This is a genomic window from Floccifex porci (genome assembly GCF_009696175.1).
In the GTDB taxonomy this organism is placed as follows: domain Bacteria; phylum Bacillota_I; class Bacilli_A; order Erysipelotrichales; family Erysipelotrichaceae; genus Floccifex; species Floccifex porci.
The window spans coordinates 1-40,919 of record NZ_VUMM01000015.1 but is presented as its reverse complement, the minus strand read 5'-3'; the positions used below and the strand labels follow the sequence as shown (position 1 = coordinate 40,919).

42 protein-coding genes and 1 tRNA gene are annotated in these 40,919 nt (G+C 32.5%); 33 read left to right on the top strand and 10 right to left on the bottom strand.

Features of this window, described 5'->3' with window-relative positions; all coding sequences use genetic code 11:
- Positions 1-221, top strand: a 221-nt coding sequence (locus FYJ50_RS07555; RefSeq protein WP_205946476.1) for a hypothetical protein, incomplete at its 5' end; no start/stop codon positions are given.
- Positions 222-258: 37 nt separating this feature from the next.
- Here FYJ50_RS07555 and FYJ50_RS07550 read toward each other — a convergent pair.
- Complete coding sequence (locus FYJ50_RS07550) at positions 259-1,443, bottom strand: peptidoglycan bridge formation glycyltransferase FemA/FemB family protein (RefSeq protein WP_154460674.1); 1,185 nt, start codon at positions 1,441-1,443, stop codon at positions 259-261.
- Between the two features lie 86 nt (positions 1,444-1,529).
- Complete coding sequence (locus FYJ50_RS07545) at positions 1,530-3,053, bottom strand: nitrite/sulfite reductase (protein WP_235900946.1); 1,524 nt, start codon at positions 3,051-3,053, stop codon at positions 1,530-1,532.
- 63 nt (positions 3,054-3,116) lie between these two features.
- On the opposite strand from FYJ50_RS07545, the gene FYJ50_RS07540 reads away from it, so the two are divergent.
- The 7 genes from FYJ50_RS07540 (at position 3,117) to FYJ50_RS07510 (ending at position 9,582) form a co-directional block, all read left to right on the top strand.
- Positions 3,117-3,644 carry a precorrin-2 dehydrogenase/sirohydrochlorin ferrochelatase family protein gene (locus FYJ50_RS07540; RefSeq protein WP_154460672.1) on the top strand — a complete coding sequence of 176 codons (528 nt, stop codon included), beginning with the start codon at positions 3,117-3,119 and terminating at the stop codon, positions 3,642-3,644.
- 7 nt (positions 3,645-3,651) lie between these two features.
- Positions 3,652-5,910 (top strand): uroporphyrinogen-III C-methyltransferase, encoded by a 2,259-nt coding sequence (gene cobA / locus FYJ50_RS07535; RefSeq protein WP_154460671.1) that lies wholly within the window; start codon positions 3,652-3,654, stop codon positions 5,908-5,910.
- Positions 5,900-6,412, top strand: coding sequence for a biotin transporter BioY (locus tag FYJ50_RS07530; protein ID WP_154460670.1), 513 nt, complete (start codon positions 5,900-5,902; stop codon positions 6,410-6,412). The genes cobA and FYJ50_RS07530 overlap by 11 nt, the downstream gene beginning before the upstream one ends.
- 86 nt (positions 6,413-6,498) lie before the next feature.
- Entirely contained in the window at positions 6,499-7,200 is a 702-nt protein-coding gene (locus FYJ50_RS07525; protein WP_154460669.1) for a LytR/AlgR family response regulator transcription factor, read from the top strand.
- 1 nt (position 7,201) lies between these two features.
- Positions 7,202-8,026 carry an ATP-binding protein gene (locus FYJ50_RS07520; protein ID WP_154460668.1) on the top strand — a complete coding sequence of 275 codons (825 nt, stop codon included), beginning with the start codon at positions 7,202-7,204 and terminating at the stop codon, positions 8,024-8,026.
- Positions 8,027-8,030: 4 nt separating this feature from the next.
- A complete protein-coding gene (locus tag FYJ50_RS07515) occupies positions 8,031-8,816 on the top strand; it encodes a hypothetical protein (protein ID WP_154460666.1) in 786 nt (261 codons plus the stop codon).
- A gap of 64 nt (positions 8,817-8,880) precedes the next feature.
- Complete coding sequence (locus tag FYJ50_RS07510) at positions 8,881-9,582, top strand: hypothetical protein (protein WP_205946475.1); 702 nt, start codon at positions 8,881-8,883, stop codon at positions 9,580-9,582.
- Positions 9,583-9,775: 193 nt separating this feature from the next.
- Here the strand turns inward: FYJ50_RS07510 and FYJ50_RS07505 are convergent, their stop codons facing one another.
- The 4 genes from FYJ50_RS07505 to FYJ50_RS07490 are packed head-to-tail and all read right to left on the bottom strand — an operon-like array spanning position 9,776 to position 14,000.
- On the bottom strand, positions 9,776-11,488 hold the full coding sequence (locus tag FYJ50_RS07505) for an aminopeptidase P family protein (protein WP_154460663.1): 1,713 nt from the start codon (positions 11,486-11,488) through the stop codon (positions 9,776-9,778).
- The gene (locus tag FYJ50_RS07500) at positions 11,478-12,164 is read right to left on the bottom strand and encodes a pseudouridine synthase (protein ID WP_205946474.1); all 687 of its coding nucleotides are present in this window, start codon (positions 12,162-12,164) and stop codon (positions 11,478-11,480) included. Before FYJ50_RS07500 ends, FYJ50_RS07505 begins: the two co-directional genes overlap by 11 nt.
- Positions 12,161-13,489, bottom strand: coding sequence for an RsmF rRNA methyltransferase first C-terminal domain-containing protein (locus FYJ50_RS07495; protein ID WP_154460662.1), 1,329 nt, complete (start codon positions 13,487-13,489; stop codon positions 12,161-12,163). Before FYJ50_RS07495 ends, FYJ50_RS07500 begins: the two co-directional genes overlap by 4 nt.
- Before the next feature lie 40 nt (positions 13,490-13,529).
- The gene (locus tag FYJ50_RS07490; RefSeq protein WP_154460660.1) at positions 13,530-14,000 is read right to left on the bottom strand and encodes a COG2426 family protein; all 471 of its coding nucleotides are present in this window, start codon (positions 13,998-14,000) and stop codon (positions 13,530-13,532) included.
- Between the two features lie 91 nt (positions 14,001-14,091).
- On the opposite strand from FYJ50_RS07490, the gene FYJ50_RS07485 reads away from it, so the two are divergent.
- The gene (locus tag FYJ50_RS07485; RefSeq protein ID WP_154460658.1) at positions 14,092-14,484 is read left to right on the top strand and encodes a ribonuclease domain-containing protein; all 393 of its coding nucleotides are present in this window, start codon (positions 14,092-14,094) and stop codon (positions 14,482-14,484) included.
- 7 nt (positions 14,485-14,491) lie between these two features.
- Positions 14,492-14,764 carry a hypothetical protein gene (locus FYJ50_RS07480; protein WP_154460656.1) on the top strand — a complete coding sequence of 91 codons (273 nt, stop codon included), beginning with the start codon at positions 14,492-14,494 and terminating at the stop codon, positions 14,762-14,764.
- Here FYJ50_RS07480 and FYJ50_RS07475 read toward each other — a convergent pair.
- Together FYJ50_RS07475 and FYJ50_RS07470 are read right to left on the bottom strand one after the other, a co-directional pair.
- Complete coding sequence (locus FYJ50_RS07475) at positions 14,702-15,298, bottom strand: phosphatase PAP2 family protein (RefSeq protein ID WP_154460654.1); 597 nt, start codon at positions 15,296-15,298, stop codon at positions 14,702-14,704. The two genes, FYJ50_RS07480 and FYJ50_RS07475, sit on opposite strands and share 63 nt — an antisense overlap.
- Positions 15,299-15,365: 67 nt before the next feature.
- Positions 15,366-16,262 (bottom strand): class I mannose-6-phosphate isomerase, encoded by an 897-nt coding sequence (locus tag FYJ50_RS07470; protein ID WP_154460652.1) that lies wholly within the window; start codon positions 16,260-16,262, stop codon positions 15,366-15,368.
- 68 nt (positions 16,263-16,330) lie between these two features.
- Between FYJ50_RS07470 and deoC the strand changes: the two genes are divergently transcribed.
- The 4 genes from deoC (at position 16,331) to FYJ50_RS07450 (ending at position 20,142) form a co-directional block, all read left to right on the top strand.
- Positions 16,331-17,056 (top strand): deoxyribose-phosphate aldolase, encoded by a 726-nt coding sequence (deoC, locus tag FYJ50_RS07465; RefSeq protein WP_154460650.1) that lies wholly within the window; start codon positions 16,331-16,333, stop codon positions 17,054-17,056.
- Positions 17,043-18,374: a transglutaminase-like domain-containing protein gene (locus FYJ50_RS07460; RefSeq protein WP_154460648.1), complete on the top strand. Its 1,332-nt coding sequence runs from the start codon at positions 17,043-17,045 to the stop codon at positions 18,372-18,374. The genes deoC and FYJ50_RS07460 overlap by 14 nt, the downstream gene beginning before the upstream one ends.
- 188 nt (positions 18,375-18,562) lie before the next feature.
- Entirely contained in the window at positions 18,563-18,745 is a 183-nt protein-coding gene (locus FYJ50_RS07455) for a VOC family protein (RefSeq protein WP_320859988.1), read from the top strand.
- The gene (locus FYJ50_RS07450) at positions 18,745-20,142 is read left to right on the top strand and encodes a DEAD/DEAH box helicase (RefSeq protein ID WP_154460644.1); all 1,398 of its coding nucleotides are present in this window, start codon (positions 18,745-18,747) and stop codon (positions 20,140-20,142) included. The genes FYJ50_RS07455 and FYJ50_RS07450 overlap by 1 nt, the downstream gene beginning before the upstream one ends.
- A gap of 14 nt (positions 20,143-20,156) precedes the next feature.
- Here the strand turns inward: FYJ50_RS07450 and FYJ50_RS07445 are convergent, their stop codons facing one another.
- Together FYJ50_RS07445 and yaaA are read right to left on the bottom strand one after the other, a co-directional pair.
- Positions 20,157-20,546, bottom strand: a complete 390-nt coding sequence (locus FYJ50_RS07445) for an Hsp20/alpha crystallin family protein (RefSeq protein WP_154460642.1) — start codon at positions 20,544-20,546, stop codon at positions 20,157-20,159.
- 83 nt (positions 20,547-20,629) lie between these two features.
- Positions 20,630-21,337: a peroxide stress protein YaaA gene (gene yaaA / locus FYJ50_RS07440; protein ID WP_154460640.1), complete on the bottom strand. Its 708-nt coding sequence runs from the start codon at positions 21,335-21,337 to the stop codon at positions 20,630-20,632.
- A gap of 176 nt (positions 21,338-21,513) precedes the next feature.
- On the opposite strand from yaaA, the gene FYJ50_RS07435 reads away from it, so the two are divergent.
- The 19 genes from FYJ50_RS07435 to FYJ50_RS07345 all read left to right on the top strand — a co-directional run.
- Positions 21,514-23,226 (top strand): ammonium transporter, encoded by a 1,713-nt coding sequence (locus tag FYJ50_RS07435; protein WP_154460639.1) that lies wholly within the window; start codon positions 21,514-21,516, stop codon positions 23,224-23,226.
- 167 nt (positions 23,227-23,393) lie between these two features.
- Positions 23,394-24,740, top strand: a complete 1,347-nt coding sequence (locus FYJ50_RS07430) for an MBOAT family protein (protein WP_205946473.1) — start codon at positions 23,394-23,396, stop codon at positions 24,738-24,740.
- An 8-nt stretch (positions 24,741-24,748) separates the two neighbouring features.
- Positions 24,749-26,053, top strand: a complete 1,305-nt coding sequence (locus FYJ50_RS07425; RefSeq protein WP_154460636.1) for a DHHW family protein — start codon at positions 24,749-24,751, stop codon at positions 26,051-26,053.
- A gap of 270 nt (positions 26,054-26,323) precedes the next feature.
- On the top strand, positions 26,324-28,069 hold the full coding sequence (thrS, locus tag FYJ50_RS07420; protein WP_154460634.1) for a threonine--tRNA ligase: 1,746 nt from the start codon (positions 26,324-26,326) through the stop codon (positions 28,067-28,069).
- Between the two features lie 83 nt (positions 28,070-28,152).
- Positions 28,153-28,401, top strand: a complete 249-nt coding sequence (locus tag FYJ50_RS07415; protein WP_154460632.1) for a TM1266 family iron-only hydrogenase system putative regulator — start codon at positions 28,153-28,155, stop codon at positions 28,399-28,401.
- A gap of 34 nt (positions 28,402-28,435) precedes the next feature.
- Positions 28,436-29,335 (top strand): type 2 periplasmic-binding domain-containing protein, encoded by a 900-nt coding sequence (locus FYJ50_RS07410; RefSeq protein ID WP_154460630.1) that lies wholly within the window; start codon positions 28,436-28,438, stop codon positions 29,333-29,335.
- Positions 29,336-29,378: 43 nt separating this feature from the next.
- Complete coding sequence (locus FYJ50_RS07405) at positions 29,379-29,678, top strand: hypothetical protein (protein WP_154460628.1); 300 nt, start codon at positions 29,379-29,381, stop codon at positions 29,676-29,678.
- A 121-nt stretch (positions 29,679-29,799) separates the two neighbouring features.
- Positions 29,800-30,060, top strand: coding sequence for a co-chaperone GroES (locus tag FYJ50_RS07400; RefSeq protein ID WP_154460626.1), 261 nt, complete (start codon positions 29,800-29,802; stop codon positions 30,058-30,060).
- An 11-nt stretch (positions 30,061-30,071) separates the two neighbouring features.
- On the top strand, positions 30,072-31,682 hold the full coding sequence (groL, locus tag FYJ50_RS07395) for a chaperonin GroEL (RefSeq protein WP_154460624.1): 1,611 nt from the start codon (positions 30,072-30,074) through the stop codon (positions 31,680-31,682).
- Between the two features lie 115 nt (positions 31,683-31,797).
- A complete protein-coding gene (locus tag FYJ50_RS07390) occupies positions 31,798-33,045 on the top strand; it encodes a peptidoglycan bridge formation glycyltransferase FemA/FemB family protein (protein ID WP_154460622.1) in 1,248 nt (415 codons plus the stop codon).
- Positions 33,046-33,087: 42 nt separating this feature from the next.
- Positions 33,088-33,172 (top strand) — tRNA-Leu (locus FYJ50_RS07385).
- Between the two features lie 166 nt (positions 33,173-33,338).
- Complete coding sequence (locus FYJ50_RS07380) at positions 33,339-34,304, top strand: ABC transporter substrate-binding protein (RefSeq protein WP_154460620.1); 966 nt, start codon at positions 33,339-33,341, stop codon at positions 34,302-34,304.
- 62 nt (positions 34,305-34,366) lie between these two features.
- Positions 34,367-35,299, top strand: coding sequence for an ABC transporter permease (locus FYJ50_RS07375; protein WP_154460618.1), 933 nt, complete (start codon positions 34,367-34,369; stop codon positions 35,297-35,299).
- A 2-nt stretch (positions 35,300-35,301) separates the two neighbouring features.
- Positions 35,302-36,096, top strand: a complete 795-nt coding sequence (locus FYJ50_RS07370; RefSeq protein ID WP_154460616.1) for an ABC transporter ATP-binding protein — start codon at positions 35,302-35,304, stop codon at positions 36,094-36,096.
- Between the two features lie 58 nt (positions 36,097-36,154).
- The gene (locus FYJ50_RS07365; protein WP_205946472.1) at positions 36,155-37,780 is read left to right on the top strand and encodes an acyltransferase family protein; all 1,626 of its coding nucleotides are present in this window, start codon (positions 36,155-36,157) and stop codon (positions 37,778-37,780) included.
- Entirely contained in the window at positions 37,777-38,658 is an 882-nt protein-coding gene (locus FYJ50_RS07360) for a glycerophosphodiester phosphodiesterase family protein (RefSeq protein ID WP_154460612.1), read from the top strand. The genes FYJ50_RS07365 and FYJ50_RS07360 overlap by 4 nt, the downstream gene beginning before the upstream one ends.
- Positions 38,573-39,076: a gamma carbonic anhydrase family protein gene (locus tag FYJ50_RS07355; RefSeq protein WP_154460610.1), complete on the top strand. Its 504-nt coding sequence runs from the start codon at positions 38,573-38,575 to the stop codon at positions 39,074-39,076. The genes FYJ50_RS07360 and FYJ50_RS07355 overlap by 86 nt, the downstream gene beginning before the upstream one ends.
- Positions 39,073-40,452, top strand: coding sequence for an MATE family efflux transporter (locus FYJ50_RS07350; protein ID WP_154460608.1), 1,380 nt, complete (start codon positions 39,073-39,075; stop codon positions 40,450-40,452). Before FYJ50_RS07355 ends, FYJ50_RS07350 begins: the two co-directional genes overlap by 4 nt.
- Before the next feature lie 34 nt (positions 40,453-40,486).
- Positions 40,487-40,919 (top strand): HAD family hydrolase (locus FYJ50_RS07345; protein ID WP_476729691.1); only part of this gene is annotated, 433 nt, incomplete at its 3' end.

The window sequence follows — 40,919 nt, the reverse complement described above, 5'->3', positions numbered from 1 at the left end:
ATTACATCAATCATTATCCTCAAAAAAGATTGAATGGTAAAACATGTGGACAAGTACGAAAAGAATCTTTAGAACAAAAGGAATTTACACAATATCCAATTATTCCATCAGTAAGATATGTAAGATACTGGAATGAAATTGAATCAAAGAAGAAACATCAAAAAGAAATGATTATAGAAGAAATAAAAAACAACCCAAACCAAAGTGGAATGGGTTGTTGATCGATGAGATTTTTAAATATTTCCCATGTCTACTTGACTAGGGTTGTATCACATTGCCATTAAATCCTTTTTTAAATAAATATACCCCATAATCTTCTGCAGAGTCATCAAAGATTCCACTGATTCCATATAAATTATATCGTTTAAAACCATGATCGATACAGTATTGAAGCATATGCCAGTGAAGGGCGTATGGAGAACAATACTGCATGTATTTTTCATAAACTCCACTCATTAGACACAAAACTTCCTGTCCATAAGTGAAAAATAATCCAGCAGCCAATATAATATTCTGTCCATCTTCTTCTATGATCTGATGGCCTTTTTCCATTTTTTTTATAATCTGATTTACCTGTTGTTGTGCCAAATCCATTTTTCTGCGGATTTTTGGACTTTCCTGCTGTGAAAGTCTTTTTTGCGATTGCGATATAACGTTCTGATTTTTTTGAAGATCTTCTTCTAAACTATGAATATAATCCATCATGTCCATCTGTGCATATAAAAATTGTACATAACCATCTTTATTAAAAGAATTGTATACATTTTCATAATAACCATCTTCTCTGAATTCAAAGCCTCTTCGTAAAGTGGTATCTCTGATTACATTTTTATAAATGTGAAGATGATTTAAATCCATTTCATGAATTTGAATGTTGTATCGAATGACATGTTGTATACTTCTTTGTGCTTTTCTTTCCATTCTTTTTAAACATTGTTCTTTTGTAATGGAATCGGTATCAATGGTATACATCCACCGTGGTTCTCTTAAAGGGTCAATGCCACGAGTAAATCCTTCATGGGAATAACCTGTTTTTAACAAATGTTGAAAAATGTAATCAAAATTATATCCATTTTCAACAATGTTTCCATGAATATCTCTTTCTTTATAGGGGATGTAAGGATCCATATGTAGATAGAGACATTTTTTCTTTTTTAAATAAGGAATTAAATGATGATGGAAAAAATCAAAAAGTTTAAGATCTGTGAAATCTAGTAGAGGACCTCTCATTATTTTACAATAAGAATAAGAACGAAATATTGGAACAAAAGACAACATGCAGGCAGCGATAATATGATTCTGATCGATAATGCCTACATAAGAAGTTGAATAGCCTCTGTTTTCTCGCATTTGAGCCATATTGGTTGTCTGCCAGAAATTGTTGTTGGGATAAGCATTTGAAAATTGTTGAAACTCATCCTTTGATAATTCTTTAAATAACATATTATAAACCTCTTTTATAAAAAGATTATAACATCTTATGTAAAAAAATGCCCTCTTATGCAAAAAAACTCTGTATATAACAGAGTTTAAATGTATTTTTGTGCAATTTTTTCAATACCATCTGGATTTTTTTGAATCCATTCATTAAATGTGCAATGGTCATTTGTGATGATCGTACCTAGTTCTACTAAGAATTCAGGAATCTTATCCTGAAGGATGGCACCCACTTCTTTTCCCATTGTTTCTTCACCTTGTCTGTCGTTTCCGCAAATATATAACATAAAAGCAGACGCTGGTTTTTTATCCACCAGTTTTGTATGTCCTCTAAATCCAATTTGTCCAATCTGATGGGTTCCACAAGAAGATGGACAGCCAGAAATATGAATCTGACATAACGATTGACAAGGAATATTGGCTTGACGCACGGCTTGTATACAATTCTGTAGAAGAGCCTGTGAATCTCTTAAACCAACCTGACATGTGCTGGCACCGATACAGGAAACAGAGGTTTCAAATAAAGATTGTGCATTGTCACTGGAAATAACATCCTGTACCAGTTTAGCTTCTTTAGCTGTTAAATTAATGATGTAACAAGATTCATCTGGGGATAAACGAAGCTGTACGTCTTCCATATTCTGAATGGTTTCATTTAAAGCAATTAATGTATTTAAATCTGGAGAACCACCAATTGGATGGTAAAGTACAGAATACAGTCCATCCTGTTTCTGAGGAAGAATTGTATATCCTTCTATAGAACCTTCTCCTTTTTTTGAAACAATGGAAGGATAAACTTCAATTTTTAAATCTTCTTTGAAAGCTTCATCAAGGTTTTTATTAAAGATTTCAATGAAGGCGTCATTTCCACCAACAGCTTCAATCATATAACGAGTACGTGCTTTTGCTCGATTGGTATAATTTCCATGTTGAAGGAAAGTGTCACGCATCGCTTTAATATAATATAGAATGTTTTCCGGATTTACCTTTGTTGCGACCTGCAGACCAAAACGTGGATTGTTTCCCAAACCTCCAGCACAATAGACATCAAATGTACCATCCTGGCAAGCAACAAATCCCAGATCTCTAAAAGTGGCATGTGTTACATTGTCTTTTGAATTCGAAAAGCCCACTTTTAATTTACGAGGCATTTTTTCTGCTTTGATTAAAGTCAATAAATAGTCACTGGCTTTTTTCGCATATGGTAAAACATCAAAACATTCATCTTTTTGAACACCGGATAATGGAGAACACATGACATTTCTAGGAAAATCACCTCCACCGCCTAATGGAACAATACCAAAGTCCAGTACATTTTCATAAATCGGATACAGTTGTTCTTTTGTCAGATCATGCAACTGAATGGTTTGACAAGTTGTAAAGTGAGCACGGGAAACATTGTATTCTTTCATTGTATTTACTACAAAATTAAATGTTTCTTTTGAAATCACACCACCTGGCATACGTAAACGAAGCATACTAGCTTTTCCACCTTTTTGAGAATAGGATCCATAAAATCCAGAAAATCCTTTGTATTCTTTCATATTCATCTGTCCAGAATAGAATAAATCTGTTTTTTCAATAAATTCAGGTAATTCATTTTTATATTGATTCATAATGTATACCATTCCTTTTCTTTAATGATAAACTAATTAAAAAGATTATGCTACAATATTTTCATGGCATATTTTCCTTTTTTTATAGATATCACAGATTGTAAAGCACTGGTTGTTGGCTCAGGTCCTATTGCCCAAAATAAAATAAAAATATTAAAGGAATTTGGAGCAAAGGTAACAGTCCTTTCAAAACAGGAAAACAGTGATGTGACTAAAGAATTTGAAATACAGGATCTGGATGGATTTAACATTGTTGTGGCAGCTACCAACGATTCACAATTGAATCATAAAATATCATTGGAATGTAAAAAAAGAAACATTTTAGTCAATGCAGTGGATCAGAAAGAAGACTGTACATTTATATTTCCATCTTATATTAAACAGAAAGATGTAGTAGCAGCTTTTTCTTCTTCTGGAAAAAATCCTGTAATTTGTCAGTATTTGAAAAAAGAAAATGAATCGATTGTAACCCGTCAATTAGGGGAAATAAATGATAGAATGGAAATGATTCGTAAAGAATTAAAAAGTGTAGATGGACAGACTCGTAAAGAAATATTGAAAGAGTTTTTATATAATCAATTAGAAAAATAGGTGATTTATGCATATAAAAGTTGGAACCAGAGGATCTAAACTGGCTTTGATACAAACGCATTCGGTTGTGGATGTTTTAGAAAAAGCATATCCTTTTCATCAGTTTGAAATTGTTGTGATTCATACCCAGGGAGATTCGAATTTAAAACCATTGTCGCAAATTGGAGGGAATGGATTGTTTATCAATGAAATTGAACAGCAATTACTGGATGGAACAATCCAGATGGCTGTACATTCTATGAAAGATCTTCCTTGTCAGTTAAAACATGGATTGGTTTTATCAAAAACATGGAAACGAGCCGATAATCATGATGTATTGATCTTGAATCATGAGAACTTTAATGAAAAAGGTGTAGTAGCTACAGGAAGCATTCGCCGAAAGAAACAGATCCAGCAGCTCTATAAAGACATAGAAGTGGTGGATATAAGAGGAAATGTAGATACTCGTCTTAAAAAGATGAAAGAACAGGACCTGGAAGGTCTGATTCTGGCAAAGGCGGGAATTGAAAGATTGAATCTGGATGTGAATTATAAAGAATTGCCTTACCAGCAAATGATTCCTTCCTGCTGTCAGGGGGCTTTAGCAATTGAATTAAGAGAAGATAATATAGAATTACTGGAAATGGTGAATGTCTTTTGTGATGAAACAAGTGATCTGGAAATACAGACAGAAAGAGCTTTTTTAAAGGAGATGAACAGCTCCTGTCAGAATCCTATAGGAGGGTATGCAAAAGTAGAAAAAGGACAGATTACTTTTCATGGATTATTTGGTTTAGACCATTTATATACAGCTTGTTGTACCGGAAAAGATCCTGAACAGGTTGCCAGACAAGTGGCCAAAGACATACGCAAACAGATGTCTGGAATGGTTTACATAACGGGAGCAGGACCTGGAAATATTGGAAATGTTACTTTAAAAGCATTGGAAGTGGTAAAAAAAGCGGACTGTATATTATACGATCGATTGATTCCTCAGAAATTACTACAATATACAAAAGAAGATTGTGAATGTATTTATGTTGGAAAAGCCAGTCATAATCATACTTTAAAACAGGATCAGATCAATGAATTAATGGTTCAAAAAGCACTGCAGTATAAAATTGTGGTTCGTTTAAAAGGAGGAGATCCTTTTGTGTTTGGAAGAGGATATGAAGAAGTACAGTATCTAAGATCAAAAGGAATTCCATATGAAATCATATCTGGTTTATCTTCTTCTATTGCAGGACCTGGTTCACTTCAGATTCCATTAACTCATCGAAACGTATCCAATGGATTTCATGTGATTACCGCTCATAATTCAAAAGGAGAATATATGGATATTGATTTTGAATCTTTATCCAAATCAAAAGAAACGCTTGTGTTTTTAATGGGTTTAAAAAAAGTAAAAGAAATCGCTAAGAATTTAATACAGCATGGCATGGATGAAAATATGCCCATTGGCATATTGTCTAATGTTTGCATGGAATCCAATCAGAATCAGTTTTCAACTTTAAAAGATATTCAGAATGAATCTATTTCTGTTTCTTCTCCTGCTATTATTATTGTAGGAAAATGCGTTTCTTATCATCAGGAAAATTCAAAGCTTTATTCAGAAAAAACAGAATTGGTTCTTCCTAAAATTGGAAAACAGAAATCCAGATTAGCGGCTTTACTGGATTCTTATATTGTTCATGAAATAATGGTTTCTCAAATTGAAATGATTCCATATAAAATCCAGGAAATTCCAGATATAATACTTTTTACAAGTCAGTATGGAATAGATGGTTTCTTTAAATATATAGAGGACATACGAAAATATTCACATACAAAATTTGCAGTAGTAGGAAAGAAAAGTGCACAGCATTTAAAATCCTATGGCATTCAGGCCGATTTTATTCCATCTATTTATAATGCGGATACATTGTTGAATGAATTAATAATAAATTCAGACCAGACAGTGTATTATTTTTCATCCGATAAAAAAGATGAAATCGATCAGTTAATAGATAAATGCAACTATCATAAAGTGAGTGTATATCGTAACGACCCTTGTTTGATTCCATCGATGAATGTAAAGTATCCTGTTATTTTTACATGTGCTAACAATGTATCTTTGTTTTTAAATTCGATTTCAAATTTAGAAGAATTTAAAGAAAAGGGAGTGGCCTATTCTATAGGAAAGAAAACAACAGAACGTTTAAAGGAATTTGGAGTAAAACATATATATGAAGCAAAACAGGCCAGTTATGAATCATTAAAGGAGCTTATTTGTCATCATGAAAACTAAAGATGTGACATATATGGCTTTATTTACCGCTTTAATTGCGATTGGTTCTAAAATTCAGATTCCTTTGGATTTTATAGGAATGCATTTTACTTTACAATGGCTGTTTGTTTTACTATGTGCTCTTTTACTGAACAGAAAACATGCCTGTCTTACTTTAATGACTTATTTATGTTTAGGATTATCAGGAGCACCTGTTTTTGCTTCTGGAGGAGGAATTGGATATCTACTAAAACCAACTTTCGGTTTTCTTTTCGGTTTTCTGGTGGCCGTTTATGTGATGAATTCCATACAGACAACTACCATAAAGAAAACCATAGCCGGTTTATTATCCTATTATTTCTGTGGTTTTTTCTATTATTGTTTTATGATGTATATTTTTTATCAGCAGCCTATTGGAATTATAATGGCATTTATCAACTGTTTCCTTACAATCTTTCCTGATTTCCTTTTATGTTTATTCTCATGTGAAATTTATAAAAGATTAAACAAGTTCATCTATTAAAGATGAACTTTATTTGTATAATTTCAATAAAATAAATTTACGAAAGATTGATTTGGATATTATAATACTACCAAGAGGTTTGTTTTATGATTTATATTGCGATATGTGATGATCAGATTCATCAGATTGAAAGAATAAAAAAATGCATTGAAAATATGAATTTAAAAGAAGTTAATATTTATACATTTACAGATGAAAAAGAAATGATATCTTTCTGTAAAAATAAAAATCGTAATTTTATTTTTATATTGGATATTGTTTTACAGAATAAAGTCAGTGGAATTGATATTGCCAAAAAAATCAATCATCTGTTTGAACAGCCCATTGTATTGTTTATCAGCAATTATCTGGAAAAAGTAACTGATATATTTGAGGTAGATCATTGTTACTTCATTTATAAACCAGAACTGGAAAGACGTTTAAAAGATGCTTTAGAAAAAGCGATACAGATTTATAATAACAACAGTCGTACCATTTCTTTTAAATCAGGAATGGATACATTTGTTGTTCCTTTAAGTGATATTTATTCCATAGAAAGAATCAAACGATACAGTTTAATCAAGTGTAAAGATCATACTTACCGGGTATTGGATGATTTTCAGGCATTATTTCCTAAATTAAATGGATATTTCCATCAGTGTCATCAATGTTATATCGTAAATTTTATGAATGTAAAAGAATTTAATAAAAAAGAATTTATTTTAAAAGATCACTCTTATGTTCCCATCAGTCGTTCTCGTTTAAAAGAAACAGAATATAGCTTTCAGATGTTTTTAAAAGGATTGTAGTATGAATGCGATAAAAATAATTTTAAAAGAAAAAGATATTTTGATATTTATTCTATGTGAGCTCATTATGACCGGTTTTGCCCCTTTATTCTGGATGAGCAAAGCAAAAACAGTGAATGTGATCTTACTGGCAGTATTAATTATTGTAGGTTCTTATTCTTTATATCTATTGTATAAAATCACAAAAAAATTTGATCAGCAATCAAAAGAAAATGCCGAAAAAGAAATTATATTGAAACAGAAAGAAATACAGAATCAGCATATAGTAGCGACAATGCAGATGAGCAAAGATTTAGGGGAACTGGAATTAAAACTTCAAAAAGAATTGTATAACCAGGATATTACTTCAACCAAACAGATTGACGAATATATTAAAACGCATTATGAATCTTTATTTATGTTTTATACGGATAATAAGATCGTTGATTCTATTGTCTACAACAAAGTGATGCTGATGAAGAAACTGCATATTAAATATTCAATTGATATTGTGATTCCTTCTAATTTAAATATAGATAATATTGTATTGATTTCAGTTTTAGGAAATTTACTGGATAATGCTATAGAAGCTTGTGAACAGGTTAAGTTTTCAAGACGTTTTGTGAATTTAAAAATGAATGTAAAAAGAGGGTATTTGTTAATTGAAGTTCAAAACTCCTGTCTGGAAAATACCAGTATAGAGAAAAGTTTAAAAGAAAAGCCAGAAGAACATGGAATCGGCTTAAAGATCATTGAAAAATACTGTAAAGAATATGATGGAATATTTGAGACTGATATTTCCAGTCAACAAGTATCTTCTTTTGTATCTTTGAAGATAAAGGACTAGGGATATGGCAGGATATACAAATTTATATTTACATTTTATTTTTCTAATTCAGGAATTAAATTATTGTTACTTTATAGTTCATTTTTTTGATTCAGAAAATAAAAAACGGGATTTCTTTCTTATTTTATTCATGTATCATTTTGTATATGATCCGATTGCTTATGAACTTCAGAATAATATTATATTTAAATTTATCTGGGGAACGATTTCTTTATTGAGCATCTGGTTTTTATATCATAAAAAAAGTTCAGTATTTAAAATCTTAACATCTTATATGATTATGGTTGTGGTCATGAGTTTTACGGAATTAATATTATTGGGATATCTACATCTGATTAATTACGATCTGTCACATATTGATATGTTGAGTTATCCAATGTATTTATATTGTATACAAGGTATTTTATATTTTATTTTGTTCACATTGTCTTTAAAATTATTTTCAAAGCGATATTTAATATTTTTAAAAGAAAACATCTATTTAATTTTCTTATATATCAACCAGGCAATTATTTCTTATTTTTCAGCTGGATGTTTATTGTATTTAACAAATTCGAAATATATAGTCTATATTTTCTTGATACAGATATTTTTATTTCTTTTTCAATTGGTTTTATTAATTATATTGTATAAAAGAAGTCTGATAAAACAGAATGAGATTACAATGTGGATGTTAGAAAAAGAATATGAGAAACAATTGGAGATGTATATGGATATTCGTGCCAATCAGGAGGAATATCGAATGTTAAGACATGATATTTTAAACTTTATACAGAATCATAGAGGTTAAAATGAATGATTTTCTATATATGAATTTTATTTTTCTGTTGCAGGAAATAAATTATGGTTATTTTTTGGTGTATTTTTTACATTCAAAACATAAGATAAAAGATTTTTTGTTGATTCTATTTGGGTTTCATTTTATTTTTAATCCGGTTGGAAGTTTATTAAAAAATCAGTTGGGATTGAAGTTTGTATGGGGTCTGATATTTTTGATGGGATTATATCTTTATTTTAGAAAAGAAGCATCTTTATATCGAATTATTCTAGCTTATGTGGTATTGGCAACTGTAATGTGTTTTGGAGAACTGATTTTAATAGGATTCTTTAATATATTCATTGGGAAAGTAAATCAGATGACAATGATGGATTTTCCTTTCTGGTTTTATATCATTCAATTTTTATTCGATTTTATTTTATATACAATATGCATTCAGTTTATATCAAAACATTGGTTTGTTTATTTAAAAGAAAATGTATTGCTGATTCTTTTATATGTTAATCAGATGATTATTTTATACTTTAGTGTTGCTTGCTTAATTTATAAAGGTTATATGGTTACAATTCTACATTTCTTTTTATTTTTGTTTCAATTTGGAATTTTATATCTTTTCTATAAAAGAAGTGTAAAGAAACAAAGAGAATTAACTGTATTGATGTTAGAAAAAGAATATGAGAAACAATTGGAGATGTATATGGACATTCGTGCCAATCAGGAAGAGTATCGAATGTTAAGACATGATATTTTAAACTTTATACAGAATCATAGAGGATAAAAGACTACAAAAGATAAAAACCAATCAGGCTATTTTTTATGTAAATGGGGGCATGGATCCTATCTTTTTCTATTTTAGTATATAATAGAAATAGAATATGAATGTCATCCCATTTGTTTGTTTTCAGTACAGGGAATTTGATTATGATATGGGTTGGGATTTTGACAGAATTGTATTCAAAAAAGCTCGCTTTTTAAGCGAGTTTTTTAGTATATTCTTTTAACCATTCTTTTTCTTCTTTATTTAAATAAGGACTTAGTAATTGATAGGTTTTATGATGATATTGATTTAGCCATTCTATTTCAGATTTATCCAGTAAAGAAAGATCAATACAATCTAAATCGATGGGAACATAACTTAATGTTTCAAAATACATAAACTGACCATACATGTTTTTATTTCCTTTTTGAACAACCATATCATTTTCAATTCGAATGCCATATTGATTTTCTTTATAGATTCCTGGTTCATTTGTCACAACCATACCTTCTTCTAAGATGGTATCTTCTTTTCGAGTATCGGTTTTATACCAGCGAATTCCATGAGGGCCTTCATGAACATTTAAACAGAAACCTAGTCCATGACCTGTTCCACATTGATAGTCCAGATCTTCATTCCATATAGGCTGCCTTGCCAGTATATCCAGCTGAATTCCAGAACATCCATATAAGAATTTTGTTTTGGATAACTGAATATGCGATTTTAAAACAGTTGTGAAGTCTTTTTTAAATTCATCGGATACTTTTCCTAAAGAAAATGTTCTTGTGATATCCGTGGTTCCATTTAAATATTGTCCTCCTGAATCCACCAGAAAACTACCTTCTGGTTTTAAAATAGAAGAATGGTCTTTGGAAGGCTGGTAATGCATCATGGCTCCATTTTCATTATAAGCACATATACTTCCATAGTTGACTTCAATATATCCAGGTAAGACTTTTCTAAAATCATGAAGCTTTTTAACCGCATCATATTCTGTAATGGTTTTGGTTCTGACATTTGTTTTTAGCCAGTAAATAAATTTGGTTAGAGCTGCACAATCCAGAATCTGACATTGTCGAATGTTTTCGATTTCTATTTTATTTTTACAGGCTTTTATCAATTCACTGGGATTGGTTTGAAATACTGGGTGTTTGATTTTTGAAATCAGTTCATAATTCACCTGATTTTCATCCACAGTAACAGGCTCTTGTATCTGTTTTATGTCTTTATAGATTTCTAAATAATCTTTGATCTGAATGTGATGGTTTTTAAAATAAGAATCGTCTTTTATTTTATCTTTTTTTATATATAAAACGGTCTGGTTCGAATTCAATAATAAATAAGATAAAAAGACAGGGTTGCTTGTCGCATCATATCCTCTGCAGTTTAAAAGCCAGGCAATATCATCTAAGTTTGTAAGAAGATGAATATTGGATTTACATCTTTTTAAAACTTCTTCTCTTTTTTCTTCAAAACTTTTACCAGCATATTTTTCATCCAGTATAAAAATTGGAACCATTGGAAAATCAGGACGATCGTTCCAGATTTCAGAAATAAAATCAATGGAGGTTACAGAACCTATTTCATCCACAAATGATTTTGTGACTTTTTTTCCATCTAGACCAATATGTTTTCTTGTTTTTAAATATTGAAGAAAGTTTTCGTCTTCTATGATTTGGATACAGGTATCTTTTAATTCTTTTTTTGCCTGTATTGTATAACGACCATCGGTATAAAAGCGACATTCTTTATCTGTAATAATGAGATGTGCATTGGATCCGGTAAAACCAGTTAAATATTCTATACAGCGAAAATATGGATGAATAAATTCACTGTTATGATCATCTCGGGTGGAAACATAATAAGTATCTATATTCTTTTTTTTCATTAAAGCCTGAATGGCTTGTATTTTTTGATCAATATTCATATAAATCCTTTATTTCTTCTTCGGTTAACGTACGGTATTGGCCACTTTCCAGTCCATCCAATGTCAAAGAACCAAATTGTACCCGCTTTAAATAGGTAACTGTACACCCGATTTTTTCAAACATTCTTTTGACCTGATGATATTTTCCTTCACATATCGTTAAGTAGGCACTGCGATTATCAATGTATTCAAATTCTGCAGGAAGGGAAGTAAACTCTTCAAAAACAATTGGCTTAGAGAATACATCTTCTGCATTATCAGGTATATCGGTATCTACCTGAACATAATACTTTTTTAAAACATGATTTTTAGAAGATAATAAACGATGATTCAATTCTCCATCGTTTGTCAACAATAAAAGACCTTCTGTATCTTTATCCAGTCGACCAACGATTCCTACATCTTTTCGAATGCATGGAACCAGTTCCATTACCACAGGATAATGGGAATCTTGAGTAGCAGATAAAAAGCCTGCGGGTTTATTGAGTAAATAATACTCATAAGAAACATAATCTACACGTAATCCATCTACATATACAATGGTTTCTTCATCTACTTTCGTATCAACTTTCTTAACAATCTGATCATTGATTGAAACATGTCCTTTCTGAATCAGTTTTTTGACTTCACTTCTTGTTCCAATCTGCATGTCCGCTAAAAATTTATCCAGTCTCATTTCCATCTCCATCCTTGTGCATATTTATTTTTTATCGTTCCTTTATCGATTTTTCCAAAGCCAAGAGGATATCCTTCTACACATATAAGAACCCATCCTTTTAATTTTGATGAAACCTGAATGGTTTCTCCTTTTAAATATCGAATGACTCTTTCATCTTCTTTTGAAAAATCAATTGTGGAATCAAATTCTTCTTTTTTCAAATGCATCGCAAACGCCTGAGAAGGCTCAAAACGATTCTTTTTACAGTCTCCAATATATAAACCTGAACGTAACAATCGAATTCTTTTGGTATTAAAATTGGGAATAAAATAGAGTTTTTCTTTACGGATTTCAAAAGTTCCATTCGAAAATGTTTTATTCACATGAGAAAAAAAATCTTGTATCCATTCATTTTGAATGGAATTTATCGATACAATCTGTTTTTCTTTTGATTGTTTTTCTCCTTTTTGTAACAGAGTGGTAAAATGACCTTCTCCTTTTACTTTATGAGGATAAATTCGTATACATTCTGGATGTTGAATTCCTCTTTCAAAAGAATCATATAAATCAATAGACAATAATTTTAATTGAGGACATATAGATAACATATAATCAATGATATCTTCATTTTCTTCTTTTGAAAACGTACAGGTAGAATATACCATTTGTCCGCCTTCTTTTAACATCGATAGAGCACTTTTCACAATTTCTTTTTGAATAGAAACATAATATTGATTTCCTCTTTCAATCCAGCTTTTTATTAAAGAAGGATCTTTATGAAACATTCCTTCTCCAGAACAGGGAGCATCAATTAAAATTTTATCAAATGTGTCTGGATAAAAAGAAGATAATTTTGATATGTCTTCACTGGCTACAAAAACATTTTGACATCCCCATTTTTCGATATTATGTAAAAGCGCCTGTGCTCTGGATGCCGATATATCATTGGAAATCAAACAGCCACTTCCATTGAGTTTATTTAAGATTTCTGTGCTTTTTCCTCCAGGAGCGGCACAAGCATCCAGCACAAGGTCTCCTTCTTCGATTGGAAGGACCTGAGCAGGAATCATAGCACTGGGTTCCTGCAGATAATAAAGTCCAGCATAATAAAAAGGATGTTTTGATGGTTTATCGTTTTCATCGTAGTAAAATCCGTTGGTTGTCCATGGTATGGGTTTCAGATGAAAAGGACTGATCTTTAAAAAGTCTTCTACAGAAATTTTTGTCGTATTGATTCTTAATCCATATGCGACAGGATTTGAAAAACTCTGAAGATAATTTCCATATTGATCCTGTAGAAGATCTTTCATCTTTTTCTGATAGTTTTCTGGTAAATTTGTCATGAATAAATTTTAACACAAAAAAAACCAGAATATCTGGTTTTTAAAAGATAATTTCAAATAATCCATAGGAACTGACTGCCATAATGATTCCTGCCAGTAAGACACCGCCTAAAACCGAAAAAACAGTCTTTTTAAAATCCAGGTCTAAAATACTGGCTGCCAATGTTCCGGTCCATGCTCCTGTTCCTGGAATAGGAATTCCTACAAATAAGAATAAAGCATAGTATAAACCTCTTCCGGCCTTAGACTGCAGTTTTTGACCTCCCTTGTGTCCTTTTTTAATAAACCATTTGAATAAAGGACCAATATAAGGTTTGTCCTGTCCCCATTCCAATACTTTTCTTGCGAACAGGAAAATAAAAGGAACGGGAATCATGTTTCCAATGATGCAGATAATAAAAGTAGTCAGAACGGGTAAGTTATAAGCACCAACTCCAATGGGAATGGCTCCCCTTAATTCAACAATGGGAACCATTGATATAAGAAAAACAATAATATACTTTTTTAACATAATTTCTCCTTTAAACTCTATTAGTTTATCATATCTTTATAAAAAATACATTCAAATGTATGACTGTGGTATACTGAGTCTGGTGATTTATATGAAAAAAATTGTTAGTTTATTATTTAGTTTTTTATTATTGACAGCTTGTGGTACAATTTTGGACGAACAAGGATATTATACTTCAAAAGAAGATGTTGCCTTATATATTCATACTTATGATCATTTACCAGATAATTATGTTACCAAACAGGAGGCGATGGATGCTGGATGGGATGCTTCAAAAGGAAATTTATGGAATGTCTGTCCAGGAATGAGCATAGGAGGAGATACGTATTATAATTTTGAAGAATTGTTGCCAGAAGGAATCTATCATGAATGCGATATAGATTATGAAGGTGGTTATCGAAATGAGAAACGAATTGTATATGGAAATGATGGATCGATCTATTATACAGAAGATCATTATGAATCATTTGAACAGCTTTATTAGGTGAGTTATGAAATTAATATTTGATCAGAATACAAAAGAAGAAGCGTTATTTTATTTATCTCAACAGTTTTCTTTAAATTATATTTTGAATTTAGATTCTTTATATGATTATTTAAGTACTATAAAAGAACATTTTGAAATTTGGATTGAAAAAGAACCTTCAGAATTTAAAGGAATTCTAAAGGTCTTTAAAATGGCAGAATCAAATAATTCTTATTTATTTATAGATCAGATAGTATATCGATATTGCCAGGATACCCGAAGCGATGACATCCAGTAAAGAATGCTGTTTTAGAAATAAAGTGGATAAACAGATTAAAATACATAAGATGATACAGAATAGACGTATCATTTTTTTATGTTTAAATCCTTGATAATGACAGATCGCAATGGTTACACCTAAAGAATTATATACATGCATACTGGGAAATACATTGGTAGATGTATCATGAAGCTGCATATAATAAGTCAATGTTTCAAAAAGATTGGACGGATCTTTAATCGGGATACGAAAATTATCCAGTCCATTTGGAAAAAAAGTACAGATGATTAAAAAGATCGTCATACCTATGGAAATAAATTTAGCCATTTTTATAAAAGTATCATTGTCTTTTTTATAAAAATATAAATAAGTAATTCCAACATATACAAACCAGATTAAATAAGGAATGATAAATACAGGTAAAAAAGGTATTCGATCATCAATTGATAAATTGGTTGGAATAAAAAAAGACACATTCTTTTCCAGATATTGAAAATATAAAAACCAGACAATGAAAAATCCTAAATAAAATATCTTTTTCTGTTTTATCATATTGATCACCTGTACATAATTTAACAGATGAATTTAAATATATTGAATAAACAATCTTAAAAAAATATTAAATGTTACGAAAATAAGGATGACAGATGGCAATCATTACCTCAGCTTCTTGTTGAATCGTAATGGTTTCTTCTGGAAGAACCAGTATACTTTTTCCCTGATCAATTTTAATATGATTGACAATCAGAGTTCCTTTTAATACCGATATCGCACAGACAATAGTGGATTCATTTGTATAGGAATCTTTTAAAATGGTATGAACTAATGAAAATTCTCTATAATTTCCCTGTGAATGAACTGGAAAGTTTTTCTGGTCCACTTTTAGAGAAGGATTTAGATTTTCCAAAGCCTGTTGAATATGAAGTTCTCTTTTTTTATGAGTTATAGGATCTATGCGATCGTAATCGTATAGTCGATAAGTTATATTGGTGGACTGCTGAATTTCATAAATAAGAGAACCTTTAGTAAGGGCATGAACCATACCGGATCGAATATAAATCAGATCGTTTTCTTTGACATCGATTTTATCAACAAAATCAAAAGAATTGTTCTCGATATCTTTTTGAATATCTTCTTTTTTTGTCTGAGCATAGATCCAGTTTTGTTCAGGAGCCTCTATAAAATACCAGGCTTCACTTTTTCCATAAGGCAAAGATAATTTTTCTCTGGCATATTCGTCAGTGGGATGAATCTGAAAACTGACAGATTCTTTGCAGGAGTCAAAAGCAATAATTACCGGAAAACATTCACCTGATAATAAGCCGAAAAGTTCAGGATTAGAATCGGTTTTTTCTTTTAAAGTGGTACATTCGTTTTCATTTTTAATCTGACAATTAATAGAATCAATACCACTTACTGTATAGATGATTCCTGTATTTTTCTGATTGGAACCATATTCTAAAAGACGATGATCACCCCATAAAGGACAATAGAAAATAGGTTTAACTTCATACATATTTGAATACCTCTTTATTCATTATATCAAAAAGGTGATATAATGAATAAAGAAAATGGAGAAACTTTATGAAAAAGAAATTTACAATTGAACAATGCTGCAGGCTGATTGATCATACCAATGTTAAAGCCTATGCGACAAAAGAAGATATGAAAAAATTATGTGAAGAAGCTTTATCTTATCATTTTGCGATGGTTGCCATCAATTCAGGACAAACGGCTTACTGTCATGAAATATTGAAAGGAACAAGCATTCATACAGGAGCAGCTATTGGCTTTCCTTTAGGACAGACAAGTATTGAATCAAAAGTGTTTGAAACAAAAGATGCGATTGAAAATGGTGCAGATGAAATCGATTATCAGTTAAATATTACGGAAGTAAAATCAAAAAACTGGGAATACGTAAAAAAAGAAATGAAAGCCATTACAGATGTATCGCATCAGCATCATAAAATCTGTAAAGTAATTTTAGAAACGGCTTATTTAACAGATGAAGAAATAGTAAAAATTTGTGAAATCGCCAAAGAAGTCAAAATTGATTTTGTGAAAACTTCTACTGGTTTTGCGGATAAAGGTGCAACAATCGAAGCAATTGCTTTGATGAAACAGACTGTTGGAAACAGTGTCAATGTAAAGGCATCCGGAGGAATTCGAGATGCGAATACGTTTAAAGAAATGCTTTCTTATGGAGCCAGTCGAATAGGTACCAGTGCAGGAATAAAAATTATTGAACAGTTAAAAAAAGAAGCGATAGATGGATGCATTGAAATTGAGGTAAATTATGAAAATGAATAGTTTAAGAACACCTCTTCCTTACGATCTGGAATTATTAAAGGCAAATGGTCAGTTTGATCTGGTTAATGAAATGATTGATCAACGCTTAAAAAAAGACATTCCCGATGGATTGAAAGAAAGACTTTTACTGGAAAAAGAAGTTTTGAAAGAATATCCTAAATCCTTTATTTATACAAAAGAACAGGCTTTTTCATTGATTCAAAGTCATATTAAAGATTTTACAGAAGAAGAATTTGATACATTGTTTAAAGAGAATGCGTTTGAATTTATATTTATTCAAGGCATTATGATGTTTAAAGATGATATTTATGACAATTTAATTAAAGTTCATTCAAATTATCGAAATCGAAGTGACTGTAAAGAAAAAGAAGATGTTATTTTAGATTCTACGATTCAAAAATTAATGGATGAAAAAGAAATGAAAGTGAAGATTCATGTTAAAGTGTCATTAAAAGTAAAAGATCAGAAAGAAGGAAATCGAATTCGTGTATGGTTACCGATTCCGGTTGAATATGCACAAGTAGAAGATTTTAAAATTCTTTCTATGTCAGAAAAAGGAAGGGTAAATGACGAAAGTGTCAATCATCGTTCGGTTTATTTTGAATGTGAATATAAAAAAGATATGGAATTCTATGTGGAATATGAATTTGTGAATCATATGATCTATGAAGAGTTGGATCCATCAAAAGTTTATGACGATGGATATTCTTTATATCTGGATCAAAGAGAACCTCATTATGTATTTACCACATATTTAAAACAGCTATGTAATCAGATTGTTAAAGAAGAAACCAATCCGCTGTTAAAAGCAAAAAGAATTTATGATTATATAACCAGTCATGTGACGTATTCTTTTGTTCCAGCTTATATGACTTTACCATCCATTCCTGAATTTGCGGCTACCAGCTTAAAGGGAGATTGTGGGATTCAGGCCAGTCTTTTTATCACTTTGTGTCGAATTGCTCATATTCCGGCTCGATGGCAGGCGGGTTTGTATGCACATCCTAATATGATAGGAAACCATGACTGGGCACAATTTTATGTAGCTCCTTATGGATGGTTATATGCCGACTGTTCTTTTGGTGGAAGTGCGTATCGAAATCATAAGGATATAAAAAGAGAATTCTATTTTGGACATCTGGATCCTTATCGTATTCCAAGTGCAAGAGAAGTGCTTCAGCCATTGGTTCCAGATAAAAAATATATGCGAAAAGATCCGTATGATCATCAGACAGGAGAAGCAGAATATATCGATTGTCCAATTTCTCCAGAAGATATCGATACAAAACAGGAAATAATTGAAATTAAGGAGATATAATGACAATATTGGGGATACATCATATTTCTATGACGTCTAAATCAAATACAATATAAAAAAGCAATTAATTTTTATACAGGGTTAATGGAAATGGATGTTCTAAAACAATGGGAGAATGGAATTCTTTTAAAACTGAAAATATAAGGATCGAATTGTTTCTAAAAGATTAAAAACAATTGGGAAAAGGAGTGACCCGTCATTTTGCGTTTCTAGTGGAGGATTGCGATGAAATGATAAATCGAATAAAACAGGAAGGATATTCGATTCTTATGGAACCGAAAGATGTTTGTATAGGAAAAGATTATTTTGTTCGTGTGGGATTCTGTATCGGTCCCATTGGAGAAGAAATTGAGTTTTTTCAGGAGAAATGATGACTTTTAATAAATATATTCAGGATGAAACCATTTTAAAAACATTGGAAGCATTGGGGTATGAATTGATGCTTCCGGTTCAGAATCAGGTTATTCCTGTACTGAAACAAAAAAAAGACTGTATCATACAGTCAAAAACAGGAAGTGGAAAGACATTAAGCTTTGTGCTTCCTTTAATAGATTCTTTTGAAGTTGATAAGAAATCTGTACAGGCAATTGTATTGGCTCCTACACGAGAATTGGCTTTACAGATCAAAGAAGAATTTGATCGAATGGGTCGTTTAAAGAAAATCAAAGCATTGTGTATAACTGGAAAACAGTCTTACCAGGATCAGGTTCTGGATCTGAAACAAAGAGTGCATGTATGTATTGGGACTCCAGGAAGGTTATTGGATCATATTGAAAATGGAAATTTAAATGTTGAATCGGTTAATTATCTGATTCTGGATGAAGCCGATGAAATGTTAAACAAAGATTTTATCGAAGATATTTATAAAATCATATCCTATCTTCCAGAAGATATCTGCAGTGCTATTTTTAGTGCCACTTATCCTTTAAAAATTAAAGAAATAGCTAAAGATCTATTAAAAGATCCTGTATTTATTCAAATTGAACAGGAAAAAAATAAGATTGAAGAAACTTTTTATTCGGTTTTAGAAAAGGAAAAGAATATTAAACTGTGTCAATGTTTATCCTGTATACTTCCTGAATCTTGTATTGTGTTCTGTAGAACGCAGAATCGATGTGAAGAAGTGTATGAATTATTGAAATCGTATCAGGTGAATTGTCAAAGACTTCATGCAGGTTTAATACAGGAAAAGCGTTTTGAAATCATGAAAGATTTTAAAGAAGGTAAAATTCGAATTCTGATTTCTACAGATGTATGTTCCAGAGGAATTGATATACAGAAAGTGGATTGTATCATCAATTATGATATGCCAGATACTTCTTTTTCTTATATTCATCGCATTGGAAGAAGTGCTAGAGTCAATGAATCTGGAAAAGCTATAACTTTTATCAGTGAAATGGATCAGGAAAAGAAATTAAAATTACAGGAAGAATTATCGATCCTTATTGAATGTAAAGATCTGGATGGAAATATAGATTTATCTTCTTTATCAAAAAGAGCTCGATATAATTCAAAAAAAGATTCAGATTTGATTAAAAATATCACAAAAATTTATATAAATGCAGGAAAATCAAAAAAAATTCGTGCAAAAGATATATTAGGGGCTTTATGTCAGATTGATGGAATCACATTTGAAGATATAGGAATCATTCAGATTCACAATCATCAAAGCTATGTAGACATTTTAAATGGAAAAGGAAATTTAGTGATTCAATCATTAAAAACAATTAAAAATAAAAAAATAAAGGTAGAAATCGCAAAAGAGTAAGGTCAATTTAGACCTTACTCAATGTTGATCAATTGTCTGCCTTGTTTTTCTTTCTGTTTTTCAGTTGGTAAAGTGATGATCAATTCTCCATTATCAAATGAAGCTTTTATGTCTTGTGGAATGATGGCTTCTCCTACATAAAAACTTCTTGAATACGTTCCACTGAAACGTTCCTGACGAATGATTTTACCTTCCAGATTCTTTTCGATATTTCTGGATGCAGAAATCTTTAATGTTCCTTCTTTTAATTCAATACGAATGTCTTCTTTTTTAAAACCAGGTACTTCTATATTTAAAATATAATATCCGTCTTTTTCATGAATATCGGTTTTTAAAACATCACTTCGGCTATATGTATTTTCAAAAAGATCGTTTTCAAACAGTTGATAAGGGTTATATCTCATAAAAATTCCTCCTAGAATTAGCACTCTAATTCTTTATCTGCTAATATGATACCACAAAAAATAGCACTGTCAATATATAAGTGCTAATTTCTTTTAAATACATATAAACATTCATTGCTCATTTCTGGAGCATATGTATAATCAAATTCATTAAATTCTTTAATCTTTTCTATGTTCTCAATCTGATTGACAGCTATAAAACGCACCATAGCCCCTCTTGCCATTTTTGCATAGACTCCTTTTTCAACATATTTTTCTTTATGTTTTTCCACAAATCGAACATCAATCAGTTTTTTGTATTTACGAATGCATTTTGCGTATTCTTCACTAGCCAGATTTAAAATGATGGGATCTTTGATCTCATTTGCGAGATTGTCTTTCCAGAAATCGTATAGACGAAATGGAATTTTTGCCTGCATTTCCAGTCGATAACAGCGAATTTCATCCAATGGTTTTAATAAACCATACAATGCCGACAAAATATAAAGATGATCCTGAAGGAAAGACAATTCTTGATCATCAAAAATCTGAGCATGCATATATTGGTATTGAATGCCTGCATAGGTGAGTAAAGCAGGTGAAGTTTCCTGTTGTCCAAAAGTCTGATAGAGTTCATAAGCCTGTAAGGCTAAAGAATCTGAACATTTTAAGTGATTTTTTAAGGATTCATAATTTAAATTTTGAATGTGATGGACAAGTTCGTTTGTTTTATCCAGAAATACAGGAGCACTCATCTTCAGGTTTAAGTCAACCGGTTTCATCTGTTTAGCAGGAGATATTATTATTTTCATGATAGAATTATATCATAAACCGCAATGAAAACGATTACATTATAATTATGAAAATTTTTACAAAAAAATGTTGACAGAGTGAATAAGTGGTTGTAAAATTCGAGCATAAATAAAAGCAAAGGAGCTTTGAACAGAAATGTTTGAAGCTCCCTTTTTTTATTTGAGGAGGAAAAGATATGGAAGAAATTTTGAGTCAAGTATTTGGGATCTGGTTTCTGATTGGGGCTGCATTAGTCTTCTTTATGCAAGCTGGATTCGCAATGGTGGAGGCCGGATTTACTCGAGCTAAAAATGCCGGAAACATCATTATGAAGAACTTAATGGACTTTTGTCTGGGAACAGTTGCTTTTCTGATTTTAGGTTACAGTCTATTATGTGGGCAGGACGTTGCAGGTTTTATTGGATGGGGAGAAGCACCATTGTTTAACTTTGCGGGAACCGATTGGTCAAGCTTAGTATTTAACCTGGTGTTCTGTGCCACAGCAGCTACAATTGTATCCGGAGCTATGGCAGAGCGTACAAAATTCATTTCTTATTGTATTTATAGTTTTGTGATCAGTTTGATTGTATATCCAATTGAAGCACACTGGATCTGGGGAGGTGGATGGCTTGCTCAGATTGGATTCCATGATTTTGCGGGAAGTGCAGCGATTCACTTTGTTGGTGGGTTAACGGCTTTAATTGGAGCTAAGATGTTAGGACCTCGTATTGGAAAATTTGATAAAGAAGGAAAACCACATGGGATTCCAGGTCATAATATTACATTAGGTGCATTAGGATGTTTTATCTTATGGTTTGGATGGTATGGATTTAATGGGGCTGCGGCTACAAATTCTGTTCAGTTATCTACAATTTTTGCGACAACTACAATTGCTCCTGCAGTTGCGACTGTAACATGTATGATCTTTACTTGGATCAAATATGGAAAACCGGATGTTTCAATGTGTTTGAACGCATCCTTGGCTGGTTTGGTTTGTGTAACAGCTGGATGTGATTACATCAATGCTTTTGGAGCTGTAATTGAAGGTGTTGTTTCAGGTTTGGCTGTAATCTTTGGTGTCTGGCTGTTAGATTATAAATTAAAAATAGATGATCCAGTTGGAGCAGTAGCCGTTCATATGTTCAATGGTATTTTAGGAACATTGATGACTGGATTGTTAGCTTGTGGTACAGATACTAGTGGATATGAAGTATTAGGTTTATTCTATGGTGGAGGAATTCATTTCTTCCTGATCCAATGTTTAGGTATTTTAGCCGTTGGAGCATGGACAGCTATTACAATGTTTATCACATTTAAAATTATTGATAAAACAATTGGTTTGCGTGTTTCTGCACACGAAGAAATTGTTGGTTTGGATATTATGGAACATGGATTGGAATCAAGTTATGCAGGATTCTCAATTTCAAATGATTTTACAAGTTTATTAGAAGATGATAGTTTTGACTTATCGGATATTGATTATGAAATTCCGGAAGATTCTTTACAGCCAGCTGTGGATGTAAACGATGCAGTGCCTGTTTATTCAGGATATGGAGACATGAATAAAGTTGAAATTATTACTCGTTTAGAAAAATTTGATGCTTTAAAGCGCTCATTGGATGCGATTGGTATTGGTGGAATGACAGTTACACAAGTATCGGGTTGTGGTGTTCAGAAAGGACAGGAGCAGTTCTATCGTGGGGCCAAAGTAAACATGGAACTGAGACCTAAGATCAAAGTGGATGTTGTTGTGAGTGAAATTCCAGTTGAAAAAGTTGTTAAAGCAGCCAAGAAAGCTTTATATACAGGAAATATTGGTGACGGCAAGATTTTCGTATACCGAGTTGAAAACGTTTATCGTATTTCAAGCTCAGCAACTGGTCCTGACGCTTTAAAGTATTCCAAATAGTGTGAATATTGTATCCTTTTGGGAGAAGAGGTTTGAAAAAGCCTCTTTTCTTTTTGTTTAAATATTATATAATTCGAATAGAGAGAAGGATAAAAAGTATGGTATTTTCAAGTTTGTTTTTTCTGTTTGTATTTCTGATATGTAATCTAATCGTTTATTTTTTTAATGTGAAATATCGAAATATCATTTTACTTGCATTTTCTTTAATTTTCTATTCCTGGGGAGGACCTAGATATTTAATATTGCTGATTGGAGATACTTTTATTAGCTGGATTTTTGCGTTATTGATGGAAAAATATCCAAAATATAAGAAAATATTTCTGATCCTTGATCTGGTTTTTATGTTAAGTGTTTTAGGTATATTCAAGTATCTGGGATTTATTCTAACAAATATTCAGCATATATTTCATGTTCCAAAAGAGATTGTGCAAATTGTTCTTCCGATTGGAATTTCTTTTTATACTTTTCAGCTGATATCTTATGATGTTGATGTATATAAAGAAAAAGTAAAAGCTCAGCCAGTATTCTGGAAATTACTGCTGTATTCTTCTCTATTTCATCAATGCATTGCTGGGCCTATTGTTCGATATGAAACGGTCGCAAATGAAATTGATCATCGAAAAGTAAATCTGAATGATGTTTATTATGGAATAAGGCGTTTTAGTATTGGCTTAGCAAAAAAGGCAGTTCTTGCCAATTCATGTGCTTCCATTGCGGATACTCTATTGCCTTCAGGTACGCAGGCTTTGCATGCTCAATCGACATTGGGTCTGTGGGCAGGTGTTATCATGTATACATTACAGATTTACCTGGATTTTAGTGCCTATTCGGATATGGCAATCGGTATGGGACGCATGGTTGGCTTCCACTATCTTGAAAATTTTAATTATCCTTATGTTGCTTGTTCTGTACAGGATTTCTGGAGGAGATGGCATATATCTTTAAGTACTTTTTTTAGAGATTATGTATATATTCCATTAGGAGGAAATCGTGTGTCCAAAAGAAAAACGATACGTAATTTAGCGATTGTATGGTTTTTAACCGGTTTATGGCATGGGGCAAGCTGGAATTATATTTTCTGGGGTCTGTATTATCTGGCTTTCTTATTGATGGAACGATATGTCTACAAAGATAAAATCAAAAAAGGATGGAGTCATATATATACGCTGTTGGTGGTTGTAGTGGGATGGACAATATTCAGGTTTGAAAATTTATCCGAACTGAAAACAGTTTTATGTGGAATGATTGGTATTAATACAGGTGGATTTGTGAATCTGGCTTGTATCACACAATTAAAAACAAATTTGTTTCTGATTTTATTTTCTATGATAGCATGCACAAATCTGGGTAATATGATGCATAATGCTTTAACGCATTTATCAAAAACTGGAAATCAATTCTTCTTCTATTTTTATAATATAATCGATACTTTAACAGTACCTGTATTATTGTTTTTATCATTCTTGGCTTTAATTGGAAATAATTATAATCCATTCTTATATTTTCAATTTTAGGAGGATTTATGAAAAAGTGGACAAAAGTACAAAGACAGAAAATACAGATTTTTAGGCTTATAACCGTAGGAATCTTTATTCTATTTCTTTCAATTGGTTTTATGCTGGGAAATATATGGTTTTTAAGACCGGATAAAAGCGAAGTTGAAAAAAGAGAATTGACTTCTTTTCCAACCTTTACTTTTTCTACCTTTATGGATGGAACTTATTTTTCGGATATATCCACATGGTATTCTGATACTTTTGTTGGAAGAGATACATTTATTGCGATGAATCAGTCTTTAAAGCAAAAATATGGCATTCACTCTGGAGAAATGATGGTAGGAACTTTGACACAATCAGATGAAATTCCAGAAGACTCAAGTCAGAAAAAAATTAAAAAGGATCCAGTTGTTCCTGATCAGAATACATTACAGGCCGAAGTAACGGATAAAATTATGGAGGGGCTGTATATTGAAGATGGAGCTGCTTATGGCGGGTATTCTTTTTCTCAGGAGGCAGCTGATACTTATATCGATGCTCTTGAAAAAGGAGCTGAAAAATTAGATGGAATCACCAATGTTTATTCATTGTTGATTCCAAACAATTCAGGTGTGATTTTAGATGATGAAACTTGTGCTAAACTGGGTGGATCTAATCAGGGACAAGCAATCGAATATTATTTTAATTCTTATGATAAAGTAACTGGAATTGAAATTTATGATACTTTGAAAAAACATAACGATGAATATTTATATTTTAGAACGGATCATCACTGGACACAGCAAGGAGCTTATTATGCATATAAATCGTACTGTAAACTGAAAGGATTTAAAGCAGAAAAAATATCGGATCTTCCTTCTTATACCTTTACTCCGTTTTTAGGTACTTATTATAATGAGCTGCAATTACCAGAGATGGCAGCCAATCCGGATACAGTCTATGCTTATGCACCTAAATCCACTAATGATATGCTTTATGATGACGGAAGTGGAAATTTGATTCCGTGGAAAGTGATTCAAGATGTATCCACATGGAATGAGGGAAGTGGCTATTATTGTTTTGTGGCAGGTGATAAGCCTTATGCGGAAATTGACAATCCTGAAATTGAAGATGGAACAAGCTGTGTAGTTATAAAAGAATCGTATGGAAACTGTTTTATTCCATTTTTAGTGGATCATTATGACAAAGTGTACTATATGGATTTTCGATATACAAATTATAATATTGTTGACTTTTGTAAAGAACATAATGTAACAGATTTGATTGTTGAAAATAATATTCAGATTATTGGAAGCGGTGATGTTGCTTCTCGATTTTATGAATTGCTTTAATTTATTTTTGACTTGTTTAAACATTCGATTTATAATCAAGATAACGATTGTGATAAGGATATGAACATAATTCTTTTAATGTAGAGAGAAGAACGGCTGGTGAAAGTTCTTTGCGAAAAATTATGTTTACTCCCTTTGAATTGCCCTTGAAAAAGTGTGCCGTATTCTTGCGTTAAAAGATTTGAGAGCTCCGTATGGAGAACAAAGGTGGTACCGCGTACGACAGACGTCCTTTGATGTCTGTCTTTTTTTATGTAAAGGAGGATAATTATGGAACTAGTGAATATTTTAGAAGATGAACATTTATCAACATTGAATCATTCTTGTGCACATATGATGGCCCAGGCGGTTCGTCATTTGTATCCGAATGCGAAATTCTGGGTTGGACCAGTGGTTGCGGAAGGATTTTATTATGATATGGATCTTGGAGATGTATCTTTAAAAGATGAAGATTTACTAAAAATCGAAAAAGAAATGAAGAAGATTGCCAAAGATGGAAAACGTATTGTTCGAAAAGAAATTTCAAAAGAAGAAGCATTGGAAATGTTTGGTGACGATGAATATAAAGTAGATCTGATCAATCGTCTGGAAGAGGGAACGATTTCCTGCTACAGCCAGGGGGATTTTACAGATTTATGTAGAGGTCCTCATGTTGAATCGGTCAAAATGTGTAAAAACTTTAAATTATTAAAACATTCTGGAGCTTACTGGAAAGGGGACTCCAATAATAAAATGCTTCAAAGAGTGTATGGTATCTGTTTTGATACAAAAGAGCAGCTGGAAGCACATTTAGAGGCGTTAGAAGAAGCAAAGAAAAGAGATCACAAAAAATTAGGAAAAGAAATGGAATTGTTCATGTTAAGTGAATATGCTCCAGGAATGCCAATCATGCTTCCTAATGGAATGATTTTCAGAAACATTCTGGAACAGTTCTGGTATCAGGAACATACAAAAGAAGGATATCAGTTTATCAAAACACCAATCATTGCTTCAAGAGAATTGTGGGAAATTTCTGGACATTGGGATCATTATCAGCAGAATATGTATACGACAAAAGTGGACGATCGTGATTTTGCCATTAAACCAATGAATTGTCCGGGAGCTTTGCTTGTTTACAATAACTCTTTACATTCTTATAAAGATTTACCACTTAGAATTGGTGAACTGGGACAGGTTCATCGTCATGAAGCCAGTGGAGCATTGAATGGATTATTCCGAGTTCGTACTTTTACACAGGATGATGCACATATTTTTGTGACACCGGATCAATTGGAAGAAGAAGTAAAGAAAGTATTAATGCTGATTGATCGTATCTATTCTGTATTTGGATTGAGTTATACAGTTGAATTATCAACACGTCCTGAAAGTGGATACATTGGTTCATTAGAAATCTGGGAACAGTCTGAAAAAGCACTGGCAAATGCTTGTGTGCATGCTGGAAAAGAATATGTCGTTAATCCTGGGGATGGTGCATTCTATGGACCAAAACTGGATATTCATATTAAAGATAGTTTAGGTAGAGACTGGCAATGTGGAACGGTACAGCTGGATATGAATTTACCACAACGCTTTGAGTGTACATATGTTGACAGTGAAGGTAAAAAACAGATTCCAATTATGCTTCACCGTGTTATTTATGGTTCCATTGAAAGATTTATGGGAATTTTAATTGAACATTTCGCAGGTCATTTCCCATTATGGCTATCACCAGTTCAGTTTGATGTCATTCCTGTTCATGTTGAAAAGCATTTAGATTATGCCAAAGAAATTGTATCTTTATTAGAAAAAGCAGGAATGCGTGTTCAATTGGATGACCGTAATGAAAAATTAGGTTATCGAGTTCGTGAAGCACAAATTAAAAAGATTCCATATCAGATTGTAGTGGGAGAAAAAGATATGGAAAATCATACTGTTACAATTCGTAAGTCGGGTTCAAAAGAACAGGTGACTTTAGATGTAGATCAGGCTGTTGAAAACTTCAAATTAGAAGTTGAAACAAAGGCGTTATTTAAATAGAGACTTGAATCATTCAAGTCTTTTTTTGTATACTATTTCTGTTCTAACATCAAAACAAAGTTGAGATGAAAGAGGAGGTTTATATGGAAACTCGAGTGGCATTAATTGGTATACTTGTGAAAGATCCAGATTCAGTTAATTCTTTGAACTGCATTTTGCACGAATATAGTCAATATATAATCGGAAGAATGGGAATTCCATATAAAGAAAAGAATGTCAATATTATCAGTGTTGCCTTGGATGCAAATATGGATACCATTAATATGATTTCAGGTAAAATTGGAAGATTAAAAGGGATTCAGACCAAAACGATATTGACAAAACTGGATTAGCTCACCTTTGTTTGAAAAAACAGGAGGTAAGAGGATGTTAAAAAAATGTTTTAAAATGATTTTAGGTACCTTTATGGCTTTTTCAATGGTTGCCTGTTCATCACAGCCTGAAAAAGAAGCGGTATCTATATTATGTCCATCAGGGGCTCCCGCTTTAGCGATGCTGGGTGCAGGACTGGTTGAAAATGTGACAATTGACTATGCCAATACGGATGTTCTTCAGGCAGAATTATCAAAAGAAGATGGAGAATATGATATTATTGTAGCTCCATTAAATTTAGGTGCAAAGATGTATGAAAACAATCCGGTATATCAGCTGGAAAGTGTTTTGACATGGGGAAATTTATATGTTGTAGGAGTGGAAGGTACAGATTTAAATAATGCATCGATTGCTTCTTTTGGTGAAAAGGCGGTACCTCAGCTGATCTTTAATTATTGCTTTGATTCATCCAATATGAATATTACATATTATTCCGATGTCTCACAGGCTTCACAGGCCTTATTAACAAAACAGGCGGATTGTGCATTATTGGCTATGCCGGTAGCTGCAGCAACCATTGCCAAAGGAAAAGAAAATGATATCAATTTAACGATATTATTTGATCTTCAACAGGAGTTTAAAATTAAAAGTGGTATGGAACAAAGTGGATATCCACAGGCATCTTTATTTGTGAAAAAAGAATCGCAAAAGAAAGTGTCTTATGTTTTAGATGAGGTAAAGGATTTTATTGACCAGAGTGATGAAGATGCCATTGGAAAAGCAATTGATGAAGCTGGAGTGGAAACATTAGGTGTTCCATCAAAAGAAATTTGCGTTAAAACATGGGATAAACAAAATATTCGTTATGAAAAAGCCAAAGATGTAAAAGAAGACATTGAAAACTTCCTGAATTTATTTCATATTGAAATTCAGGATGATTTCATTATTGAATAATTGAAAATCTTTATGTACAATAAAGGGCGTTTGAGGTGAAATTATGCAGATTACAGATAATGCGAAAGCTATTTTAGAGAAAATGCTGAAAGAAGAAAATAAGAACTGTCTGACGTTCTTTACCCAGGGAAGTGGATGTCATACACGTCTTTGTATGGATTTTATTGTTGTTTCTGATGGAAATCAGATCAATGGTTTATATGTGGATATGTCAGAAGAAACATCACGTATGTTAGAAGGAATTATACTGGATGCCAAAGATGGAAATTTAGTGATACAATCAACAAATTCAAATTGCTCTGGGTGCTCAAATTGTTCCAGTTGTGATGGAGGATGTGCTTAGCACATCTTTTTTTTACAAAAAATTATCACTTAACACTTGAAAGTGCTAATAAATCGAGTATAATACAGTTAGCACTTAAACATAGAAAGTGCTAAAATGGTTATTCAAAGGAGGGAAATGTATGTTAAAACCTTTACATGATTATGTATTATTAGAAAAAATGGAGGAAGAAAGTACTACTGCTTCAGGAATTATTTTGACAAGTACAAAAGAAAAGTCAAAATTTGCGAAAGTCATTGCGATGGGAAATGATATTAAAGAAGCAGGTTATCAAACAGGAGATGAAGTCTTATATCGTGAATATGCAGGTACTACGATCTCATATAAAGATGCAGAGTATATTGTGATTAAAGATGAAGACATTATTGCGGTAAATCAATAGGAGGAATGATTATGGCAAAAGAAGTACGTTTTTCAAAAGATGCTCGTGAAGCAATGCTGCATGGGGTAAATACTTTAGCAAATGCGGTTCGTGTTACATTAGGACCTAAAGGACGTAATGTTGTTTTGGAAAGAGAATATGGTTCACCACTGATTACAAATGATGGTGTATCAATCGCAAAAGAAATAGAACTGGAAGATAAATTCGAAAATATGGGAGCTAAACTGGTTTATGAAGTGGCTTCTAAAACAAATGATATAGCTGGAGATGGAATAACAACGGCAACTATTTTAGCACAATCTATGATTGAAAATGGATTAAAACAGGTGGATCGTGGAGCCAATCCAGTATTGATGCGTGAAGGAATTGAAATGGCAGCTAAAGAAGTGTCCAATTATATTTTAAATCATTCACGTAAAGTGGAAAGTTCACAAGATATCGAAAATGTTGCGACAATTTCTTCAGGATCAAAAGAAATTGGTCAGATTATTGCACAGGCTATGGATAAAGTTGGTCGTGATGGTGTCATTTCAACAGATGATTCAAATGGTTTTGAAACGGTTCTGGAAATCTGTGAAGGTATGCAGTATGACAAAGGGTACTTATCACCATATATGGTATCCGATCGTGAAAAGATGGAAGCAGTTCTGGAAAACTGCTATGTAATGGTTACCGATTATAAGATTTCAAATCTGCAGGAAATTCTTCCTGTCTTAGAAGAAATTGTAAAATCAAACCGTCCTTTACTGATTATTGCCGATGATCTGGAAAATGAAGTGGTATCTACTTTAGCTGTAAATAAATTACGTGGAACATTCAATGTTGTTGCCACTAAAGCACCTGGATTTGGAGACAATCAGAAAGCTATGCTGGAAGACATTGCGGTTTTAACAGGAGCTACATTCTATTCTAAAGATTTGAATATGAATCTTCAGGATATGACTTTACAGGATTTAGGACAGGTAAAACGTGCCATTGTGAAGAAAGATTCAACAACGATGATTGGTGGTGCTGGAAGTTCTGAAGAAATTCAGGAACGTGTTTCATTGATTCATTCACAAATGGATCAGACAACTTCTGAATATGATAAAAAACGCATGGCAGAACGTCTGGGTAAATTATCCAATGGAGTTGCGATCATCAAAGTGGGTGCAGCTACGGAAAGTGAATTAAAAGAAAAGAAATTACGTATTGAAGATGCTTTGAATTCAACTCGTGCTGCAGTATCAGAAGGAATTGTAGTTGGTGGAGGATCTTGTCTGGTAAAAGCTTACATGGCTTTAAAAGATCAGGTAAAATCCGATATCGTTGATGTACAAAGAGGAATTAAAGTCGTATTTGATGCTTTATTAACACCTATTGAACAAATTGCGGATAATGCAGGATACAATAGTGAAGAAATTGTAGCTCGTCAGAAACTGGCTGGAGACAATATTGGATTTGATGCGAAACGTGGTGAATGGGTTGATATGTTTAAAGAAGGTATTATTGATCCAACTAAAGTGTGTCGTAACGCTTTAATGAATGCAAGCAGCATCTCTGCTTTGTTCCTTACAACAGAGGCAGGAGTTGCCAGCATCAAAGAAGAAAAAGAAGTGGCACCGGCTCCACAAATGTACTAAAATATCATAAGAAAATGATCTCTTAAGGTTTAATCCTTATTGAGGTCATTTTTTATTTGAATTCTTAAGTGTGAAAGTGTATTATCTTATATGCTTTAAAAAGGAGTAAGAGAAAATGGAATTGGTTCATTTAACTGAAAAAGAATACAATGAATTTCAATGTCAATATAGATATAACACTTTTTTGAATAGTATAGATACCTATCATCTTGAACAGTCATTGGGATTTGAATGTGATTTAGTCGGATTAAAAAAAGATGGAAAAATAGTATGTGCCTGCTTTATGATCCGTTATCCAATGATGAAATGTTTTCATTATTATTATGCCCCTAGAGGAATTCTGATAGATTATGAAAATAAAGAGCTTTTATCTGTATTCACAAAGAAATTGAAAAAATATATTCGTAAAAAAAGAGGAGTGCAGTTAATTATTGATCCATATATCTTATATCAGGAAAGAGATGCAGATGGAAAAGTTGTTGAAAATGGATTCAATCATCAGAATGTTCTGGATAATTTAACATCGGTTGGATGGATCCATCAGGGATTTTCAACAGGTTATCATTCCAATATGCAAACCATTCGATGGATGTATGCGATGAATTTAGATGGATATACTAAAGATTCACTCTGGAAAGCGTTGCATCAGCAGACTCGATGGAGCATCAATCGTACGATGAAATATAAAATGCAGATCAAGGAACTGTCAATCGATGAATTGGATGTGTTTGTTGATATTATGAATCAGACAGGACAAAGAAGAGGATTTGAGACAAGAAATCTGGTATTTTATAAATGTCAGATGGAAGCTTACAAAGAAAGATTAAAATGTAAGCTGGCATACATTGATACTTCTTTACTGATTCAATCTCTTGAAAAAGAAAAAGAAGAGATTGAAAAAGAAATGAAAGAAGTGAATGAAAAACTATTGGAAATTCCAAACAGTAAAAAATTCAATAAAAAAAGAAAAGTATTACTTGAAGCTATAGAAACCAATGAAAAACGAATGAAAGAAGCTTCAGATCTTCAGAAAAATTATGGAGATATTATACCTATGGCAGCCAGCATGTTTATTTATGACAGAGATGAAGTTATATATCTGACAAGTGGTGCGTATGAACAGTTTCGTGATTTCTATGCTTCGTATGCGATTCAATGGAATGTGATATGTGAAGCTTTGTCTATGGGATATAAACGTTATAATTTTTATGGAATCAGTGGAATCTTTGACCCGGAAGATGAAACTTATGGAGTATATGCCTTTAAAAAAGGATTTCCAGGACAGGTAGAAGAATTGATTGGAGATTTTGATTTAGTATGTCGACCAATTTTATATAAATTAAATTATAAAAGAAAGAAATAATTTCCTTTTCTTTCTTTTAATTTATTGTATTATATAATACATGAGGCCGTGGTGGAATGGCAGACACGCCACTTTGAGGGGGTGGTGAGCTTTGCTCGTGTGAGTTCAAGTCTCATCGGCCTCACCAGATTGTGAAAATATCAGGGAAACCTGATTTTTTTTGTAAATGGTTTCAATATCTTTTTGAAACTATTATGAAAATATATATAAAATGTAAAAAAATGTAAATGATTCGTTGACACTTGTGTTTTGCGTGATAAAATGGTTCTATAGTAAAAATACGGAGGAAAGATATGAAAAAATTATTCGCGACAGGTATGGCATGTTTAATGGCTGTATCAATGTGTGCCTGTTCAGGTTCTGGAGAAAAAAATTCTTATAATATCGGAATCGTTCAGCTTGTACAACACCCTGCTCTTGATGCTGCAACAGAAGGTTTTCAGGATGCCTTAATTGAAAAATTAGGAGAAGATAAAGTTAATTTTGATGTTCAGAATGCTTCAGGAGAACCTGCAAACTGTGCAACAATCGTCAATGGATTTACTTCAGATGGAGTGGATCTGATTTTAGCCAATGCGACAGCTCCGTTACAGGCAGCTGCAGCAGCAACAAGTGACATTCCTATTTTAGGAACATCTGTTACTGATTATGCAACCGCTTTAGAAATTAAAGATTGGACAGGTACAGTAGGAAATAATATTTCTGGTACAAGTGATCTGGCACCATTGGATGAACAGGCAGCATCTATTCATGAATTGTTCCCAGATGCGAAAACAATTGGTTTATTATATTGCTCTGCTGAACCAAATTCTGTTTATCAGTGTGATACAATTAAAACATATTTAGAAGATTATGGATACAAAGTTGAATATTATTCATTTACAGACACAAATGAAATTGCTTCTGTTACACAGACAGCCTGTGAAAACAGTGATGTGATCTATATTCCAACAGATAATACCGCTGCCAATGCGACAAGTACAATTCGTGATGTTGTTGCCAGCGATACATATAAGACACCTGTATTTGCGGGAGAAGAAGGTATCTGTTCTGGATGTGGTGTTGCCACTTTATCAATCAGTTATTATGATTTAGGGTATACAACAGGAGAAATGGCATACGAAATTCTGGTAAATGGTCAGGATATTTCTAAAATGGAAGTAAAATATGCTCCAACTGTAACAAAGAAATATGTAAAATCAATGGCGGATTTCTATGGTGTTACCATTCCTGATGGTTACGAAGCAATTGAAGAATAATCAATGAATCTAAAGGAGAAAGGATTCTTTCTCCTCTTTTTTATGATAGGAAGGAGATTATCATGTTTTTTACCTCTTTATTGAATTCTATGCCAGGAGCTGTTTCTCAGGGAATGATCTGGGGAATCATGGCAATTGGTGTATATATTACTTATAAAATCTTAGATATTGCCGATCTGACAGTGGATGGATCACTTTGTACAGGAGCGGCGGTCTGTATTGTATTGATTATGTTAGGTGTTCCAGCCTGGATCAGTTTACTGGTCAGCTTTATTGTTGGATTATGCGCTGGTTTCATAACCGGTGTGTTTCATACAACATTTGGAATTCCTGCTATTCTTTCAGGTATTTTGACGCAATTGGCATTATATTCCATTAATCTGCATATTATGGGATGGGATCAGGCTTCCTTCAGTCGTGCCAATTTACCAATCAATGCCGATAAATACAATTTAGCTTTAAGTTCCCGTTATTTACGTGCTTTCAGTTTTCAGAATCCAATCATCGTATTGTTAATCTGTATTCTTGCTCTGATTGCCATTCTATACTGGTTTTTTGGAACTGAATTGGGATCTTCTTTACGTGCAACAGGAGCCAATGGAAATATGGCACGTGCAAATGGGATCAATACCAATCGTACAAAAGTACTGGCATTGATGATTTCCAATGGACTGGTCAGTTTAAGTGGAGGTCTATTGGCCCAGTATCAGGGATTTGCCGATATTAATATGGGGCGTGGTGCCATTGTTATTGGATTGGCAGCTGTTATTATTGGAGAAGTCTTGTTCTCAAAAGTGTTTAAAAACTTTGCTTTATTGCTTTTATCTTGTGTATTTGGTGCAATTATTTATTACATTGTTATTCAAATTGTTCTGAAATTAGGATTGTCAACGGATGATTTAAAATTATTATCAGCTATCGTAGTTGCTTTATTCTTAGCGGTTCCTTACTGGAAGGCAAATTATGCAAGCAAACATGTTAAGAAGGGAGTCTAATTATGTTAGAAATTAAAGATGTTCATAAAACTTTTAATCCAGGTACAGTCAATGAAAAGAAAGCGTTAAAGGGAATTGATTTAAAGCTGGAAGAGGGCGATTTTGTTACTGTTATTGGTGGAAATGGTGCTGGAAAATCTACCATGCTGAACGCGATTGCCGGGGTATGGAATGTAGATTCTGGTTCGATTTTAATTGATAACATGGATATTACAAATTTAGCAGAACATAAAAGAGCAAAATACATTGGACGAGTGTTTCAGGATCCTATGACGGGAACTGCAGCGACAATGAATATAGAAGAAAATTTAGCTTTGGCAAAACGTCGTGGTAAATCAAGAACTTTACGTCCTGGAATTACTAAACAGGAACGCAATGAATATTATGAGTTGTTAAAAACATTGGATTTAGGACTAGAAAATCGTATGACTTCAAAAGTTGGCCTTTTATCAGGTGGACAAAGACAGGCATTGACATTGCTGATGGCTTCTTTACAGAAACCTAAAATTTTATTACTAGATGAACATACAGCGGCTTTGGATCCAAAAACAGCAAGTAAAGTACTGGAAACAACAGAAGCCATTGTAAATAAAGATCACTTAACAACCCTTATGATTACACATAATATGAAAGATGCCATCGCTCATGGAAATCGTTTAATTATGATGAATGAAGGAAAGATCATTTTAGATATTAAAGGGGAAGAAAAGAAAAGTTTAACGGTGGAGCATCTTCTTCATATGTTTGAAAAAGTAAGTGGAGAAGAATTTGCCAGTGATAAAGCCATTCTAGGATAATTAGAAAATGTTGCGAAAGAGATTTCGTAACATTTTTTTTATATGTTATACTGATTCTATGAAAAAGAAACAGATTAAAGGAATCGATGGGATTCGAGCTTTAGCAATCATTGGTGTTACCGCTTTTCATTTTTTTCCAGACCTTTTTAAAGGTGGCTATATGGGGGTTTGTCTTTTTTTTATTGTGACAGGATTTTTACTGATGCAGCAGGAAAAAGAGAAATTTTCTATTCTTTCATTCTATAAAAAACGAATCAAACGGATTTACCCATCTCTTTTGTTTGTATTAGCCATCACATTAAGTGTTTATTTTTTAGTGGATCCTTCTTTATTGGATGGAATGAAACCAGAAGTTCTTTCTATTTTATTGGGATACAATAATATCTGGCAGATGATTCAGAATGCAGATTATTTTACTCGTATTCTTAATGCATCCTGTTTTACTTCACTCTGGTTTTTAAGTATGGAAATGCAGATTTATTTAATCTGGCCATTTATTTATTCAGGAATTCAGTTTCTAATCAAAAAGATAAATCAACAGACAACTATCTATGTTGTGGCATTTCTTACACTTTTATCAGGTATCTGGATGATGGCCTGCCTGCCTCAAGGGATTACACGTGTCTATTATGGATTAGATACAAGGATCTTTTCTTTACTGATGGGAGTTATTTTAGCTTTATATGTCAAACAACATCCAAAAAAAGGAAATAAAGTACAGGGAATCGTTTTTTCTTTTGTTTTTGTCCTGCTTTATCTTTTCATTTGTCTGACAATGGATGGAGAAAAGAATTGGGTCTATATGGGAATCATGTGGTTAGTCAGTCTGCTGTTTACTTTTTTTCTATATTTTGTGATTCAGCCTTCGTATAAAATCTATAAATGGCTGGAAAATCCAGTTTTAAAATGTATTGGAAAATTAAGCTATGAAATCTATTTATGGCAATATCCGGTTTTATTCTTATGTCAGAAACTGCATTTTTCTTATATCAGTATTCAGCTTTTCATATTATTGATTTTATCCATTTTTACGTATGTAATTTTACATCAGAAAGAGAAAATGAAATTATTAATAATCTATTGTGTTTCTTTTAGTATTTCTGGGTATGGTTTAATTCAATCAAAAGATAAAAAAGAAGATATTGAAGAACTGAAAACACAGATGGAAACAAATAAAGAACAGATGATAAAAGAGAATAAAACCATTTCAAGTGCGGATATTGTAATGGTTGGAGATTCTGTATTATTAGGATCGTATGATGAAATTAAAAATGTCTACCCAGACAGTCTGATTGATGCTGAAGTATCTCGTCATATGGGACAGGAAAAAGAAGCTTTGATGCAATTTGAAACCAATGGACAATTAAAAGATATTGTTGTCATTGCAATGGGTACCAATGGTTTGATCTATGATTTTCTGGCAATAGATGTTTTGGATTATTTAAAAGACAAACAGGTATACTGGATCAATAATTATTGTCCTAATTTATCGTGGCAAGATACCAACAATGCATATTTAGAAGAATTAGCGAAACAGTATTCCAATTTACACATTATCGACTGGTATACACAGGCCAGTCAGCATCCTGAATATTTATCCAGTGATGGAATTCATCCAAATCAGCAGGGAGCTAAAGTGTTTGCAGAATTGATACAGCAGGCAATTGAAGGTGAAAAATCATGATTACATTATTCTGTTTATATCTTATATTGATTAAACCTTGCCACCTTCGACAAAAAGAAAAATGGAGGATTCTTGAATCTTTTGATTATGCACATCGAGGTTTCTTTAATGAAGAATGTCCTGAAAATTCAATAAAAGCATTTCAAAGAGCAATTGATTATGGATATGGAATTGAATTGGATGTACAAATGACCAAAGATGAACAGCTGGTTGTTTTTCATGATCAATCTTTAAAAAGGATGTGTAAAATCAATAGTGAACTGATTCATTTGACATTTGAACAATTACTTCAGTATCCATTGAAACAAAGTCAGCAGAGAATTCCTTTATTAAAAGAAGTTTTACAGTTAGTGAATGGACAGGTTCCTCTTATTATCGAAATCAAAAAAGAAGGAGATCCGATTCGAACTTTAAAAGAAACACTTGTTTTGTTAGATATGTATCCAGGAATGTATGTGATAGAATCGTTTCATCCGGGTGTTGTATACTGGCTCAAGAAAAACAGGCCGGAAATTATAAGAGGGCAGTTAAGTGAAAATCATTATAAGAATGAAAATTTACCATGGATTCTTCGGTTTGTATTAACCAATTTTCTAACCAATGGTTTTACCAAACCAGATTTTATTGCGATGGATATCCATTGTCAGAATTTTTTTACATACAGAATCATGAATGCTCTATTTCGCTTTAAAAAAGTAGGGTGGACCATTCGATCTGAAGAAGAGTATGTATTTCAGAAACATCGTATGGATTGTATTATTTTTGATTCAATGAATCCTAAGGAGGGAAACTATGATTGTATCTTACAGAAACAGAAAACCAATTGTAAAAGGAAGGATAGCTCAGAATTGTACAATAATAGGAAATGTGAAAATTGAAGAAGATGCCAGTATCTGGTATGGAGCGGTTTTAAGAGGAGATACATGTTCAATTACAATTGAAAAAAATGCGAATGTTCAGGATAATGTCGTGATACATACTGATCCAGGATATCCTGTAGTTGTTTCAAAGAATGTCTCGGTTGGACATGGGGCAATCCTTCATGGATGTTTTATTGATGAAAACACAGTGATTGGGATGAATGCAGTTTTATTAAATGGATGTCACATAGGAAAAAGTTGCATTATTGGAGCCAATGCATTAGTCAGTGAAGGGATGATCATTGAAGATAACAGTATTGCAGTGGGAATCCCATGCAAAGTGATAAAGAAAATAAGTGAACAGCAGTCTATTCAGAATTTAGAAAATGCGAAAGAATATGTACAGTTGAGTAAAGAATTATTAGAAGAATTATGAAAAAATCATTATTAATGGATGTAATTGAAGGAAAAAATCTTTCTTTTGCCCAGAAAAATAAACTGATTATACAGTTGAGTCTACCAACAATATTTGCACAGATTTCTACAATCATCATGGAATATATTGATGCGTCTATGGTCGGAAGACTGGGCGCCAATGACAGTGCATCAATAGGACTGGTCAGTTCAACTATATGGTTATTAACTGGATTATCTTCTTCTTTTAATGCTGGATTTACCGTTCTGATGACTCATTGTATAGGTGCCAATGAAAAAAAGGAAGCCAGAAATATCATGAAGCAGGGATTTCTGGTCTGTTTAACCTTATCTGTTATTGTAAGCATTGTTTCCATTGTTTTAAGCCCCATCCTTCCAGTATGGTTAAAAGGAAATGTTGAAATTATAAAAAATGCATCTAATTATTTAAAAATCTATTCGTTTTTTATCCCTTTTCATTGTATGAATGTGATGGCTTCATTTTGTTTACAAGCCAGTGGAAATATGAAAATTCCAAGTATATTTAATATTCTGATGTGTTTATTAAATGTCATATTAAATTATTATTTTATCTTTCCGGCTGGACTTAATATGGGCGTCAAAGGAGCGAGCCTGGCAACTGGTTTATCAATTGTATTCTGTATGATATGTCTTTTGTTTTTTATATTTTATAAGAGTGAAATATTATCCTTTCAAAAGAAGGAAAGAATAAGCTGGGATTTGATAACGATAAAAAGAGCGTTTCAAATTGGTTTTCCAGTAACTATAGAAAGTGCCTTAACCTCACTATCCTATATTGTGTTTACAAGAATTGTTGCACCTTTAGGAACGCTTTCCATAGCTGCAAATTCATTTGCGATTACTGCGGAAAGTCTATGTTACATGCCGGCTTATGGAATTGCAAATGCAGCAACTACCATTATTGGACAGACCTTGGGAGCCCGTCGTGAAGATATGACAATCAGTTTTGCGTATATCATTACGTTTTTTACGGTAATCATGATGTCTTTTTCTGGATGTTTATTGTATTTTTTTTCTCAAGAGATGATTCAGGTTTTAACACCCGATATTGAAGTACAGAATATAGCTGTCTCTATCTTGAAAATTGAAGCTTTTGCGGAACCTTTATATGGGGCTTCCATTGTATGTGCTGGAATTTTTAGAGGAGCTAAAGATACATTGAGTTCAACACGATTTAATTTTATAAGCATGTGGCTGGTTCGTTTACCACTGGCCTATATTATGTCCCTTCAATATGGTCTAAAAGGAGCATGGATCAGTATGTGTCTGGAATTGTGTTTTCGAGGTTCTTTGTTTTTGTTTCGCCTGTTCAGGAAAACATGGCTTTCTTATGGTTTGATAATCAAAATAAATTAATGTATACTTTAAACAAAAAGAAAGAGAGAATTATATGTTTGATGCGATATTATTTGATTTAGATGGAACTTTGCTTCCTATGGATCAGGATGCTTTTACAAAAGCATATTTTACATTATTATCAAAAAAAATGGCTGAGCATGGATATGAATCCAAAGCTTTGATTGAGAATATTTGGAAAGGAACTTATGGTATGATTCAAAACAATGGTTCCAAAACCAATGAACAGGTATTCTGGGATGTATTCAGTCAGTTTTATGGTGAAAAGGCAATAAAGGATCAGCTATTATTTGAAAGTTTTTATGAAAATGAATTTCAGAAAGCTCAGGCTTCCTGTGGCAAAAATGAAATGGTTCCGGAAATAATTAAATCTTTGAAAAAAGAAACGACTTTAATTCTGGCAACCAATCCTATTTTCCCAAAAGTTGCGACATATTCACGTATTCGATGGGCTGGATTAGAACCAG

Excerpts from the sequence above, each read along its gene's own strand:
- FYJ50_RS07550 (WP_154460674.1), bottom strand. The coding sequence starts at position 1,443 with ATGTTATTTAAAGAATTATCAAAGGATGAGTTTCAACAATTTTCAAAT.
- FYJ50_RS07545 (WP_235900946.1), bottom strand. The coding sequence starts at position 3,053 with ATGAATCAATATAAAAATGAATTACCTGAATTTATTGAAAAAACAGAT.
- FYJ50_RS07540 (WP_154460672.1), top strand. The coding sequence starts at position 3,117 with ATGGCATATTTTCCTTTTTTTATAGATATCACAGATTGTAAAGCACTG.
- cobA (WP_154460671.1), top strand. The coding sequence starts at position 3,652 with ATGCATATAAAAGTTGGAACCAGAGGATCTAAACTGGCTTTGATACAA.
- FYJ50_RS07530 (WP_154460670.1), top strand. The coding sequence starts at position 5,900 with ATGAAAACTAAAGATGTGACATATATGGCTTTATTTACCGCTTTAATT.
- FYJ50_RS07525 (WP_154460669.1), top strand. The coding sequence starts at position 6,499 with ATGATTTATATTGCGATATGTGATGATCAGATTCATCAGATTGAAAGA.
- FYJ50_RS07520 (WP_154460668.1), top strand. The coding sequence starts at position 7,202 with ATGAATGCGATAAAAATAATTTTAAAAGAAAAAGATATTTTGATATTT.
- FYJ50_RS07515 (WP_154460666.1), top strand. The coding sequence starts at position 8,031 with ATGGCAGGATATACAAATTTATATTTACATTTTATTTTTCTAATTCAG.
- FYJ50_RS07505 (WP_154460663.1), bottom strand. The coding sequence starts at position 11,488 with ATGAATATTGATCAAAAAATACAAGCCATTCAGGCTTTAATGAAAAAA.
- FYJ50_RS07500 (WP_205946474.1), bottom strand. The coding sequence starts at position 12,164 with ATGAGACTGGATAAATTTTTAGCGGACATGCAGATTGGAACAAGAAGT.
- FYJ50_RS07495 (WP_154460662.1), bottom strand. The coding sequence starts at position 13,489 with ATGACAAATTTACCAGAAAACTATCAGAAAAAGATGAAAGATCTTCTA.
- FYJ50_RS07490 (WP_154460660.1), bottom strand. The coding sequence starts at position 14,000 with ATGTTAAAAAAGTATATTATTGTTTTTCTTATATCAATGGTTCCCATT.
- FYJ50_RS07485 (WP_154460658.1), top strand. The coding sequence starts at position 14,092 with ATGAAAAAAATTGTTAGTTTATTATTTAGTTTTTTATTATTGACAGCT.
- FYJ50_RS07480 (WP_154460656.1), top strand. The coding sequence starts at position 14,492 with ATGAAATTAATATTTGATCAGAATACAAAAGAAGAAGCGTTATTTTAT.
- FYJ50_RS07475 (WP_154460654.1), bottom strand. The coding sequence starts at position 15,298 with ATGATAAAACAGAAAAAGATATTTTATTTAGGATTTTTCATTGTCTGG.
- FYJ50_RS07470 (WP_154460652.1), bottom strand. The coding sequence starts at position 16,262 with ATGTATGAAGTTAAACCTATTTTCTATTGTCCTTTATGGGGTGATCAT.
- deoC (WP_154460650.1), top strand. The coding sequence starts at position 16,331 with ATGAAAAAGAAATTTACAATTGAACAATGCTGCAGGCTGATTGATCAT.
- FYJ50_RS07460 (WP_154460648.1), top strand. The coding sequence starts at position 17,043 with ATGAAAATGAATAGTTTAAGAACACCTCTTCCTTACGATCTGGAATTA.
- FYJ50_RS07450 (WP_154460644.1), top strand. The coding sequence starts at position 18,745 with ATGACTTTTAATAAATATATTCAGGATGAAACCATTTTAAAAACATTG.
- FYJ50_RS07445 (WP_154460642.1), bottom strand. The coding sequence starts at position 20,546 with ATGAGATATAACCCTTATCAACTGTTTGAAAACGATCTTTTTGAAAAT.
- yaaA (WP_154460640.1), bottom strand. The coding sequence starts at position 21,337 with ATGAAAATAATAATATCTCCTGCTAAACAGATGAAACCGGTTGACTTA.
- FYJ50_RS07435 (WP_154460639.1), top strand. The coding sequence starts at position 21,514 with ATGGAAGAAATTTTGAGTCAAGTATTTGGGATCTGGTTTCTGATTGGG.
- FYJ50_RS07425 (WP_154460636.1), top strand. The coding sequence starts at position 24,749 with ATGAAAAAGTGGACAAAAGTACAAAGACAGAAAATACAGATTTTTAGG.
- thrS (WP_154460634.1), top strand. The coding sequence starts at position 26,324 with ATGGAACTAGTGAATATTTTAGAAGATGAACATTTATCAACATTGAAT.
- FYJ50_RS07415 (WP_154460632.1), top strand. The coding sequence starts at position 28,153 with ATGGAAACTCGAGTGGCATTAATTGGTATACTTGTGAAAGATCCAGAT.
- FYJ50_RS07410 (WP_154460630.1), top strand. The coding sequence starts at position 28,436 with ATGTTAAAAAAATGTTTTAAAATGATTTTAGGTACCTTTATGGCTTTT.
- FYJ50_RS07405 (WP_154460628.1), top strand. The coding sequence starts at position 29,379 with ATGCAGATTACAGATAATGCGAAAGCTATTTTAGAGAAAATGCTGAAA.
- FYJ50_RS07400 (WP_154460626.1), top strand. The coding sequence starts at position 29,800 with ATGTTAAAACCTTTACATGATTATGTATTATTAGAAAAAATGGAGGAA.
- groL (WP_154460624.1), top strand. The coding sequence starts at position 30,072 with ATGGCAAAAGAAGTACGTTTTTCAAAAGATGCTCGTGAAGCAATGCTG.
- FYJ50_RS07390 (WP_154460622.1), top strand. The coding sequence starts at position 31,798 with ATGGAATTGGTTCATTTAACTGAAAAAGAATACAATGAATTTCAATGT.
- FYJ50_RS07380 (WP_154460620.1), top strand. The coding sequence starts at position 33,339 with ATGAAAAAATTATTCGCGACAGGTATGGCATGTTTAATGGCTGTATCA.
- FYJ50_RS07375 (WP_154460618.1), top strand. The coding sequence starts at position 34,367 with ATGTTTTTTACCTCTTTATTGAATTCTATGCCAGGAGCTGTTTCTCAG.
- FYJ50_RS07370 (WP_154460616.1), top strand. The coding sequence starts at position 35,302 with ATGTTAGAAATTAAAGATGTTCATAAAACTTTTAATCCAGGTACAGTC.
- FYJ50_RS07365 (WP_205946472.1), top strand. The coding sequence starts at position 36,155 with ATGAAAAAGAAACAGATTAAAGGAATCGATGGGATTCGAGCTTTAGCA.
- FYJ50_RS07360 (WP_154460612.1), top strand. The coding sequence starts at position 37,777 with ATGATTACATTATTCTGTTTATATCTTATATTGATTAAACCTTGCCAC.
- FYJ50_RS07355 (WP_154460610.1), top strand. The coding sequence starts at position 38,573 with ATGATTGTATCTTACAGAAACAGAAAACCAATTGTAAAAGGAAGGATA.
- FYJ50_RS07350 (WP_154460608.1), top strand. The coding sequence starts at position 39,073 with ATGAAAAAATCATTATTAATGGATGTAATTGAAGGAAAAAATCTTTCT.